The following is a 57,671-nucleotide window of genomic DNA, read 5'->3' as shown; positions in this document are numbered from 1 at the left end:
CTCTTGTACACTCACCGCCTGCTCGATCTGGCGCCGTTGCCCGATGACACTAGTCAGTTCCTCGAGCCGAGTCAGGTCGGCCACATTCAAGCCACTGCCCACGGATACCTCAGCCATCTTGTCGGTATCGAGCTCAATCAGATTGAAGGCCGGCGCAGACTTGCTGCCGAACGAGCCGTAGTGCACAGCCAGCTTACGCTCCACCAAGTGCTGATTCATGGCCCTGGACAGACTCTTGGTGTTGTCGAAGGCAAAGATCCCGACGTTAGGGTCATAGAAGTAGTAGCGACGGCCTTCGGTCGTAACAGTGTTCCCTACCATCATCGAGTGATTCTGGGTATTGAGCGCGAACATTGAGGTGCCAGTCGTTGCGGCCAGCCGCGACACCACTTCGGACAACTTGAACTGGCCCAGCACCGTGGAAGCCTGAACGGCTTCGACATTGGAGTGCAGCCTGACCAGGCTGTTCTTGAGCAACGTGGAGTTGACCGCCAGTGGGTCAGCGGAGGCGAAGAACAGCTTTTGCACCAGGCTGTTGATGCCAACCTCACCGCCACTGGCTAATGCTACAGCCATGACCCTGACCAAGGGGTAGCAACGGCCACCGGATCGATCACCGACCAGCGACAGATAAAAGTCCTGTGGCACCAAGCGATCAAAAACACTGCCGGCATCATGGAAGTTCTCGCTAAGCACCGCAGTCTGCCTCAGTACCTTCACGATGTACTCGGCCTGGCTGGTTTCAGTGATGCGACCGCTCAAGGCTCCTCGTTGCTCGGGGGTGAGATTTCCCTCGAGAAACAGGCGCTTCATGTCCAGGGCCGACATGTTGTCATCCACACCGGGGATTTTGATCGCTCGGAAGTTGCGCAAGCCATTGCTGAACCCGGCAACCCGCGCCACGCGCTGATAATCCTCAGAGATCGCATAACGTTCGCCCACGTTGCTGGTGCGTTCCCCGCCCTGAATGGCCGTATCATCAATCCGTACCACCGCAGCGCTACCGTCTTTGACCTTGATCTGCTGCCAAAGCCAGGTCTTTTCGACCGAGCCAGCTTCACGCAATACCGGATCGTACTGCGCCCTGTAGTAGTCCTGCGTAAGATTGAGTTGCTTGATCTGCTGGTCGATCAAAACCGTATCGTTTGAGGTGTGTCGTGCTTCCTGGAGCTGGTAGCTCTTGTCCGCCACTTGGTCAATGTCGGCTTTGACCTTGGCCTGAACCGCTTCGCGCAACCGAGTCCATGCTGCAATCGCCGGATGCTCGGGAGAAAACATGCCCTCTGTGTAGACACCGTCGGCAACCCCTTCGATCGACACCCCAAACTGCATCGCCACCTTCTTTAATTGTTGGTGAACTTGCTCACGGTAAGTGGCGAACTCAACCTGGTTGCGCTCCACCACCTGACTATCGGCGACCTGGATCAAGAGTGGCTCCGCACCACCGCGCAGCTTCAACCTGACTATCTGTCCGTCTCGTTGATATTCCTGGCGCTGTAACACCAGTTGCCATTCGCCATTAACGTACTGCATGTACGCCGCAGCAAGGCTCTCAGCGATACCGGATACTTGGTAATCCTTGTAGTCGACCGCCATTACCACGTTATCGTACAGCAACGAGCTGTTGACCCGACCGTCGTGGTAAACCCGGTAGGTATTGGCGTCGAGACTGGTCACCACCAGCGAGCAACCCGACAACGTACCAGTGAAGAGAAAGCTGCCCGGTACCGCCTGTTTGGGAATATCCACATAGGCGGGTATCGCATTGGCCTGGTTCGGACCGTTGTAGCCGAGGAAATAGGCCAACACGCTTACGGAGGATATGTCATTGGTTCTTTGCTCGGTGTATTCAAGCTCATACAAGCTGGGCGCGATCTTCACCAGCTGGGCATTACCCTCTGCCGGCAAGCGGCCCAACTTGACCAGCGCCTCGGCACTGATGGTGTGGGTTTTGGCGAACAATGCAGGATCGGCGACAAACTGATAGATGTCGGTACTGCCTTGGCGGGGCTCAAATCCATTACCTACAGACGCCAGCCCGGCCTTGAGTTCGAGATCCTTCACCGCCTGCCCCAACAGCGCCGGCATTGGACCAATGCGGGTAAAACGAGGTGGATGAAACTCATCAGCCTCCGGCAAGCCCTGATTGATAATCGGCAAAACTCGTGCCATTACTCCGTCATACAGTTCACCCTGCAAAGCCATCTTGCTACCTTCAGCGTGGTACTTGTCGAACATCTGTAACATGTCCTTGCCGATACTGCCCACACCCTCCGGTTCATAACGCGCAGCAACGTAGAAGGTTTCGAAGAACGAATGATAACCGTTACGGATCATGAAGGCCGCATTGGCCATCTGGAACTGCCAGTACTGCTTGACGCTCAACGCACCACCGAACAATTCCGGCAAGGCATTACTGACGGTCTGGGTGGTCCCGGAAATTCCCCCCACGAACGGGGTGTCCAAGTTATTCATGTAACGTGTGGCGTCATTATTGGGGTCCGGACGGAACTGGTTGTAGCTACGGTATTTATCGTCCTTGATCAGGTACGGACCATCGTGAAACACCTGCTCCTCAGAGCTGGTATTGAGGATCAAATACGGGTCAGGCTGATTCAACCGGTTATTGATCATAACCTTGCCGGCACCCAGCTCGGCGTGGGGATTGACCGGGACCGCGGCTTTGGAAAGGCCATCGGCTACCGGACGCAAAACATGGAACAAGGCTTGTTTGCGCAGACTCCTGCCCTCATTACTCAACAGCGCCTCTTTAACCGTCAGACGCAGTTGCGCATCGACGCTGTCAAGGCCTTGGTGACCAACCAACAACAGGGTAAGCAGCTTGCCATCCAGCAAGTGCTCAACCGCAGCCTGATCGAAAACCTGTATTTTCGGGTTGCTTGGATGTTGTGCTGCATTGGCGCTGGCAACCCGCTGAGTTTCCGCTTCGACAGCCTGAATGCGCCATTGTTCGTACAGCGGTGCCAGCAGCTTCTTAACCTGGGCGATATCACTTTGCACATAGCCACTTTGCAGGACCTTGACCACAGCCGGGTTTTTCACCAGGCTCGCCGCCAACCCGAACAGCAGCGGGTCATTATCGATGCTCTGCCAGACCGAAGCGGCGAAGGCCTGTTCCCACAGCACCTTGTTCAGGTTATTGCCCTTGATATCGCGCATTCTGTTATAAGTGTACTTCGACTCCAACATCCCTGCGGGGGTGATATGGTTGCGTTCGAGCAAACGCACCAGTTGCTGCTCGAACGCTATGCGTTCGCTGCTGCCTTCAAACAAACGACTGGCCTCCACTCCATAGTCTCGCAATTGATCCAGCTTCTCAAAAAATGCGGCGTTGTATTGATACAATTCGGTAGTCTGCGCCTTGCTCAAGTGACTACTGCTGATCTTGTCACCGTCAACGCTCATCACTACAAAGGGCGTTGCGGACAGGTAGGTTTTGTTCGGGGTTTTGCCCTGTGGCATTTCCAGCAAGTACTGGCGACTGGCAAAACCGACCGAACGTTCCAGCTCATGAATATTGACGAAAAGCCCGTCACGGTCCGGGTGGTAACTGTTCAGGCGAAACCCCTCCAGGCCGATAGTCTGGAAGCTGGAGATATCAGCATTCTGGTTGATCAAGTCACTCAAGGCGCCTGGCAATGGCACCTCACGGGTGATAGTGGTATTCGGAGCCTGGCCGGATACCTGAATCCCGACCTGGTTCGGCACCTTGCGGTCAACGTTGGTTAACAGCATCTTACGACCGTCACCCAGCAACTGCGCCTTGAAACCTTCGCGCAAGGTGCTTTCCGAAACCAGATAATTGGCGAAATACTTCTCGACGAATCCGGTTTTGACCAGCACTGAGCGAATTGGCGCATAGGTCGGCGAGCGAAAGGATGACGGTTCACTCTTGAGCCGGTATTGTTGTTGCCAGGCTAGGGAGCGGGCTGCGGTACCGAAGGAAAAATTGAGTATCCCGTCCGTCGGCACGACCAATCTGCCGTTCTCCAGGAAGAAGTCTTTGAAGCGACCATCGGTGCTGATATTGACCAACGCGACGTTCATGCGAATGTAGCCAGGACGTTCCTCCATCATCAGCAGTGAAATATTTACCGGCAGATCGTCGGAAGCCTTAGGCACCTTGGTCAGCGCGTTGAGGGCCGTCACCTCTTCCGTAGGGGATGCCTTGAGCAAGGCGTTATAGCGGGTACTGACGCCCTTGTAAGCTTGCAGCTCGGAAAACAACGTCACGTATTCTTTACTGAACGTAGAATCGACTACCTGTGTAGTCAGTTGCTGTTCCAAACGCCTGATCTCAGTATCCAGCTTAACCTGCTTGCCCTCCTCATCCTCCCTCAGGGCCGTCGCATTCAGGGTCTTATAACCGCCTGGATTGAGCATGGACAAGGCTTTACCCCAAGTACTGTAAAAGTGCGTCATGGCCGTCTGCTGGCGGCTGTATAACAAGATATCGCGGTCCAGCTGCTGCTTGTAGGCGTTAATCGCCAACGTGCTGGGCTTACCTTTCATCTGCTGCCGTCTTTGCTGTAGCGTCTGCAACTGGTCGCCGACAGAAACGGGATTGTCCTGCATCTGAAAATGCTGGGCAGCCAGCACACTCAGGGTACTCTGCTGCATTTCTTGCAGCCGCTCGTCTACCTGCCTGATGTAGTCGGCATGCTCGCCAGAGCTCATGTTGAACCATTCGGTCTGACGACCCGCCGCCTTGATCTGTCGATTGATCAGGGTATTAAGCAGATTCGTAAAGTCTTTAGATATAAAAGCCATTGCAATGATCCTTTGTCTGTTTTTTGAATGAATCCCTTCGCGCCGCGAAAGGCTGTCTATCGATACGGTTTGACATCCTCCCCAGCCTAAAGACCATAACTGTAGGTACGAACATATTTGGCATATGTATTGTCATTAGGGGGAAGAAAAAGCCGGCTGTTTTTTAACCAACATTAGCCATCTTACGGCCGGTATATTTGATAAGTTGATACAGGCTCCTTTATTTGGGTAATAGTCGCCAGTCATGGTTCTTTAGGTTCGTAAGTATTGGATAGTCAACGTCCCTTTGTTCTGTAGTTGTAGTCATAATTATCTCCTTTATTTTTCGTTTATATTGCAGATCACATGGTTGATAACATTGAATTATAGTCAACTTTGTTTATATTTATATATCAATTATTAATAGTTTGAATTATTTATTCATATTATTATTTGCATGTGAAAATAATTTTCAATCATATTGTTTACATTTTTTATAAAACGTCGAATAAATAATGATGAATTTCAGGAAGGTTATTTATTAGAGAATTGTTATGTTTTATCTTTTTAGGTTTGATATTTTCTGCAAATTTTTCGCACGAAAATATAAGGGATGTGAATAATCTATCTGATGACATTTCAATAAGTCTGAAGGAAATATTGCGTGATTTACCAAAAAATATTTCATATTTTGAAAAATTCTCTATTTTCTTATTTGACGTCAAAATTCAATAGAACTAGCGCCCGGTCAATATTGACGCATTAGGGTATTTATCAATCCCTCACACATCGCAATGTTTTATTGAGAAAACGGTAAGCGGCTTTGGTATTGCATCGGGACGAGAAACAAAAGTCGATTGTTCGTCCATGGAAAAAGAATACTGTCATTACTGACAATCCCAAGAAAGTTTTCAACGGATTGCACAGTGAAAGCGAGAAACAGCCGCTGTTTAAAATTTCATAAAAAACCGCACTGCCAACCTGTAAAACACTATGTTTAACCTTTGGAGTGCGGTTTAAATATTAACTAGCCAGTTTCAGACCAATAATACCGGCAACAATCAGGGCGAGGCTCAATACTCTGGCAAGGCTTGCTGATTCACCCAACACCATAATGCCAAAAATGGCGGTACCTACTGCGCCTACTCCAGTCCACACGGCATAGGCTGTGCCTACTGGTAAGCCTTTCATTGCATAAGCAAGCATCCCTACACTGATAGCCATAGCACCGGCAGTAATAAGACTTGGTGTCAAACGGGTAAAACCATGAGTATATTTCAGGCCAACCGCCCAGATAACTTCAAATAAACCAGCGATAATAAGAATAAACCAGGACATATCAACGCCCATAGAGTTGTGGGGTCGTCCCCGAAAAACCGAAGTATATCCAGGTCGTCCCGAATAACTATTAGAAATGAAGCCAGATTATAATCGTGTAAGATTGTGGTATCAATAGAATAATATTACGATGATCTGAGAACATAAATAATTTATTGTCTTGCACATCAATAAAGAAAAACCGCAGCCTGTTGCCAGAACAGCGGTTTTTACCGAATACAACCAGCGGTTATTTTACGCGGGAAACATATTCGCCAGAACGAGTATCCACTTTAATTACTTCACCGATTTGTACGAACAGAGGCACTTTTACCACAGCACCGGTGCTCAAAGTTGCTGGTTTACCACCTGTACCCGCAGTGTCACCTTTCAGACCTGGATCAGTCTCAATGATTTCCAGTTCAACAAAGTTTGGTGGCGTTACAGAGATAGGCTGACCATTCCACAGAGTCAGGATGCACTCAGCCTGCTCAACTAACCATTTCGCATTCTCTCCAACGGCTTTTTCATCAGCAGCTAACTGTTCGAAGGTTTCGTTGTTCATAAAGTGCCAAAACTCACCATCGTTATACAGGTAAGTCAAGTTCATATCCATTACATCAGCAGCATCTACAGAATCAGTAGACTTGAACGTTTTTTCCAGTAGTTTGCCGGAAATCAGCTTACGGATACGAGTACGGGCAAATGCCTGGCCTTTGCCCGGCTTAACAAATTCACTCTCAATAACAGAGCATGGCTCGCCATCTAACATGATTTTAAGACCTGAACGGAATTCGTTGGTACTATAAGTAGCCATGGAGACCCTCTAATTTAAACAAAATGGCTTAGCCAAAAAATGGCGCATATTATAACCCCAAAGATCCTCATCAGAGAAGACTGGTTGAAACAACTTACAGATGTTATTACCGATCCTGACGAATTATTACAATTGTTGTCGTTACATGAACACCCTGAGCTAACCAAAGGAAGTGGCGCTCGTCGCCTGTTTCCACTGCGAGTACCCAGAACCTTTGCTGCCCGTATGCAAGCAAACGATCCTAATGATCCATTGTTACTACAGGTCATAACAACACCAGAAGAATTTACGCTTACACCTGGTTTTTCCACCGACCCTCTGGATGAACAACACAGTGCCGTTCCCGGTTTATTGCATAAATACCATAACCGCGCACTGTTGCTGGTTAAAGGAGGATGCGCAGTTAACTGCCGTTACTGCTTCCGCCGTCATTTTCCATACGAGGATAACAAAGGTAATAAGCGCAATTGGCAACAAGCGCTAAATTATATTCAACAGCATCCTGAGCTTGATGAGATTATCTTCTCTGGCGGTGATCCGTTAATGGCAAAAGATCATGAACTGGACTGGTTGATCTGTAATCTGGAAAAGATTTCCCATATTAGACGACTACGTATTCATACCCGTCTGCCTGTGGTTATCCCTGCCCGGATCACAACAACGCTTTGCGATCGGCTGTCACAATCGAAATTACAAGTGATCATGGTGACGCATATCAATCACGCCAATGAGATCGACCAATCTTTACGGAGCAGTATGATGATGCTAAAACAAGCAGGCGTCACGCTATTAAACCAAAGTGTGTTATTACGCGGTGTCAATAATCACTCCGATATTCTGGCTGATCTGAGCAATGCTCTATTTGATGCAGGTATTCTGCCCTATTACATTCATGTACTGGACAAAGTACAAGGATCCGCTCATTTTATGGTCAGTGATGAGGAAGCCAGAGGTCTTATCCGGGAATTACTGACAAAAGTTTCAGGTTATCTGGTGCCACGTCTGGCAAGGGAGATTGGCGGAGAACTGAGTAAAACACCATTAGATTTGGGACTAAGGCAAAATTAACAGAAAATTCATGCCCGGATGCTTTTCAGCCGGGCATGTCATTCAAATATAGAATGCGATTACTAACATTTATAGACTTGACCAATCATTTTACTGTCCAGTGGAACAAAGCTTGATAACAGGTTTTCACCTGGGCTGGTTACACCATAAATCACATTTCCGCCCATGACTGCGGCTTTATTGCGTAAATCATTAGCCGCACCACGCATTGAACTGCTCTCATTACTTACACCAGTCATCCAATTACTTTGAATACCGGCCACTTCACCTAATAACTGGCACTCACTGCCTGGCTTAGTATCAACAAAACGAACCTGTGAACCGCCGGAAGTTAATTGATTTGTGGCTGTACACCCTGCTAACAGTAACAATGCTGAAGCACTGAGTAAAACTTTAATTCGCATGTCTTTCCCCATTTATTGTTGGAAATTTCACAATTAATCATCAATATACCTTGTTGTACACCAATATCGCAAAACAAATAATTTATAAAGTCCCCTTTTAAGGTGAAGTGTTTAAGCCAGAAATTTCCTGCCTCAGTATGAATTCAGCCAAAAATAGAGAAAATAAGTGACACCCGTTACGCTCCATTAATAGTGTAAGCATAAAAATTTAATAAAAATATTAAAAGCAAACCATAAATCGCGCCAATTTAATTAACTCTATTTCATTTTTTACCGATAAATCAGATGATATTACATCTTATAGAAATCCACCTATTCAAGGATTTAAATATTATGTTCATCTAAATTTCACATAGATTTTATTATATTTAAATAATTATGAATTTTTTAATTACTACTCTAAGAGATTAAATATAATGGTATTTTTTATATTAATTACCTGAAGACTTTCTGTTTTCAAATTGTTACACTAACAACTGACATATCGGGGATGATAATATCCATTGACACCATGATAACACTCAACCAAGCATTTTCATGATGTCATATTTAGTAATTATCACTCCCCATCACCAATGTGGATATTCTCTGTCAGATAGTCCAGAAATACTCGAACTCGTGATGGGAATTGGCGGCCTGGACCAACAAAAACTGCATATATTTTTCCTCATCACCAAGATGATACTTTTCAAGTACAGGTAACAGCAGACCAGCCTGAATATCGGCATTCACATGGAAACGCGCCAAACGTGCTAAGCCAAGTCCGGCTATCGCAGCTTTACGCATGGCGGGTAAAACCAAAACCGAGCCGATTGTAGCGACCAAGGTCTCCAGGCGTAGAAGGTATCCCCATCCTTTTAAGGTATGAAGGGGCTCCTACCACAACCATTCGGCTTGAGCCCAACCGCCACATCATGAAACGCAGATCGTCCAGAGGACTGACGCGAATCGCCACATCACTACGATCATCAAGTAAATCCACGACCAAATCGCATAATGAGATATCGAGTGTGATCTCTGGGTAGCGTTGCAGAAAATCCGGCAGCAAAGGCATCAAGCAGTGTTTTCCAAACGCAACATGGCAATGCACGCGTATTCGCCCACGAGGCACCGCCCCCTGATTTGCTTCTTGCTCAGCGGCTACGATGTCCTTTTGGTATCTTAGCTCACAATTAAGGCAAGGTACTCTATAGGAAAAGTATCAAGATATCTGACGTGGGCCACCAAGAATCCCCATAATCATGGATTGCAACTTCGTAGTGGGGAAAATCGTTATTGTCACAGACAATAACTTATTTTGAGTTTGAATTGAAACACCACACAACTATTCATCCTTGTGGCATGTTTTCTATCAAAGGGCGTGTGAGCAGGATTAACCTGCTCACACAAGACACATAAAAGCAATGTGACTCTCGTCACATTACATCATGCCGCCCATACCGCCCATGCCACCCATACCGCCTGCTGCACCTAAATCAGCTTTATCATCTTTAGGCAAATCAGTCACCATACATTCAGTAGTGATCATCAGGCCAGCGATAGATGCTGCGAATTGCAATGCAGAACGAGTCACTTTGGTTGGATCCAGAATACCCATTGCGATCATATCGCCATACTGTTCAGTAGTCGCGTTATAACCGTAGTTGCCTTCACCTGCTTTCACGCTGTTTGCAATAACAGATGGTTCTTCACCTGCGTTGTCAACGATCTGACGCAAAGGTGCTTCCATTGCGCGCATTGCAACACGGATACCTACGTTTTGATCTTCGTTGTCGCCTTTCAGGCCAGCGATAGAAGCAGCAACGCGAACCAGTGCAACACCACCACCAGCTACTACGCCTTCTTCCACTGCTGCACGGGTTGCATGCAGAGCATCGTCAACACGGGCACGTTTTTCTTTCATTTCAACTTCTGTTGCAGCACCGACTTTGATAACAGCAACACCGCCAGCCAGTTTAGCTACGCGCTCTTGCAGTTTTTCACGGTCGTAATCAGAAGTAGACTCTTCGATCTGTTGACGGATCTGAACAACACGGCCAGAAATTGCAGTCTGTTCGCCAACACCATCAATAATAGTTGTAGTGTCTTTGTTGATAACGATACGTTTTGCCTGACCCAGATCTTCCAGAGTGGCTTTTTCCAGTTCCAGGCCGATCTCCTCAGAGATAACAATACCGTTAGTCAGAACAGCGATATCCTGCAACATAGCTTTACGGCGGTCACCGAAGCCAGGTGCTTTAACCGCAGCAACTTTTACGATGCCACGCATAGTGTTAACAACCAGAGTTGCCAGTGCTTCACCTTCAACATCTTCAGCAACAATCAGCAAAGGCTTACTTGCCTTAGCTACGCCTTCCAGAACTGGCAACAGTTCACGGATATTGGAGATTTTTTTATCTACCAGAAGAATATATGGGTTTTCTAACTCAACAGAACCGTTTTCTGGTTTATTGATGAAATAAGGAGAGAGGTAGCCACGGTCGAACTGCATGCCTTCAACGACATCCAGTTCATCTTCCAGACCTGTACCTTCTTCAACGGTGATTACACCTTCTTTACCGACTTTATCCATCGCTTGTGCGATCAATTTACCCACAGTTTCGTCGGAATTAGCGGAGATAGTACCTACCTGAGCAATAGAGGTGGAATCTGAGCAAGGTACGGACAGCTTCTTCAATTCTGCAACTGCGGCAATCACGGCTTTATCAATACCGCGTTTCAGATCCATTGGGTTCATGCCAGCGGCTACGGCTTTCAGACCTTCAGTAACAATAGACTGAGCCAATACAGTTGCAGTGGTTGTACCGTCACCCGCAGCATCATTCGCTTTAGAGGCAACTTCTTTCACCATCTGAGCACCCATGTTTTCGAACTTGTCTTCCAGTTCAATTTCACGAGCAACAGAAACACCATCTTTAGTGATTGAAGGCGCACCAAAAGATTTATCCAGAACAACATTACGGCCCTTAGGGCCCAGGGTTACTTTTACTGCATCAGCAAGAATATTCACACCACGTAGCATCTTAACGCGAGCGTCGCTACCAAATTTTACGTCTTTAGCTGCCATTGTTTCTTTCCTTTAAATTCGTTCAGTTAAGAAGATCTAAGCGCAATAATTACGCTTCAACAATTGCCAGAATGTCGCTTTCAGACATGATCAACACTTCTTCGTTGTCGATCTTCTCTGACTTAACACCGTAACCATCGTTAAAAATAACGATATCTCCAACTTTCACACACAGTGCTTTCACATCACCGCTTTCAAGGATGCGGCCATTGCCTACAGCCAAAACTTCACCACGAGTAGATTTACCCGCAGCAGTGCCAGTCAGCACAATACCGCCAGCAGATTTTGATTCAACTTCTTTACGCTTGACGATTACACGATCATGCAATGGACGAATATTCATTGATAGCTCTCCTATAAGAAAGTCCATATCAGGTAAGAGGATTGATACCAGTATGCTTTCATTGAACCAGTATCATAGTAGATTAAATGGGGACTTATTTATGATACTTCAAGGGCAGGAAAAAAAATATTTTACTTTTTTCTTACCTACAGAAAAAAACCGATGATTTAACAAAACATTCAGAAGATAACCTTTTATCAGCGAGGCTTATGCTCGTCATCATCGAGCTTATCATCGTTCAACTTACGGGAAGGGTCATCTTGCTTGCGCTCGTATTCCCCTTCAAAGGTATTATTATCCCGTCTGAACCCACCGCTATTATAAGGACGATAGAAATTAATATGTGGCATCAGTTTCATCATTAATGTTTTTTGAACCGGCGGCAGTAACAGCAGCAACCCAAGGAAATCAGTAAAAAAACCGGGGCATAGTAATAGGAAACCCGCCAGCAAAAGAGAGACGCTTTTTACCATTTCTGCCGCCGGACTCTCCCCAGCAACCAGTTTTTGCTGGATCTGGATAAAATTTCTTATTCCCTGATTACGTACTAAAGAAATACCGACACAAGAAGTAAACAGCACCAGTAAGAGAGTTAACAACACACCTAATTCAGAGGCAACACGTACAAATAAGGTTGACTCAATGTAGACAAGCAAAAATATCAGGATCAATGGCAACCAACGCACTTGATGCTCCTTCAATTGACTGGGATGAAAAGGTTGTATCCTGAATAAATCATATCAACAAAATCCAAGGAACAACCAAGTTAACATTTTTTCAGTTTATTAGAGATTTGATTGGGGTCACAGCCATCGTTTTCAATCTTCTGAAAATCTTACTGATCAAGCCCATAATTGTGATGAATATCACATATATCAAATCACGTTAAACAAATACCACTATAAAGTGATCCAGATTCAATGCATTTATTGCTAACCAGCATATGATCACGCCAGCAATCTGGTGATGAAGGGTTCATATCATAACTATTGCTGTTGGCAACATAATTATTTAACAAGCGCATAATTAGACAGTAAAAACGTAATCTAATAAGAAGGTTCTCATGTCAAACAACATTCGTATCGAAGAAGACCTGTTAGGTAAACGAGAAGTCCCCGCTGAAGCCTATTACGGTATTCACACCTTACGTGCGATTGAAAACTTCTACATCAGCAACAACACCATTAATGATGTACCCGAATTTATTCGTGGCATGGTGATGGTAAAAAAAGCCGCTGCCTTAGCTAACAAGGAATTGCAAACCATTCCTAAAAAAATTGCGGATATCATTATCAAAGCCTGCGACGAAGTGCTCAATACTGGCAAATGTATGGACCAGTTCCCGGTTGACGTATTTCAAGGTGGTGCCGGTACTTCACTCAACATGAATACCAACGAGGTTCTGGCAAACATTGGCCTGGAATTGTTAGGTCATAAAAAAGGTGAATATGAGTACCTGAACCCCAATGATCATCTGAATAAAAGCCAGTCAACTAACGATGCCTACCCAACCGGTTTCCGCATCGCAGTTTATAACTCAATCATGAAACTGATTGAATCTCTTGAACTGTTGATCGCCGGCTTCGATAAAAAAGCCAAAGAATTTGATGACATTCTGAAAATGGGTCGCACCCAGTTACAGGACGCAGTTCCTATGACGTTGGGACAAGAATTCAACGCATTCTCAATCCTGCTGAAAGAAGAAGTTAAAAACCTGAACCGGACTTCTCAACTGTTGTTGGAAGTTAACCTTGGCGCTACTGCTATCGGCACCGGTCTGAACACCGCCCCGGGTTATCAAAAATTGGCTGTTGAAAAACTGGCTGAGGTCACTGGTTTACCTTGCATACCCGCCGAGGACCTGATTGAAGCAACCTCCGACTGTGGTGCTTATGTTATGGTTCACGGCGCGTTAAAACGTCTGGCGGTTAAACTGTCTAAAATCTGTAATGACTTGCGTTTGCTCTCCTCCGGTCCTCGTGCCGGCCTGAACGAAATCAACCTGCCCGAATTACAGGCGGGTTCTTCTATCATGCCGGCAAAAGTTAACCCTGTTATTCCAGAAGTTGTGAATCAAGTTTGCTTCAAGGTCATCGGCAACGATATTTGTGTTACTATGGCATCCGAAGCAGGCCAGTTACAACTAAACGTAATGGAACCCGCTATTGGTCAGGCCATGTTTGAATCTATCTCTCTGCTAAGCAACGCTTGCCGCAACCTGGTAGAAAAATGCATTAACGGCATCACAGCGAACAAAGAAGTTTGCGAAAGCTTCGTATTCAACTCGATCGGTATCGTCACTTATCTGAACCCATTCATTGGTCATCACAATGGTGATATCGTCGGTAAGATCTGTGCTGAAACCGGTAAGAGTGTTCGTGAAGTCGTGCTGGAACGTGGCTTACTGACTGAAACTGAGTTGGATGATATCTTCTGTGTAGAAAACCTAAAACGTCCGGCTTACAAGGCAAAACGTTTTGACGATTGAATTATTGAATATAATAAAAAATAGCTCTTAGCAATTAAGGCACGCAACTCCAACTGGATAGCGTGCCTTTTTACTTCCCTACATGCACAAAGTATTAACCTAAAATTTTCAAATTTTTAATTATTTCAAGGAGTAAATATTATGCTAGCCGTAGAATTGGTTATCGTTCTGCTGGCCATCTTCCTGGGTGCAAGATTAGGGGGGATCGGCATTGGATTTGCCGGTGGTCTTGGCGTTCTGGTACTGTCAGCAATGGGTGTTAAACCGGGGCACATTCCATTCGATGTTATTTCCATCATTATGGCGGTTATCGCAGCAATCTCCGCCATGCAAGTCGCCGGTGGTCTGGATTATCTGGTTCAACAAACTGAAAAATTGCTGCGTAAAAATCCAAAATACATCACGATCCTCGCACCTATCGTTACCTATTTCCTGACGCTATTTGCAGGTACAGGCAACATTTCTCTGTCAGCACTGCCGGTGATTGCTGAAGTTGCAAAAGAACAAGGCATTAAACCATGCCGTCCACTTTCTACTGCGGTTGTCGCAGCCCAGATTGGCATCACCGCCTCACCAATCTCCGCTGCGGTCGTTTATATGTCTTCTCTGATGGAGGGCCACGGCGTCAGCTATATTCATTTGCTGATGGTCCTGCTGCCATCCACTTTCGCGGCTATCGTTCTGATGTCCTTCATCGTCTCCTGGGTGTTTAATTCCAAACTGTCTGATGACCCTGTTTATCTGAAACGTCTGGCAGAAAACCTGGTGACTCTGCGTGGCAGCAAACAGATTGAAGTTAAATCAAGGGCTAAGACTTCTGTTCTGTTGTTCTTAGCAGGCGTTATCAGTGTTGTTATTTACGCTATCGTCAACAGCCCAAGTATCGGCCTGGTTGAAACACCACTTATGAGTACCACCAGTGCCATTTTGATTATCATGCTGAGCGTAGCAACTATCACCATTATATCCTGCTCAGCTGATACTGATGCCATCCTGAATTCCAGTACCTTTAAAGCAGGAATGAGCGCATGTATCTGTATTCTGGGTGTTGCATGGCTGGGTGACACTTTCGTACAGGCAAATATTGATTGGATCAAAGGCACTGCCGGCGGCTTAATTCAATCTCACCCGTGGTTGCTGGCGATTATTTTCTTCTTCTGTTCCGCCCTGCTCTATTCACAGGCGGCAACAGCAAAAGCGCTGATGCCGATGGCTCTAGCTCTGAATGTCACACCACTGACAGCAATTGCTTCTTTCTCCGCAGTTTCCGGGTTGTTTATTCTGCCTACTTATCCAACCCTGGTTGCCGCCGTTCAGATGGATGACACCGGAACTACCCGTATTGGCCGTTTCGTCTTCAACCATCCATTCTTTATTCCCGGCACCATCGGGGTTACTCTGGCTGTTGCCTTCGGCTTTCTGTTCGGCGGTATGATCCTCTAATCCCGTCGATAACAAACTAATCCAGGGGTGTATACCGCCCCTGGATTCTTCTCTAAAAGCCCTTAATTATTGTCTTAATCTTAACCAGAACACTTTCTGGTCTGACAGCCTTCGGTTATAGTGCTGAATATTTCTATTCTATTAGCGATCATTAACCTTATGATTAAACGTATTCTGATATTGTTTTTACTGCTTTGCAGTACGATGTTTACCCCACTGGCAGCGAATGCGCTGTTTGAACAACCGGGGCAAAACCTGTATTTGCCGGCAGATCAGGCATTCATGTTTGATTTTCAGCAAAAAGGCGACAAACTGACACTAAATTGGCAGATCAAACCGGGTTATTACCTTTACCGCAAACAACTTCGTATTGAGCCACAGCAGGCCACACTAGGTAAAATTACGTTGCCACAAGGTACGGCTCATCAGGATGAATTCTTTGGTGAAACTGAAGTTTATTTCCAACAACTCGCGGTAAATGTTCCTGTTACAGAGGCAAATGATAAATCCAATATTGTCGTCACTTATCAGGGCTGTGCCGCGGCAGGATACTGCTACCCACCGGAAACCCGCCTAGTTCCATTAAGTACAGTTATCCCATCAAAAACAACTAACGTAATACCCACCGAACCTGTTCATAAAACGCCAGAAAGTGCATCAAATGACCAGAAAAATTTACCTTTTTCACCACTTTGGGCACTTTTGATTGGCATTGGTATCGCCTTTACACCTTGTGTACTGCCGATGTATCCACTGATTTCCGGCATTATTCTTGGTGGTCAGCGCCCTAAGAACCTAAAACAGATTTTCTGGTTGGCCCTAAGCTATGTTCAAGGAATGGCAATCACCTACACCTTACTTGGATTGATTGTCGCGGCTGCGGGTTTACAATTTCAGGCCGCATTGCAACATCCATATGTACTGATTGGTTTGTCGATACTGTTTATTCTACTAGCACTATCGATGTTCGGCCTTTATTCCCTGCAGCTGCCTTCCTCCGTTCAGACCCGCCTGGTCAGCTGGAGTAACCAGCAAAAAAGTGGCTCATTCTTTGGTGTATTCGCTATGGGTGCATTAGCGGGATTAATTTGCTCACCTTGTACTACCGCGCCTTTAAGCGCCATACTGCTCTATATTGCCCAAAGTGGTAATACAGTAGCAGGGGGCGTAACCCTTTATCTTTATGCTTTAGGAATGGGATTACCGCTTATTGCCGTCACCCTGTTTGGTCATAAACTCCTGCCACGCAGCGGTCCCTGGATGCAATATGTTAAAGAAGCTTTTGGCTTCATTATCCTTGCACTGCCTGTTTTCCTGCTGGAAAGAGTTATCGGTGATGTATGGGGAATACGATTATGGAGCCTGCTGGCGGTCAGTTTCCTGGGATGGGGATTTACTCTGACACTCAGCAGTCAAAATGGCTGGATGAGAGTCATGCAACTAACATTGTTAGTTCTGATGCTTATAGCCACCCGCCCATTGCAGGATTGGTTTTGGGGTACGGCAGCGACACAACAATCGCAACACAGCCTCAATTTCCGCCAGATAAATAACTGGCAAGAATTGGAACACCTAATGGCACAAAACAACCATAAAACCGTCATGCTTGATTTCTATGCTGACTGGTGTGCCGCATGTAAAGAATTTGAAAAATATACTTTCAGTGATCCACAGGTTCAATCACAACTACGTGAAACCTTACTATTACAGGCAAATGTCACAAATAACAGCCCACAGCAAAAACAACTTTTGGAAAAACTGAATGTTCGGGGATTACCGACTATTCTGTTTTTTGACTCTCAAGGAAAAGAGATCCCTGATTCACGGGTAAATGGTTTTATGAATACAACCCGCTTTAACGAGCATTTGCAACATCTGCAAAAATGATCTGAAGGAGAACACCGTGCAACGAGAACAAGTTCTTAGTCATGTCTTAAACTTGCTGGAACAACATGGCTTATCCGCCACAACTGAAATACTCCTTGGTTCACTTAACATGGATATGGAATATCTAAAGCAGTTCTGGCCCGATCGGGAAGCGCTGCTTTATGATTGCCTGCGTTATCACGGCCAACAGATTGAAGTCTGGCAACGACAGATTTTACTGGATGAAAATCTGATACCAGAGCAAAAGCTGCTGGCTCGTTATGCAGCACTTGATGAAAAAGTAAAAGAGAAACGCTATCCGGGCTGCTTGTTTATCGCAGCCTGTAGTGCATTCCCTGAATCGGGGCACCCTATCCATCAATTAGCTGAATTGCAAAAACAGAGTTCTTCCCATTACACCACCGAGCTATTACATCAACTGGATATCGAAGATTGTGAACTGGTTGCCAAACAGATGGAACTGATTCTGGAAGGTTGCCTGAGTAAGCTACTGATCAAACGGAATATTGATGATATCGCTACAGCAAAACTGCTGGCAGAAGATGTTTTGGCTATCGCTCTATGCCGCAAAAATGGTGCATTAAGCTAATAAAAATCAGCCTAAGATGAGCAACCACACAAATTATGGGCAAAAAGAAAGCAATCAATCGTCTTTTATCATTTTTTATCAGAAAGGCATTGACGACTTAGGCTGAATACGGTTTAATGCGCCCCGTTGCCCGGATAGCTCAGTCGGTAGAGCAGAGGATTGAAAATCCTCGTGTCGGTGGTTCGATTCCGCCTCCGGGCACCAATTTCAAGTCAATGGATGTAAATTCACATATCATATTAGCGATACGTATTATTGCTATTCGTAAGAACTAATAAATTAAAATTAATCATATTCTTATTATCTCTTTTGCTATTTTATAAGTAGTATCAATGCAAAACCATCTGAACCAAACCTGAATTTCTGGGGAGTTTCGGTTACGCGGTTATTAAAATCTGATTTTTATACTCTTAATAGAAATCAAACCTTTTCACTCTGGTTTTATCCAATAATGATTATTATGAATAAGTTTCTCTAATTCTTCTGATAACCACCCATTAGCTTCGGCTTCCGCATTGGAAACGATTAAAGCAAAGGTTGTTGCACTCCGTTATACATTAGTATGATACAGAAACAACTTTTGGAGTCAGTCTGCCATAAGAAAGTGCACAAATTTGCAGCTAACCACTTATTTTCTATCAGTTGAATGCTAAACTAAAAGCAGTTGATCAAATACAGAGATCACTCTCAGGGGCTTGTAATGGCGAATGGTAAAATACTTAGACAATTGATCAAAGCTGGCACGACTAGCGACTCTGCGGCTTTTCGCCGTGTATCAGAAGCGATCATTGAAGAAAAACGCCAAAAACAACATCACCTGTTAGCCAACGATCTTGAACATATACTTGATAGCGCTATTTGGCGACGCTTTGATGAAGTGATCGAGTTTCCTTTGCCTAATGAATCTCAACTTACCCAATTGCTAAAACTAAAATTGCGCGGTATCCGTCGTCAGTTCGAACTAAATGATGATGAACTACTCTCTTGCTTTGTTGGTAAAAGTGGAGCCGACATTGAACGGATTATACGAAAAGCAATTAAACGCATGATTTTACGTAGTCAGGAATTTCTGACAGTGAAAAATTTGAAAAATGCGTTAGCCGGAGAGAAGTTGAGAACAACACAACAAGGATAACCAATGCCCGGTGACTATAAACATCTTGTTATATCTAAAGAGAATCTGCAAACCGATAGACGTACCCGTAAAATTAACCGCCCTCACTCAACCCATGGCAATCTCCATCAACATGGACAAATGCTGTAAAATGCTTGAACCATTCACGCCAATCTACACTCATACAAGTACCAGGAAGAGAGAATGATGGGCGCTTTGTCTTGAAACTGACTTATAACGGTCATCTCGATTTTGCTCATTTAAACCGTCATGGAGTTGATTTCATTAGCCAAGAAGAAAAACAGGTATGTGTTGTTCTTAGTAATGAAGAAGGTTTAGCAATATTTGCTAATCATCTTCAAATGTTAGGCTTAGAGGATACTCAGCTAACTTATAAACAAATTCTTGAAGCCTTAGAAGGAATTGACAATTGTCTCCAGAAGATCGCAAAAGCTGGGCAATTAAACATCTTAAGTTACCAGATACACATTTATTTAAGCTCGATGTTGAACTTTGGCTACAAGAACAAGGGATCCGCTGTCTGGACAGAATCAATTTGGATAGCTTATTAATGTATCGTCTGGAAGTATCTCAAGCTCAGACAGAATTATTACTGAACCACCGAGATATCAGATTAGTGGATTTCCCCCCATCAAATGGGATCAGTTATCAGCAATTAAACAGAGATATAAATAGTCTGCCCCGATATATTCCTCAACCACCAAGAAACGCAGCAAAAATCTGTATTCTTGATAGTGGTGTAAATACGAATCACCCTTTATTAAGTCCAGCAATAGCGGACAGTGCTTGCTTTATTACTGATCAAAATGCCTTTGATTTAAATGGGCATGGCACAGCTGTTGCCAGCATCGCACTATATGGGGATGTAGGAGCTTGTAATGAAAGTAATTTTTGGAAACCACAGTTCTGGATATACAACGGAAAAGTTCTAAACGATCAGTGTGAGTTTGATATTAATTCTGCTGAACAACTTTATCCAATGCGATCCGTTATTTCATCGACTTTGGCTGTCGTATTTTCAATGTTTCTTTAGGAAATATTAATGCACCTTATGATGGCAAACATATTCGTGGTCTTGCCTATTTATTAGATACCTTAGCGCGCCAATACAATGTGTTATTTGTTGTTTCAGCTGGGAATTTTAGTGGTAATGACAATCCTCCTATTCCACAAAATAGCTGGCGTGATGAATACCCCGATTACTTATTAGCTGATTCAAGTGTGATTATTGATCCAGCACCAGCTTTGAATGTACTGACTGTTGGTAGCCTTGCACGACAAAATGCAACAATGGATACTCAAAGAAGACCCGAAGAGATTTCACAATTATGTCCAGCATTAGAAAATCAGCCTTCACCTTTTACTCGCCATGGACCATCGATAAAAGGAGCGTTGAAACCTGACTTAGTAGCTCATGGCGGAAATTTAGCATCACCAATGCGGCAAGAACGCCAGTGGCAACAAGAAATGAGGGGATTGGGTGTTCTTAGCTGCCACCACCAATTCCAAGGGAATACACTATTTAAAGAATTGAGTGGAACTAGTTTTGCAGCGCCCTACATCACCCATCTGGCAGGGCGTTTACTTAATGAATATCCTGATATTTCTGCCAATATGCTCCGAGCGCTGTTAGTTAATCATGCCAATCTTCCCAATGAAGTAATAACAGTTTTCCCCGATCCAATAAAAAAAGCGTACAAAAAAGTACAGCAAACAAAAGATCGTAGAATCGAGCGTGATGTTACAGGATACGGTCTGGTTGATGAGGATGCTTTATATCGTTCATCAGAGAATATCGTTGTAATGATGTCTGAAGAAAGAATCAAAAATAACGCACATAAATTCTTTGAACTTCCCTTACCTCAGGAATACTTGCGTACACAGCGAGCAACGCGCGAACTGAGAGTTACTTTGGCGTATTCACCTGCGGTACGTACAACACGGCTTGATTACAGCGCAACACGAATTACTTATCGTTTAGTTAAAGGCAATTCTTTAAATGAAGTACAGGCCTGTTTTAATCATAAAACGCAAGCAGAAACAGAGGCTAGAAACGATGATGCAACAAGCAATCGAGAAATCACGGCTCAACAAAGAGATAAAGGTACCGTACAGTCATCGATCTGGACATTCCGTCAACGACATCCAAATGAAAAGTGGTTTGTAGTTGTAACACGCCAAGACCGAGATTGGGGTACCGTATTAAGTGCAGAACAAGAACCTTATGCCCTAGTCGTCACCGTTACAGACTGTGATAATGAAAAAGCCAAGTTATATACCCAAATCCAACAACGAATCCGTGAGCAGGAACGTGCTCGCACTCGTGTTAATATTGATTGACTTGGGGCATTCCTGAACAGTGATGATACTGGCATCACTGCTCAGTGACCATCCAGTATACTCAATTAACAACTCTTTTTCACAAAACAAGAAAACATCAGTTAATCATCATACGATCTTGTCAAGTCAATGCATAACATTCCCTTGGATAGATATCCCCCCCCAACAAAAATATTTTCATCAAGATAATCAGAGTGAATACCTCTGGGACTAAACTCATATCTGAAACCAGATACGCGGTACACCGACTGTCTTAACATCACCATGCTTTTCGCGGGAAGCCCCTTCCTTTCAGGCATAGGTATCTGGATGCGTTGACGGCCAGTATCAGCCAGATTGAAGCCCTGGAACTGGGCAAAACATTGAATTCATGTGATTGACCGGGAAGGTGATTCGGTGGGCCATCTGCGTCAGCTCAGTGCACAGGGATTTCGGGGGTTAATCCGGGGAAAAGAGGGCCATCGTGTTGAATACCAAGGCGAAACCCAAAAACTCGGTCAGGTGGCAGAAAACCTGTCTTTTCACGTCACCGGACAGGTGGATTACAAAGGCAGGAAAGCGGGCCTGGCGGTGGAACATCGAATCGTTTTTTAAGCTGATAAAGGGGGCGGGTCATGATGTGGAGTCCTGGTTGCAACGCAGTGCGGGAGCGGTGTTACGCCGGCTTTTAGGCTTGTGTACTGGCGTGGGGCTTACAGCGAGGAAATGATGAAGAGAATGTCAGGGCAAGGCGATTATTGTGTCGTTTATCGGGACGTCAACAGAAACGGGGGCGACGAGAAAGCGCCCCGGCCATTCTGGCGGGCTTATCACTGCTGCTAAACACGTTACAGTTGTTATCGGAATATTCGGCAGAGGAACTGACCCGGCTAGCCGCCAGTGTGTTGGGTCAGTTCGACGATGTGTAGATACCTATGCTTTAGGAAGGGGAGGATGTCAATGAATCTCGACCTACATATTGAACTCATCGAAACGAAAGTGTTTAGCTAGCATTATTCCATGCATCCAGAAACGACAATTTATGTAATTCAATAATTTTTCATAAGTTCTTGAACACCACAAAATAGGATAGCCACTGCGATTGCACCATCAGCAAGAAGGAGCAATCGCACGTGGTACGAATATTAATCGTGTTTTGCGCCAAACCCTTGAGAACGGATCAACTGATTCATTACCTTGAGATCCACCATTAGATCGTCGATATCATTATCTAACAAATGCTGATGCATCTCACTGAATGCTACGCTCATTTCTTGCAGGCCCTGATAAGTTAATAATCTGACCTCTTCGAATTGCACACTATTGGCATTTTGCTCCTCCAACAAAGCACAACGTTCCAGCGCCTTAGCAATCATCGGCAGATAACGGTTGAGAAATGCCTTACCGGGAGCAACATCCCTGGCATCAGCCTGCATACAGCCAATTATCGCCTGAGTTTTCTCTTCAATCTGGCTGACTAGCTCCTGTATATCAAACGACATACCCGACTGATAGCGCCTGATCTGCACCAACTGTTCATGATATTCAGCGAACACTGCCTGTGCCTTATCCCGCTGACGCTGTTCCTCCGTTTGTTGACAGGAAACAATTTGTTGCTGCTGTTGCAGCGCTTCCTGTTGCCGGAGATTACGCCAGGGCTCAACAAACACCGCCGCCAACACAATGACAACAAATACGACGCCAAACCAGACGGGGATAGCATAGGCATCCATTCTAAACAGCATGACAATGGTACTCACTGCTATCAGCAACAACAGGAATCTGCCTACCTCCAGTTTACGTTGTCTGATGATAGTAATGAGCAAGGTTGCCAGCCCGCCAAACAACAGCGCAGCAGCCCACAGCCCCGCCAGCGGACTCAATATCGCTACTAGCCAACCGGCCAAAGTAGCCAGCCTATGTGGGCGCGGCGGATAAAGAGCCAATAATCCGATATAGCCCGATAACAACACTATGCTGGAGATATAATGATTATCCGCAGGCAAGGTCAAAAAAGACCAAGGAGTAAACAGAACAATGCAGGACAGCACAAACGCAAGCAAAAAGGTTTTGACATGAAACAGTGCACGCAATAGGGACCGTCTGATACCACCGAGCAAGGACATCACGCCCTGCTCCTTCCGCTGTACCACATCATGTGGTTGAGGTGTAGACATATACGTATTTTATCCATTAATCAGGAGCGTACCTTGTTAAGATCATGACTGATATTGCGCAGCTGCTGAGGTTAAACGCTGACGTAAATTATCTTCCATGGTGGACAACTCTTTCTCAATCTCAGTACGCTTAATGCGCGCTTCCGACGCAATGCGCATCGTATCCTCAATAGTATTAACCAAGCGATTCTGCACATCGTGTAAGGTTTCAATATCGACGATAGAGCGTTCCACCTCAGTGGCCGTTGCAATACTGCTCTGTTGCAGGATTTCGGCATTCTTGCGCAATAAATCGTTGGTCGTATCGGCCACTTCTTTTTGCAATCTGGCTGCTTTACTCTGAGCTTCCAGCGACAGATTAAGTACCATCTGACTTTTCCAGATCGGTAATGTAGAAAGGATGCTACTCTGGATCTTTTCCGCTAGTTGCTGGTTGTTATTTTGCACAATACGGATCTGTGGTGCGGTCTGTACAGCAATGGTTTTTGACAGTTCCAAGTCATGAAGGCGTCGTTCAAAACGGTTAATATTTTCCAGCATGTCTTTAACACCCTGCGCATCCATCAGGTCTTTAGACCCTTCTGCCTTTCTCTGTAGCATGGGTAACTCCACCGTTTTAATCTGCTGTAGCTTCTGTCTGCCCGCTTCAACATAGAACGATATTTCTTTATAGAAACCCAGATTACGATCGTAAAGCTGTTCCAGCACGGTGATATCACGCAGCAAATTAAGCATTGCATTATCCAGATGGGTTGCGATGGTATCGACCTGCTGTGTCAGCGTCTTTTGATCAACAACGGTACGTTCAATTTTCTTGAAAATCCCACCAATCAGCGGTAATTTCCTCAAAAAACCACTACTCTTCTCTTCTGCGGACAACGCATCATGTCCACGAATAAACATAACCAGATCCGAGAGCTTCTGACCAACTTCATCAGCCTCTTTTGTCCGTACATTCTCCAGCAAGGTATCAGCAAAACGAGCAATTTCCCCCATAGGCTTGGCACCATAGCTGATCACTGCCGCAGGTTCAGAAATATCGATCTTCGCAATTAATGTGTTGATGTGTTCCTGATCAATCAAAGCAGTTGACTCATCGGCAATCATGTCATGACCCGATGATGGTATAGGCATAACCTTAATACTCATGAAGTAATCCTGTTAGCTGAATAATGAAATAATTGTATATAAAATAAGGAATATTATATGGCATCTACAGAGAGTGTAAAACAAGTTCTACTTTTAACCAGCCTGTGATTTGCCCAAGCTACCATGTCAGTCTCATAAGGGGTTCCCATGGGAGACGCCGATAGGTTAAGGAAATATATTTACAAGACACTATTGCAGTGTGTCAGAGAAAATCAAAACCGTCAAAATCCATTGGTATTAAAACGATGGTATGAATGGCAAGTTTCAGTATACGGATATACACTCTATATGCTTCATCTATATACACGATGTGTTAAATAATAGTTTTATTTAAATGTTCATATATACCCGTAAAAAGGTCAAATAAGAATATATAATCGGTTAATCAGAAAGCATTGACCTATTTTAATAACATTTTCAACTAGAGAATAAAATTTTTTATAAACCAGTTAAATAATCATTTATAAAGAATCGGGATAACAAAACCCACAAATAAATGATTTAACTAAATACGAGCCGGGTTACTTGTAGCATCATTATATTATACAACACCGCAATACATTAAATACGCCCGCTTAAACTTGTTTTACACTATTTTAATCTGCCAATAGCATTGCTTTTCTACAATTTGATTTAAATCATACCTCTTTTTACACCTCAGATCAGGATTTTACTTTTTTCTGGAACTCTTCATTATTAAAACGATTAAATCACTATATTCCATGAAAAAGTGATTTTGATGATGAATACTTTTAATTATATCAGTGCGATAACTGCTCCCGGCCCTGATATCTTCGCCCAGTATTGGGCGAAGATATCCAGCGATGTTTGCTACAAAGAGATAGCTCGTCGCGCAGCTCCCACAGCACTGGTTCCATAGTCTATCGCATTGGCGATCCCGGTTGTGGTCAGCACCCTGCCTCTGATCTGATTACCAATCATGCCGGCAACATTATCTATACCACTGCCGATAGCACTTAGCCCTCTGGAAATCCAACTGTCTCTTCCCATCACTCTGTGCAGACCAGTTCCAATGCCACCCGCAAACCCGCCGAGAGCACTAAATATAGGCTCAAAGACTGGTCTGGCTACAGCAAAATGCACAAATTGTCTGGCTAAACCGGCTACATGTGGGCTAATAGCCCGCCCTAAGAGCCTACTCAAAAATCCGCCTCCAATTATTCGGTTGATCGCCATTTCAGCACCCAGACCCGCAGCAGCACCCACGGCGTAATTCGCTAAATGTCCGGCTGGGTTACTGGCGACATCTAAACCAAAGCCAACCCAAGAACCGTAATACGTTCCAATACCCGCATGGATCCCTGCCCTGGTACTTCCTTGTGTACCCGTGATCATCCCACCAGCGGCACCTCCCGCCGCTGCCGCTATTTCATGAGTAAAAGTGGAGGAAGTACCCAGCATGGTATCAATGGTGCCTACCGCACTCCCGGCCCCTATAGCACCACCTATCCCACGGTCAGCATTATTGATTAATGATCCTATGGCTCCGGTGGCCGCACCGGCTGCTGATGCAACACCGACTCCTTGTGCTCTCGCACCATAAGCCGCTGCTGAACCCGCTCCGGCAGCAGCGCCAGCCGCCGCCTGCACTAATGTCGATTTTCCCTGTACAAGTCGTGCAAGCAATGCCCCGCCTTTTTCCAGAAGGCTACCCACGTTATATCCCATCAACGCACCGATCCCTGCCCCTATAGCAGCAACACCCAGAATGACGGGAATAGCCGCTCCAGCTGTACCGGCAATGGTGGCTGCAAGACCGCCAATCGCAATCCCTCCGGCAATGGCTCTGCCAATTTTTTGTCCCCGTCTCATTGAAGCAGACATGCCTTCATCCGGTTTACGAAACAGAAATGAAGCAAACCAAAATGTATTTCGGTTTCGGTTCGGAGAAGGCGCTAATCCATCGTGGTCAGTCAATGTAATTGGGTTATTCCTTACCATCCGATACAGATTCAATCCATCTACGGTTCCCGCCGGATCCGCATTCAACCACCGCCCCACCCACGGCTGGTAATACCGGTAGCCGTAATAATACAGCCCAGTAGCATCCCGCTCTTTACCGGAGTAACGAATAAATTTATAACTGGCTTCTGTCTGGTTTTTCGCCGCCCATACCGCCGTGCCACCATACGGATAATACTCTTCCTGACTGAGAATCTGCCCCTCGCTATCCAGTTCAAGCTGGCTAGAGCCAAGAAGATTATCGTAGCTGTAACGCACCTGATTGTTGTTGATATCTGCTGGCTTACCATTTTCCCAGTGCAATACCCTTACCTGTGCGCGACCAGCTTCACCTACCGTAATCACCTGCAAATTTTTGGTTGTTTTATCTGCAACCTGGGTTATGCGTAGTTCTAATCCCGGCAGATAAGTCACCCGTTGTACTTGGATACTGTTACCCGTCTGCTGTTCACTCACTTTTAGCAATCGCATTCCATCACTGCCATAACGATACCATTCCCGGTCACTGGCATCTTTACGGCTCACTGGCGTTACTTGTTGCAATTCCCCTCGGATATTCCAATTCAGGTTTTGCCCTGGCATTAACGTTTTCTGATGGCCGCCGGAATCAAATAGCGCATCCACCTGGGTTGGATCTGTCGTTAATGTACTCAATACCGCCCGGTTGCTGCGGCTTGAAACTGTCATGTCTGTGGTGTAATTATTTTGAGTCGCGGGTGAGCTGTGCCGGATTTGAACCAAATTACCACCACGGTCATAAGCATAGGAACAAAAGTAATTGGTATAGGTGCTGTCGTCAGCAGGAACAGACATGGCTAGTAAGGGAAGTTTGCTGCTTTGCTGGCCGATATTCGCCATTTCACGCCCTGTCGCACTAATAAGCTGATACAGGGAATCATAAACATAACGGTTCTCCGGCACTACTGTCTGATTACGCCAAAAGCGAGTGGCTTCCGCATCATTATGGATACTGATGACATTCCCCACCGGATCATACTCATAACGCAGATCCTGCAACACTTTGGCTATTGATTCTCTGTTATCTGCACGTCGGGTGGTGATACCTATCAGACGTTGAGTTTCTGGTTCATAGTTGTACTGCGTAATCACACCATTACCATGCTCTTCACGCAACTTATGACCTGCGGCTGACCAGGTTAAGGATTTAACAATAATCTGCTCATTCTGGCCTTTCACAGTCAACCAGCTACCTTTTAACTGACCAGCAATGTCATAAGCCAGACGTTGAATATTTCCTTTCGCATCGGTTTGGGTAAGTAAAGCACCAATGGCATTGGTTGTACTTTGCGTCGTATAGACCTCACTTGCCAGCATACTCTGCCAGACAGCTTCATCGTCACCCATCCAGTTCGCTTCCTGCCCTTCGGCCAGTAATTGGTGAGATTGGGATAAAATGGCGCCTGCCAGTGACTGACTCTCCAGCCGGGTAACTCCCGCTGTGTCGTAGTGGCGTATACATTGACCGGAGAGGTTATAATCTTTCTCCGCGGTTGTATTCTCAGCCCAGATAAAGCGCTCTGTTACATGGGGAGTATCTTCATCGGAAACCCGTTCGCTAACAGACAACAGACGACCAGGCAAAATGTTGCCTTCATAGAGACGAGTCTGAAGAACACCTGTCGCATTAACAGTCATGACCAGACGGCCTTCAACATCATTTAATGAGATGGTGCAACCAGCATCGACACTCTCTGTCCTCAGGACATTACCAGCCAGATCATGCTGCCAGATAAAATTAGGTTTCACCGAGTCATCGGTCTGTTTTGCATCATATAAGCGTGGGTCAATACTGTGGTTCAGGTGTCCGCGGTTATCATATTGGTGACGGGTGATACGGGTGTCAGTATCACCCCCTACCACAACGCGGTGAAAACCGATATCACGAATGGACAGGCCGCGATTATCCAACACGCTGACTGTTGGAGTTTGGGTATAAAGAGTGGTATCAAACGTACTCATCATATTCCTTTTATTTTGTTTTAAAGCTTCCCTTCCAATGAAATGGAGAAGGATCGCAAGATTGATTTCAGATATGTCAGACGCTCCCACCCTGGCATACCAGTACCACATCAAACACAGAGGCATAACCAAGTTCGGTCAATTTATCGGGCAAGTCGTGGATTGCTTCGGTGCGGGAAATCAGGGGACTGGCGAGTTGATTCATACGAACTCCTGAGTTGAGATTTATCATGAGAAACAGGTTTTTTCGTGCAAGAAAATGATCACTATTGTTCAAGAGAGGTACCAGATTAAACACACACATTAGGACATCAAGTCGTCTGGCCTTCCAAAGACATTATATACAACGACAATGTGTGAGAAAAAATATAATAAATCACAAAACATGTTCACATTAAAAAATAAAATACAAACAATAAAATAACAGCAGGTTTTCTCAAATAATAGTCAGATCGTTTTTTGCTACTTAATCAATATCCATTCAAAGTGCTGACCAAAAGACCAACACTTTGTCATTAATCTGCAAAACAGGAGAATTAGCCTCCTGCACAGGCAAACATACTTTGCTGGTGTAGGTTGTGGGCAAACTGGCAGCTTAAAGTCAGTTCTTTTTTGCTATGCCCCCGAACCAGTAAAGCTTCCCAACGATGATGATGACCGGGCACAAATCCCGTACAAACAAATCCCGCTTGTTGCAAAATTTCCATTGCCTGGAGAGTACCTTCCCCTACCGGAAGTTTCACATATACCAGTTTATGAGCGGGTAGCTCTGCCACCTCTTTTACCCGCTCAGTGGTCTGCTTTTCCACCCACACTTCAAGCCGGCGTCCATGATTGGTCATGCTGATATCGGCATCAACCGACTCTTCCGGTTGTAAAGGCTCTTGACCAAACACTTGAGTCACCGAATTCAGCCAATTTTGCCAACCTGAAGGCCAGTGTAACTTTGGAAAGGGCCAACTTTGCAGAGGCAAGCAACCCAGTACAATGCTTTCCGGATATGTCTGATCAAAGGGTGATGTGACATAATCCGGCAACAATCCTGTGGTATGAAAGCCCAGGTTTTGAGCCAAACGCTGGCTGTGATTATGTGACGATACCTGCTTAATAGTGAGTATGCTTAACCCCATTTCCCTAGCCTGATCACACAAGTATCTCCCCAGTGCAGTCGCAATCCCCTGACCACGCGCCTGTGGGTGCACCGCAATAAGCGCCAGTTCAGCGCTTAACGGACAGCGCTTATCCTGCCATAGCGCCGCATGCCCCAATACTTGCCCATCCTGTACCGCAACGGCAGAATACCAGTGTCTTGCCGCGTTATAGCGGCCAAGCATGGTTGGCAAATAAACTTCCGGGTAAACATAATCTTCGCCGTAAACAGCCCGAAATAAAGCACTGACACCGGTAGAATCCTCTTCCCGGAATAATCGAATCAATGGTGTTACTGGATTTATGCTCATGCTGCCTTCTCTTCAGCACTATAACCACGATTATCAACCACCCGCATCAGCTTACCGGAGCGTGGATGCGTAACCATATTTTCCAAGGCGCAGTAAGTTACCTCCACATGCAACAATCCTTGGCAACATAACTTTGCTATAGCAGGTTGCGCCGCCAGCAACGCCTGATGTACTGATGTTGCAAGTGGCATCGGTGACGAGTCGCTGGCTAACAAGAGTTTTATCTTATCTATACCATCCTGACGGCTCAGTAATAGCTGCCAGGCCAGTATTCCCTCTTGCTGTTGCAGTAAACGGGCAATATGGTCAGGAAAAAGGGATAACGAGGCAACCCGTACCCGGTGCGCACTGCCCGCCCGCCCCTGTAAAGCGAACTTGCGACGCGGCTGCCCAAATTCTTCACACCAACAAGCCAGATCACCAGTAGGATAACGGATAACCGGCATCAGACACCGTTGTAAGTTGGTAACAACCAACATGCCGTTTTGTCCAGGTACAGTAATCGGCTGACCACTCGACTCGTCAATGATTTCAACAATCGTATCCGTATCAAAAACCCGATGTTCACCGTGACCACAATCGGGAGAAGCAGCACCAATGAGACCGGCGTCAACACTGGCACAACCAATTGAACCAATGCGTGCATTGGGGAATACATGGCCCAATAGTGTCAACTGCTCTGGAAACAGACTTTCACCACCGTACAACAGGCGCTCAATACCCGGCATGGATTGCCCGATCTGCTGCAAGGTACTGGCAAAACGTAACAGTTGCGCCGGCACTCCGGCGAGAACGTTAATCCCCAGGCTGACAACCGCGTCAGCCAACGCCCGATCATCCACTGAACAGGAAAACGGAAACTCCACCACCGGCACCGGTGAATAAGACAAAGCACCGTGAATAAACAACAGACTGGTATACAGATCACCGGCAAAAAACAAATTGGCAACGCGGTCATCAGGCTGTAGTTGCTGTGCCAACCCTTGACCAAATGCGCGCACAAAAGCGCGCCATTCATTGCAACTGAACACCGACAACCTACCCTCACTGGTAGAGCCACCGGTTTTGAAAACATGACCTCCGTTGATAGGACCGGTCAACACCGGCCAGTTTTCCAGTAGTTGCGACTGCTGCCAGTAGTCAGCCGGGTTAGTTAATGGTAAATCAGTCAACGCCCAACCAGAGCGAGGTAAATCACAATAAAGATCCCTAAAGAAGGGAGCATGATCGCGGGCATATTCAACCAAATCGTGTAATGATAATGTCATGATTTACTCAAAAAGTAATGATTATGGGTCTCAGGTTCGACTATCCAGCACCAGTGGTGTTTTGCCACTTTGCGGATGACGGCGGAACTGTCCGGCTGACGTAGGGATAATTTCCAGTTGAAGCATTCCACCACTAACAACCTGATTCAGCATTTTATGTTGCATAAGATGCCCGCGAACCTGGTTAACATCCCCCTCAGCTAACACATGGATGTATTCGCCACCACCGGCGTGATTCCCTATCAGCCACTGCACCGGAAACGCCAGACCCGCTGACAATTCGGTTGGATTCACAAAAATAGAACCTACCCGTATCAACACCCCATGACGACCCACCAATTTAAAGCGCGGTGCCGGCAACCCGCAGGCACAAAGACCGGGTAACCAATGGCCCAAATCGCCCAAATCGTAGCGTTGAATTACCTGCCCTTCCCGCGCCAAAGGCGTGAACACTAACCGACCGGTCTCGCCGGGCTGGATCGGCTGATCACTATCCAGAGCCAATATTTCCAGCCACTGAATATCAGATAACAGATGGAATTCCCCATCGTGGCAACAAGCGCAAGCATGGCCCAATGGACCGGCATCAACGGAGCCATAAATTGCCGATCGGATCACCTGAATACCAAAACTGGATAAAAACTGACGACGCTCTTCACTGATATGCTCACCACCAGCAAAAATTTTACGCACACCACCATAAGCACGTAGCGCAGTTTCTTCACGTTCAAACAGTTGATATATAGTGCTTGGCATCCCTACCAGCGTGTTGACCCTCTGAGTAACAATAAAGTGCCTGATTTGGCTAAAATCATCGTTTATCGGGCCTCCCATCGGGTAATGCGGCACAGATAATTTATCCAGAATAGTGAAGAAACTCAGCAGACCACCATACAAATTGCCACCATACAGCAGATTCATTACCCGGTCCTGTGCCGGATCTAAACCGGCGGAAAACAGACCATCCGCTGCTGCCTGCATCTGACTGTGATAATCTCTGTGACTGAAACCCGCCAGTTTCGGCGTACCGCTACTGCCACCGCTGCGGAAAAACAGCTGTGCTTTCGACGTCACCCCATTTTGCTGAAACTTTTCTTTATCCATCACTGGAACCCCGGCCAGCGCTGGAGGATTGACCGCCAATTTATCCAGTGTGACATGGCCCGGCAGTTGTTCAGCTTTCAAGCTGACTGACACACGCCGAGCAAGCCGGGTCAATGCATAAACACCATCATGAGGCTCACCTTCATAGCCGTCGTGCATCGCTCCAGCCTGACATACCCGGCTGACACCTGCTGCCAGCAACTGACGGCTCAACATCGGCAATTCATTTGTTTCGGCTATCAAAGCACAACTTTGCAAATAGGGACGCCACGGCAACAAAATTTCCACCAGTTGCGCACGCGGTGCCGGACGAATTTGCAAGGTACGGTACAGTGGTGATGGCGCAAGCTCCTGACGTTGCACCCAAGCTACCCGCCATCCATCACCCTCTTCTATCGAACCCGTCAAACCAGCAAACGTGTGATCTAACTGCAAAAATGCCATCTGGCTGCTGATTTCAGCCGCTTCCTGTATGTCAGGCTGCAAAGCCGGCCATACCGGTGCCCGTCGTACCAACGCAGCAGCCACGTCACTGGTCACCTCCCGCAAAACGTTCTCGTCGGTGCTGTCTACCAACAAACACTGTGGGCTGGAACAAGCTTGTTGATCAAACCGGCAAACATCATCAGCCAACGCGTCGTAATCAGCATGGTCGGCAGACTGGGGATCCAGATAGGCAAAGCTGATACGATGTCCCCAATCGATCCAGCGGCAACCGGGCCGCAATTGGCTACGGATAGCTGTCAATGCGGTATTACTCCCCCAGGCTGACACAGCATCAGCACACTCCAGCAACGTTGACAGTTGATCAGACGGTAAAGGTAATACGGAGACATAAGGAACCAACTTGCCACTCAGGTCATGGCGCAGGAATTCCGCCAATAACTGTGCATTGAGGCCGTGATCGCTGCTACTGGGGCGTAGCCAGTTAACATTACCTACCAGCAAACTCTCCAGCACAGCCATAAATGGCAGCAACGGAGCATTAGCCGGTGTGATATGCACTACCAGCCCCAGAGGTTGCCAAGTTTCAAAACGAGGCTGTGTATAGTCAAAACGACGCAGGGAAAAGGGTTGTTCGCCCAACTCGTGCCGTAACTTTGCCTCCAGCAAATCACGACGACAAAAGCTGCGTAAAGCTGCGATTGTCGCTGTATCCAGTGCAAGTTCAGAAGCGACAGTATCGAGGCTGTCGGCAAAGCGCCCGGCACAGTCCAATACCTGTTGCACACTTGGGGGGCAAGCCAGCGTATCCGCAAGGTTGCTTTTAAGTTCGGCCAATACAGCGGCGGGCTCCAAGTCAGATATCATCTTGCCATTAACTAAATACATTTCAGGACTCCTTTATCAACTCAGAGGCCGCAATCGCACAGCTGCGGCTTTTACTTGTACCGGCACGACCCAGCAACTCAAACCAGTCGGTAGCCAACCCACAACCACATTCAGCAGCTGAATGCAGCACTGCCAAATCGCTCACCACGATACTGTGTGCCGGGCTAGAGGTGATATAAGGCGATGTCAGATGCAGAAAACCGGGCTTACCATAGGGTTGAACCGCCATATTAGCCGTATCACGAATATAGGCACGGGCATAAGTTGGCACATGAAAATGGTGATGCCGACACTCAACATAAGGCACCGGATGTTCAACCGAACCGTAACCATCCCGGCAACGCTCGTCAAGAATCCCCAGTTGTTCACCCAAACGCTGGTACAACAACGATCTTGGAATAGCTTTATCGGCATGTGTTTTCCAGCCACCCCCTAAAAATACCAGTGACTCAGGATGTAACTGTATCGGCGGCAGGCCCATTTCCTGCATCCGTTCCAGTGCGAACCACAGGAATGCCGGAAAACCCAGCATACGCACCGGCAACCCTTGCACAGCAAACTCCTGCAAGGATCGGATCACACCAAACGGATCAAACTCATTGCTTTTTCCATTGTGACGCAGTGCATAACAGACTTGATTCACTGGCGCATATTTACACAGATACTGATCGGTATAGGCGGTTCCCAGAGTAATCGCTCCGGCGGGTTCATAACTCAACAGCAAATAGTTACAGGGCTGTTGCGGCGTATTCCAGCCGTAATACTCGAAAATGCGCTCAACCATATTCTGGGCCGCCTGTATACTGCGTGTATCGTAACACATACGGCTTTTCTGACCTGTTGTCCCGGATGAGGTCAATTCCAGCGCATCCTGGCCGGTGGTACTGAGCAGCAACTGATGTTTAAAATAATTAGCGAAAATGGGCGGCAAACGCGACCAATCGCTCAGTGTTTCCAGTTTTTGATCATTCAGGCCGTTAGCCTTCAACCACTGGTGATAACCGGGGGTGTGTTCACAATGGTACCGCGTCAGCTCGCACATGGCCGCGTCAAACAATTGATCGCAAGCACTATCGGCACGATAAGGATGATCAAGCGCGCAAAGGGCGTCAACATAAGCAAGAGAAGTCAAAAGTCATCTCCAGAAATAAAGAAAGCAGGGAATTTACTCCCTTAAAATAATAAGTAGTTGCTTCATCATTCGGCAAGTCAAAACCTGAATATCCCGCCGCAGAAAAAATAACGATATGTTGAATACAACGACTTAACCAAATGAAAACAAGTCACCATTTTGGGAAATTAATATTTAAATTTGTTAATTCCTCGAAAAGAAAATAGCAAAATATAACAACGATGATTTAACAAAGGCCAATGTAATAACGAACTTATATTTAATAACCTTATCATCGAATCTAATCATAATTACTTATACGTTAATCGCCCAAAAAACAGTTAAAAACCAACCTATAACATACGAATTTATGAACAATATTTAACATTTAATAAACAAGCAAACATCTGCAATCCCCATGATATTCACACATCATTAGCAGTTAAGGTAATCATCAATAAAGTTATTTATCTAGTAAATATCACCAATAAGGAGAATATCTCTACTATAAATATCACTATTAAATTCAATAGAATAGATTTTTTGTCTTTAACGATTAAGCTATTTCGAGTACAGTATCATATAGTCTATTTCTATCCAGCAATGAAAGATACGCCGAATTACTTACAGCATGATAAGAAACACAGATTCATAATCTGTATTATCGATATGTAAACACTTAGAAAAAAGTAATTTCTGATATGACTAATACCAATCAAATTTTTTAAAAAACATATCAAACCCATTAAAAAAATCAAAACAAAAAACATATTCCTATACACACGATAGAAATCTGCTCTTATTATTAAATACTTTCCTTACTTTATTAATTTTTCACGTTAAGATTTCTCTATCAACAATTATATCTCCTAAACAAGAAATAAAATATTCCAATAACGGCCAAATAAGAATTGCTAATAAGTTATACCATATATATTCATATTTCAATAAAAAAACAAAAAGTTTTTTATGTTTAAATATTAAAAAAACACGAAATATAATACCTGTACTTTAAACATTATCAATATTTATAACTTTATTTTACAATTTAACCCAGAATTACAATCCTATACTATCAATATAGGAAAAATAACCATGGAAAATTAATTAAGATCTACTTCATAATATAAGTATGACCATTAACTTACATTATCCTATGTAATAATTTCATTGCTTTATAAACAAAGAAATGAAAAATATAAAAATAATCTTACACCACAATAATACAATATTAATTACACACAAATTAAAATTATTCATCCCTCTCAAATGCTTTTCAGTAATAGTATCACACGCTTTTAGCGGAGATAGAAGATCGTCAGCCATTGTTTCAAAGTTCATCCCCTTAAATTTTTCATGAACAAAATTCACTAAATCCTTAGATTCTTCATTATTAAAAACAAGCGAATCATTAAGAAAAAAACGAATCTGGAAACCTTACCTTTATCTGCTTCAGGAAATATCTCCAGAGGAATCCTCAACCTTTTTTTTATTACATAATCTGAGTTCAAAATACAGGAGAAAATATCATACGAATAACAATACCATATTTTTTTCTCATCATCGTAAAAAAACCCTGTCCATCAGGATCACTTAATCTTGCATCATCCATTCTTTTCTTATATTCGTTTATTAATATATTCATTATGATGCGCCCATGTAAATTAACTCTTTTTTAGTGATAAATTTATCCTGATTATCAAGCCGATCGAAAATAAATTTATCCATTGCCATCTGATCCGCCTCTGGTATCAAGTAATACATGATATTGGTATACCAATACCAACCCATTTAGATGTCCTCTCATGTTAACAATGTAATATGATTACGTAATATTTTCGTTGCGAAATCAATATTATTTTTAGCTTAATATGATCACTTATGCGCATTATTAGAATAAAAATTGTGAATTATATCAAAAAAAATTTTATTCAATTTAAGGTGGATTGGTTTTATTATTCATTTAAATCAATATGTTATCATGAATTTATTATACCAACGTATATTAATGCAATTTATCTGCTGGTTTAGGAACGCAAAAAGCCTATTTTGCAAGTTCATATTGCCTTCTGAACGGGAACATTTATCAAGCGTATGATACCCGATTTCCGGTGGCAGATAATAAATATCGGATACTATATGATATAACTGATGCATGCATTTGATGTGATTATATTCTGAGATATTTTAGACATCACATTATAAACATATGAGACATAGTCCACCAAAGAAATAAACTAAAACATACCAATTTCGGGCCAAAGTATTCATGGCGCCCTCCCTAGAAATATGGCGGCTGGCTCTAGTTCACCAGCCCCAAAATCAGAATTCACATTAATACTTCAATTCCTTTTTTTTCAATGATCATGAGCAGCTTTAATCCTGCACCAGTAGAGTGTATTTCATCTCTCTCCCATTTCTGAACGCTATTTGCAGACATATTAATAGCAATAGCTAGTGCTCCTTGACTTATATTGTAATGTTTACGAATTTTTTTATACGATCACCAGTCATTACATCAGGAGAAGAGTAATCTTTATTTTCTTTAACCAGTGAGTTAATTTCTCGCATGGTTATGTTCGATACTGTACCAGATTTATGAAAACGTTCAGCCATTTTCTGCATTTTAATAAGTCGGTTATCATTCATCACATATTACCTCTATTAATAAACCATACAATAAGTTATCTTCAATATTTTTATCACTGATATTAAGAAGGTCTTTGGCTAGCAACTTATACATTTTCAACAAGTTATCGGGAATTTCTTTTCCCGATTTTGCTACATTTTTTTAAGCCAACCGTCAATAGAAATCATTTTATCATGATACCTGAATGCAACAACAGAACGAGCGCTACCACTTTTCCCTGCTCTCCCAAAAGCGATTCTTTTTTTAAAAAGATTACCGCCAAGATTAGCGTCTACCAATCCCCCTATTATTTCTCTGGCAGATTGACAAATATCTTTATTAGTCAATAAATTATCTTCCATGAAAACCGAAAAATCATCTGTGGCAAAAATTCTCATTTCCGTAAGCCGAACAAAGTTTTATATAGTAATATTTACCATAGTAAATATTACTATCGAAAATACATCCAGTTACGTTTCGTTAGCAGTAGGTGAGACTACATCCATCCAGACTTTCACAAACCAATTTTCATCAGAAATAGTATTTTTCAGGTTCTCACCGGTAATTTCAGTCAGCTAGCCCAAAAATCACCAGCTCGATTTCCTGTAGCATTCAGGTAAAACATAATGACGATATACTTTACATTCCGTATTTTTGCGCTACTATAAAAATATATAATTTTCTCTCCGTGCTTATAAATATAATTAAATTATAAACAATAAATTACCCAGAACATTCATAAAATGTCGTGGCGAATAAATTCTTTAAGAGAAACTTATCCAAATTAAAATAATGAAGTATAAAAATATATTTACTTTGTATCTATTTTAACTGTAACTATCGTCATGACTATTGAATTTATAGCAGTAAAAATAGAAGTTCCAGAGAAATTATGGTTATTTCTATGATTATCAGTAGCTTTATCTATTAGTTCAGGAGCCTAAGATGAAAGAAATTGAGAAAAAAGAAAAAGGTAAAATGCTTGGCGTCAATAGACATTCCTTCTTCGTCGTTAATCTAACCAATAAAATTTTAACAGGTGATGTGTTTTGGAGTAACTCTACAAATACGAGTGCCATAAATGTCAATGGATTATATCCCGCAACAGCGTCACTTCTTCAAGAATTCTATCCTGAAAGCGGGAAAACAGATTATTGGCGATGGACTGAAAAAGGAAGGAGATATCAATTAGATTGTTATGACAATGATACATATGTTACCGTTGTCATTAGCGATTATGGAATTGGTGTATTACCTTCTGGAAGCAGCCCAGACACATGGAAATGGTAGCTTTCTTCCACTAAATTATTTATATAAAAATAATCATGTGGAAAATACAAATTTTAGTCTCTGCCTTAAGATATAAAATAAAGCTGGTTCAATAAAAACTATAATTTTTATTGAACCAGCTTAAAATATGATAACCAGGTATTCCGGTATATAATTCACCTACGTTAACGCCTCATATTTATTTAATAAACCTGATATTAAATCATAATTTCAAGGGAATACTCTTTCATCAATTGCCCCAGATTACCAAATCGTGATTTATCCTGACATTCACAATCGGCGCTCCAGGGCTTGCTTTTCCCAAGAATCGTTCTTGCTTCTGGACTTAAGCAAACAAAATCAACTTTCGGTAAATCCGACAAAACAACTAAAATTTTTAAGCCTACAGTTTAAATGAAAGCAAAAAATTTAGATAATCATCAGAGCCAACTAAAGCCACAAATATATGTTTGCAACTAAATACTCAATAAAAATAGCTCTCACTCTTGCATTAGATAAATATCCATATAAATTGTTTAATAATAATCATTTATCAAGATAAATAACGCTCAGATAATCCTTCTTTCTCTCCCCATTTTTTTAACAATAATATTCGATCTTGTATATATTTTTCTGGTAACACTTCTAATTTCTCTATTTTTTCTACTTGTAACTTGATAAATTCATGACTAAATTCACACCAAGAAACTAAAAAAAATTCGTTATTGAAAAAAATCGACAATGGACAGGCAGTTTTCACTATACGTGAATTATTTAAATCAAAGAAAGTTATCACTATCTTTTCTTTATGATATATCGCTTTCCTAATATCAGATAATATCGAATTATTATCAGTAGCTTTATTATAACCTTCTGTTTTTACAAACATTGGCGAACAATATAGTTGAGCGCGCTGTTCTTCGGGAAGTACTGCCGCGATCTTGGATATAAAGCTATGAGCAGATTTAGCCAAAACAACATCATTTTGTTCAATAACCCATTTATTACCTAAAACTAAAGCATCAATTTCATCCATTGTAAACATTAAAGGAGGTAACATAAAACCCGGTCTTAATGTATAACCTAAACCTGGTTCACCTTCTATATTTGCTCCCTGACCATTTAACAAAGCAATATCTCGATAAAGAGTCCGCAAACTTACATTTAAATCGCTAGCCAGTAACTTACCGCTAACAGGATATCTTCTTTGTCTTAAGTATTGCAATAATGCTATGAGTCTTTCGGTTCTTGACATTTCCGCACTCCTAATTTTAATAAAAAATCAAATAGGAAAATCTTTATTAAATAAATAATATTGAGTTACTAACCAACTATCAAATAGAACTATTTACTCTTAGTCATTGATTAATTGAACAATGTCGAGACTTCTATAAAACCATCAACTGGAAATCTTATATTTAATATAGTTCTCAATTATCTGAGTTAACGAAAATAATATTTTTTTCCTTTCATAATTACTCTACCCTATCAAGAGTGAATGCTCGATACATTACATTGAAGCATGGTAGAGGTAAGTGTCGAATCATAGAGTAAACATTTAAAATATATATATATTGATAATCAATACAAAAAATAAAACTAACCTTCAATAAGTAAACTTACTATGTATTGACAATATAAGAAAGCTTAAATTTTAAAGTCAAACTTCATGCTACCAATCAATATTTAAGCAGAAGGAATAATGAACTTATTATTTCGACATTTCACTTCGTAATGTTTATGAAGATGATTTCATTTTATGACTTACAGTAAAGGAGCAATACAACCAAAAGACATAACTAAAATAAGCTTTACCTTCATGTTCATTGAAAAAAACATTATTTAGGTAAGATAATTAATATTTATTTAATTTAAATTTTCATTTGGCATAAAACACCTAACTTTAGAGGATGATATTATATAAAATATACTATTTTATTTTCCATCCTTTATAATAAACAGCGAACCAAGACAGTACTTAGGCAAAAGCGTTAACTTTTGAACACACGTTAATGCAGCAGCTCAAAGGGCAAGAAAAACAAGTCATCCTCACGTATTATATGTACGATACGGATCCTACGCGCTGTCCGTGTTCACTATTCATTTATAATAACGGCCTGCAACAATTATATCGACTAAAATAGGTGCTAAGTGTAAAATAAACTAACTTTTCTTAGCACCGTTTAGTCTGAATTGTTCATTAACCCAATCTAAGACTTGTATCATATACTCGTTTATTTTATTTAAACAAACATGAGCTTCTGATTCATAACATAATAATTTATGATCATCTCCCCATAAGTGGTCTAATTCTCTAATCTTATCAATTAAAAATATATCATCCAATGCGCCATGAACAGTAAAAACCTTTGTTTTACAAGTTAAAGATACGTCTAATTTTATTTCATCAAAAAGAGACTGCATATGATTATCTTGCATAAAGGAAAACTGAAAATCTGCTTTAAGTCTTCTGGGTAATTTATCAAAATCTGCTATTTCAGGTCCACCAGATAAATTAACGATACAGCAAAATTTGTCGCCAATTTTTTGTGCAAGACGTAAAGCAAAATAACCTCCGAAACTAATTCCTAAAAAACAGAGAAGGCCACTATTAATCCTAGCATCATCTTCTAATAATTTAAGTATAGAGGTAACATATAATTCCATATCAATAGCCAACGGCGATTTCCCAAGGTTTATTCCTTGCCCTGGCCCATCAAATATAGCTACCGCCATACCTTTTTCCAAGAAAAATTCAGCCAAAGATAATATTTCTATTTCAGTCATTGAATCCAATCCATTGGATAAAATAACACAAGGTAAAGGATTATTCTCTTCTTCTTTATATCCTTTAGGAAATATAAGGAAGAATGGCATATGAAATTTATCAACAATAATATACTGATGCTCAACCAGCAAATCACTGTATTTTATACCGGATAAAAAACATGAGCGAATATACTCTCTGAGCTGGATCTTTCTGCTTTTATCACTGAAATACATAAATTCAGCCCAATGATAACAAGCAGCAGCACTCTTCAGAGCACGAACGTAACTGACTTCATTTTTGGCAGAATTAGCGATGCTGATATAATTATCACCCACTTTTGACCAATTAATCATCCACTCATGCCAGAACGCTTCAGATGATAAATCTAAGTTTTCCTCCTGAAAATGACTCAATGCCTCCACCACATCTCCCCAATGAACCTGAGGCGCATATTGAGAATTTAGGAAAAACAGTCTTGGCATAAAATAACCACAAGTAGAAAAAAGTGCTGCCGAAATTCTATTGGGTTTATTCTTATTATTCATTGTATTTTCCTTTAATTTACTAAATACGAGCGTCTAACCACTCTTTACAGGCAAAAACCATTTTCTTACTATTTTCTGAAATAGCATTCTTCACTATTTCTTGTTGTCTTAATTTATCTTCTGTACCAAACTTAATTGCACATGAATTATGATCTAACTCAACACTATGATTAGAAACAACGAACGAACCACTTCCGCTGATAAATATACGCCATGAACCGCTATGAGATTTTAATACTAATGGAGGCTCTGGTTGAAAATATTCAATCGATAAACTATCTCTATCGCAGAATCGTATGCTACGGAAAGTCTCATTTCCATTTGGCGTTGACACTTCCATATTAAACTCTTGGTGCCTATCATCATTGTAGATTATTTTCACTGAATCACAATGAGGTAATATCTGACTCCAATCGTTGATATTTAAAAAGATATCGTAAACATCATCAACTTGATGAGGAATATAATATCCTGTTGTAAAAGTTAACAAATCTGATTTTTTATTACTTTCTGCCTTATTCTTTATACTATCCATCTCCATTTGAGTATTGTCATCAATAAATGAGATAATAAAGAAATTAGCCTGATCATGATTATCAACATCATCAATAATACCCCCTACATCATCTAATAAAGACCAATTCCTTTGTACTGTCAGAAGACAACGTTGATCATTAATAGGAATAACTTGCCATCTCCCACTCATTGCCTTTAATAATGGCATAGGTTTAGGCAGGATATAATCAATTCTATAAATAGAATCAGAATAATATCGTTGTGTTTGCCAGCTTACTGTTTTATTATTTTGTCTTGCTTTAATTTCAACAAGTTCTGAATCATCTGTTTTATTTAATACTTCAGCCCCTTCACAAAATGAGAAAATATCTGGCCAATAAGAGACATCTTTAACCAAAGTATATACATCCTTTGCCGGCATCTCACATATCATTGAATGAGTCAGATTTCCGTTTAATTTTTTCCCCGACCATTCATTTGCTTCTACAATATTCTTTATATTATTAAGTTCTTTAACTGAATTAATATCAATTCCTTTACTAATAAACTCATGAGCCTGCTGCGTTGTTTCAACACCATCAACTAATCCTGTTATTTCTGGCTCAATATCATAATCATGCTCTAACATAAGCATACATTGTTGAGAATTGATCTTAATAACCCGCCATGACGTTTCCATCTCTTTGACTAATGTCATTGGCTTGGTCAGTTTTGATTTTATACTGAATGTTTCTGTATAAAATTTACGCTCTGATACCCACTGCATGAGGACACCGTTAATTAATGCCTTAACTTCTATTTTTTCACTGTCTTTATCTCTAAAGATAACCTTCACTTCCTGACAAGGCTCAAATATTTCTGGCCACTTTTCAGAATTAACAATAACTTGATATACCTTTTCTGTTTGTGTATTACAGATGATTGAATGTGCTTCTGAATAATTCATTATTGATTCCTCAATTTAAATAATTTTTTAGGATCGATTGACTTAATTAACGCTGATTTTAATATCTTATCATTATGGCTTTTCGGAAAAGACTCACCAGTAATATAGAACCAATCAGGCCATTTTTCCTGACTTAATTTAGCACTCAGAAATGATGAAAGAATATTTTCAATTTCAGGTAATGATTTCTTCGATATATCTCCACTCATGCAAGCAACAGGTTGGTTAATAGCCACACCATTTTCATGGAAAGAAAAACCAACAACAGTAGCAACATTCACATCGGGTACTCTTGATAAAATAGATTCAACTTCTTCAGGGTAAATCCTATGTCCGTTAGCACTCATAAATGTATTTTGCTTACGTCCCTTTAAAATTAAATAATCATCGTCATCGATATAACCTAGATCACCGGTAGCAAACCACTCATCAGGAGAAGTGACTTTCCCAGAAATCACATCATAATACCCTTCCATTATACTTTTACCTCTTAGTATAATTTCTCCAATATTATCAGATGAGCCGGTTATGGGTTTAATAGCAACTTCCAATGTATTATCAATCTTCCCAACACAATAAACTGAGTCGAGATATCTTTTATCACGATGATCTTGCTCATCCACCCAGCAGAACGGACCATAAGTTTCACTTAATCCGTATCCCTGCATCCATTCACAACCTATTAATTTACGTCCTTTCTCAAGGACACTAGGCGGCATAGCCGCAGCCCCATAAGCAACAATGTGTAAGCAAGTTAGATCGATATCATGTTCTTCTGCCGATTTAACAAATAATTTCATCGACTCTGGGCGTAACATAATATGCGTAATTTTATTGCGGGAAATATAAGCAGGCCATTTCTCTATATTCCTGTCTTCTGGTATAAAAAGTATTGACTGATGTAATAATGCACCGAAAGAGAAAATCACGCCGGTAGTATTATTCAATAAACCTGACATGAATATTTTAGCATCCTGAGTAAACTTTAATTTTTCTGTTACTGTGCAAATTCGCTGGCATACTAAGGATTCTGAAATGCTAATTGCTTTCGGTTTGCCAGTACTCCCACTCGTGAAAAGCACAATAAAGTTAGCAATAGATTGTGGTGAATAGGTAATAACTGGGGTTTCTTCTAGATCATTAGCGCTGATCTCATGATCTGAAACATCAATAACATTAATGCCATTTTCTTTTAATTTTTCGACAAAATGTTTATCTTTTTTAAGATAAACGACAAAATCGTATTGGACTTCATTGGTAAAATTGATCCATTCATCAATTGTCGCTGATGATAAATTATAAGGCATTAACAAATGCAATCCCATAGCACTGGCCGCAGCCAAGAAGAAAATGCCTAATTCATCATGTTCGAATATAACGATAACTTTATTATCTTTATGAATTCCTCTATTTCGTAAATCATCAATTAAATGGGAAACAGAAAGTATTACCTCTTTTCTTGTATAATGAGAATCCTTAGTGATAATACAATCATCATTTAAATTATCACGTTCTGAATGTAACAACATAGAAATTAGTTTCATTTCTGCTTCCCTTTGATCAACAGTTAATTTTTATCACTTAAATTTGCTGAGACGAAATCAAGAACAGCTCTTCCTGTTTCCCAATTACCGAATTGACTTTTGGTCACAGAAATACCAAATTCTTTCCCAATTTCTTTTGCTAAATCAGCTAATTCCGTGGAATCCATATCATAAGCTTGAGCAAGATCTGCATCCATATTGAAATCATCAAAATTAATATTAACAAAAGATGATAAAATAGTTTTTATTTTTATTTCTGTATTGTTACTCATATATTTCACCCGAATATTTAAATATTTTAGAGATTAAATAGCTGAAAAACTCAACGCACATACATGACCTTTGTTACTGAGACGCTGAATGACTATTTGATTAGTATTTGAAAGTTCATTTATTGTAATAGGCTGCTGTTCTCCATTATTTTCTGACAAGAATGATGAAGCCAGGACTGAATCAATCACACCACTGACCGAAAATTGATTATTTAAATAAGGTCTCAGATTTAAAAAAGATGTTTTTATATCTTTATCTAAAAATACTTTACTCGTCATTTCCTTTTCGTCATCATATATTCCGTCCATAATAAATGCAGAATTCTCATTATGGCTGAATAGTTCAGCAGTATATTCCAAGGTGTCACTTCTTGTATTTTTATCAGGTGAAAAATAATCAATAAAGCCGGTTAATTCACACAATATCGAAGCGCCACGTTCTAAAGCGTGCTGCATTTCTTCTATAACCATAAATGCAGCACCTTCCGAGAAGTTTTCGGGTAATTTCTTGCCAAATATTTCAGAGTTTCTCTGCGTTGATCTCTGCTCCAGTAAATTTTTAACTAATGGGCTCGAAAGATGTTCTGACGCACCACATAACATAACTTCCGCGACACCATTAGAAATAGCTTCAGCCGCATAGCCTATTGCTTGTATTCCCGCTACATCCGATGTAGAAAACGTTTTAGATTGTGCACTAAAACCATAAAGAAGTGATAATTGCCCCTGGAGTGCAGCAGGAAACCATGCCGTAGCGACATAAGGCCCCATTCCCTGAATTCCTTCAATATGGAGCGCTTTAACTTCATCTTCAATATGTTTCCATCCACCAAAGCAATTTCCAACATATATCCCGACGCGATTAGGATCAATCTTGTCTAAATCTAATTTACTCTCTTTTAATGCCATCTCGACGGCGACGATGCCATAAATAGAAAAGTCATCAATTTTGCGCTTTAAGCGATTATTGATATATTTTTTTTCATCGGGATCACTCAATGTCCTTATTACAGGGTTTGAGTCCATATTATTTATTGAATTTTGACCCAATAGTTTCTGAATCAAATTTGACTTGATGGATGTAACATCCTTGCCATCAGGATGTATTGCACCAACACCGGTAACAACAACTCTTCTACGCATTGTTAACTGCCCTCATAACAATAACACTGTGAATACCGGAAAAACCACTGGATAATTTTAACGCGGTGTCAATCGGATATGCGCAACCTTGATTAGGGATATAATCTAAATCGCAATCAGGATCCGGGGTTTGATAATTAATTGTTGGGTGAACATATTGCCTTTCTATTTCCAGGCATAATGCAACAGATTCTATCGCATTAGCGGCAGCTAAAGCATGACCTGTCATTGACTTTAATGAGTTAATTGGAATATCAAATGCTTTTTCCCCCAAAATAAATTTAATTGCATTTGATTCATTAATATCATTTTGAGCCGTAGAACTTCCATGCGCACTAATATAATTTACTGCTGATGGGGCAACCTTGGCATCTTTCAATGCCATATCAATGCATCGTGCCATTGCCAATCCATCAGCGGGCAAATCCGTCATATGATAAGCATTATTGACTGATGCATACCCCACTAATTCAGCATAGATATGTGCTCCACGCTTCTTTGCATGTTCATAAGACTCTAAAACTAATATTCCACACCCTTCTGCAATAACAAATCCATCACGTTCAAGAGAAAAAGGACAAGTTGCCGATTGCTGATTTTCCAACTCTCTTGATGACAACGCCCCTAAGGCCTCAAAAGAGCCAATAGACAGCGGACAAAGCGGAGCTTCACTTGCGCCAGCCAGCATGACATCCGCTCTTCCATTACGGATATGCTCAAGAGCAATACCTAAAGCATCAAGTCCTGCCGCACATCCCGTTGATATATTACTCACCGACATGGATGCACCATATTTTTTCGCCACAGAGGTTGCCGCAGAGCTGAAATCAAAGCTATCGTAATCCTCTTGTTGAATTAAATCAGGGCTGATCTCTTCTTTGCCTCCATTGGTAATTCTGAGCAAACACTCTTCCATTCCAGCAGCATCAGCAATAGCGGTTGCTATTGCAACACCAAAACGTTTAGTGTCAATTTCTGAAGACATTAACTTTGCATCTTGCATTGCCATCTCGGACGCATCCAAAGCAAATTGCAGATATTTATGCTCACTTTGCAAAACAAACTCTTTGTTATTGTTATCGACATCAGCATCGGTATCGCAAACTTTTCCTATAGCTCCGCTTTTGAATCCGAATCTATTTCTTCCCCATTCATATTCACTGATCCCCGATTTCCCGTTATGAATATTGTCCCAAAATTCATTAACGCCAATACCCGCAGGCGAAATAACACCTAACCCTGTCACCACCACTCTCTGCGCTTGAGATTCATTTCTGTTATTTATTATCACAATAGTTATCTCGATAGAAATAGAATACAGACTTATTCAGGTAAGTTTTATTCACATAAAATTTACCCATTTTTATTTAAGAAAATCCCTATCTGAAAGTAGTTATCTCAAACTACTTTGATTAGCTTTAAATTAATATTTGTCATATATATATATTTGTTCTTTATCTCCTAACCAAAACTCTTGAAAATGAGCACCAGGCCCAACTTACATATCAATTTGCTTCTCTCACCGACTTCCCATCTGCCAAACATACAAGAATGGCATGAATACCCCAGATTAAACCAAATTGAGTTAACTCCATTCGATCTTTATGTAGAATAATCCAGCCTTTTTCTTAATCGCTAAATTTATCCTCAAAAACCATCCAGAAAGGAGATGACAAATTTATTACAATAAAGCTGATATAGCTGATCACAATAAAACACAGCAAAGATAATCTATTTTCCGCTTCTTTATAATATACTCACAACGCATTCAGTTTTATCAGTCAGTTATACATTATTATCAAATATTGCAACAACTCGACTCCATGAAGCATCCGCTTTCTCTAATTTTATTGGAAAACAACACACTTTAAATCCATAAGGTTTAGGGATACTGTTTAAATTACAGAGTCGTTCTATTTGCAAATAAGGATGATCCCGTCCGATAAAATGAGAAGGCCATAAGCAAGCTTTATTCCCCGTCTTTTTATAATCGTTAATCATCGCTATAAAGGGCCGATCAAAACTGAATGCATCTGTTCCAATAATCTTTACGCCTTGCTCTACTAACCATTGAACAGCACTGCTTTCAATAGCTCTATAGTGAGTAAAATAGGATTTTGAACCTACTAATTTATCAGCGCCAGTACTTATAAGAACAATATCATTTTCTTTTATTTTATAATTGATTTTCTTTAACTGGTTTTCTATCGCCTGTTTATCAATTAATTGATCATTTTGGCTAAAATCAAGTAATACACCATAACTATAAAACCAGTCTAAAGGAATATCGGTAATTGTTGCCGGCTGCTTTTGCCCTTTACGCCACCCATAGTGATAAGGTGCATCAATATGCGTTCCGGTATGAGTTGTCAGTCGATAATACATAAGTGATAATCCCATATCATCAGGGAAATCACGATGATCAATTATCCACTTTTTGCGTTTGAAGAGTTTTATAAAGACTCTTTTCCACCATGAACTGGTATGGAAATACAAATAACTCTCACCTAATTTATTGGCACCTTCTTTATGATCGACTATTTCCCTCGTGACTTTTTCAGGCTCCCAAAAATCACTATCTATAGGAACACTTAAATCAATAATATTATCCATCTTTGTTCCTTATAATTTCAGAGTAATTTATTCTCTTAATATTCGGAGTGGGAATTATCTTCTTTTGAGACAAAGCACAAACAAATTCCTGATGATGAATTAGCAATGTACTTTCCTCCAGTTCTCTCATATTTTTCACAGAAACAGCACTATTAACCAATAGCTCTTCATGCAAAGTCGAAGCAAATAATTTAATATATGCTTCAAGTCTAACCCAATAATATAATGATATTAAACAATAATAATTTTTAAACCCGGGGCTGACACCTAATGATTGTTTTAACATGATACCTTTCATATATTCCAGTTTTTCATCCTTAATAAAATACTCAACAATTTCTGAGATTTTTATCTTAGAAGGAGTGACTTCAATATCAACACCCATCTCTCTTGAACTAAGGCCAATAGCACAATAGTTTCCTGAGGCACTCAGTGAAAAATAGTATTTGAAGTCTTTCTCCGTGGATATATAAGGTTTTCCGTTATCATTCGTTATTATTTCATAATCCGATAGATATTGATTTAAAACATAACGCAATGCAACCCTTCTAAATATAAACTTTTTTCCTCTATCCGCTAAACAGATCTGATTATAGCGAGCAATATCATAACCATAAACTAACTGCTCAATAGACGCTAAATCAATATCATCAATTTTTACAATCCAAAGATCAAAAAAATCAGATGATAAAGAGATATTTCCCATGATTAGTAATTACCTAATCCACCACACACATTAAGCGCCTGAGCGGTTACAGCCCCAGCGAGCGGAGATGCGAGATAAGAAACCATTTCAGCAACTTCATTAGGTTCAACATATCTTCCGATAGGAACACGTTCTTCTACTCTTCTTTTCGTTTCTTCTTTATCAGTACCCCAAATCTTGGCGTAATGTTCTCTGACACGCACGGCCATGTCGCTTTCAACAAACCCAGGGCAAACTGCATTAACGGTGACGCCTGAACCATTACGCGCTAATTCAAGCCCCAAGGATTTGGTAAGACCGACAACACCATGTTTAGAGGCGGAATATGGCGTACCATAAATAACACCTTGCTTACCGCCGGTTGATGCAATATTGATAATTCTTCCACCCGATAGCATTAGCTTTCTTGTCAGAACTTCATGTATGACAAAGTAAGTGCCATTTAAATTAACGTTTATTACATTTTGCCAAGTTTGAGGACTTATTTCAGCGGTAATTCCACCACCGGAAATACCTGCACAATTCACTAGTACGGACAGCTTATTATTTTCAAGCTCAAGTTGATCAAAAGCTTTGTTGACATCTTCATGATCAGAAACATCACAAACTATTTTTTTTGCAAATTGATTACCATATTTATTACGTAGCTTACTAATTGCATTATCGAGACGATCAGGCGTGCGTGATAATAATATTGGCTCAAAACCATCCTCAGAGAGTTTTTCTGTAATTGCGAAACCAATATCTCCTGTCGCACCAGTAATAAAGGCATATTTCATCTGAATTATTCCTATCGTTATTTGTATTGTTTTTATTTACAGAAACTACGACTACCGCTTACATGTATTATTCATAGATTAGTGACAATTTCTGTCAGCATTAACAAAAAATATTCATAATACCTCATTTAGATAAATAATATATTAATGTTACATTTACAACAACTTATAATATCATTGTATTTTATAACATCACTATATAAAGCCATCATGTTTTTTAAAAAAATAGTCTTTTAGAGTTATGTTTCACTATTAATTAATACTTATATTCATAGGAATATAACCATTTAATCTAAAAAACAGGTGATGCAAACCAATATCCCGCATATAAGTATTGGTTATAAAAGATAAAAAATTAGGGGAGGCACTACTTAGAAATGTTATTTAATCGAGGATCAAATAAATGGTTAGTGATAATCACACTATTTAAGAAAGGTCGAAAACCAGGATGCTGCGGATTAACAAGTAGGTTATTCTCTTGCGAAACGACAACGGAAGGTACAATAAGACCTACAGAATCGCCGGAATTCAGCCAATTATACCCCAGCGTCCGAGTATCATCAGGTATATACCCTATAGATTTCAAGATGCATCGCGACGGCAAGGGAGCGAATCCCCGGGAGCATAGCTAACTATGTGACCGGGGTGAGCGAGTGCAGCCAACAAAGAGGCAACTTGAAAGATAACGGGTATAACTCTCTCGTTCCACAGACGTTGGTAACCCTTTTCTGAGTTGAGAGACAAGATTCGGCCCACTGCTCGCATTAAAACCAACAATGCGCTAAAGTTGATCGCTTACCGATTATAGTGCCTCTGTAAAAACATAGCCTGCTGACTATATAAAATATAGTCAGCAGGCATAGAAAACCCCACTGTTTTTTCAGCGGGATTTTTATGAAAGTCATTAACCTGACAAGATTTCCCATCAAAATACTTCAGCTTTTATTTCGATGACAAATACTCAGTTTCTTAATCTATGTGATTTTTATTATTTAATTGACAGAAACAATAACCACTCCTTCATTATAACTAGATTCAAAATTCCAACCGAGCCGACTTAGCATATTGAATAATTTACCAATAGTGTAGTTTTCCAGCTTACTATTAATAATTTCGCTCATTCTTGGTTGGGTAATAAGAGATGAACACTACTTCCCCTTTAACTGTACGTCTAAAAATTTAGCAATATCAGCATTAATTATTTGGTGAACAACGTGCCGATCAATACCTGGTGGATCTTGGCACAATTCTGGCGCATCTTTAGTCCGATTAATAGAACATGGTGCAAGAAAGACAAAATGACCGGCCCCAGGAATCATTCTAAATTCAGGTGATGATGGCAACTCGCGGGTAAGCGCGATTGAATTATATTCATTATCAAGCTGATGATCTTTCTCTCCAACATAAAGAAAAATTGGAGCATGGATATTTTTTACTGATTCAGTCGAAAAAAAGACACTTAATGGTGCCATCAAAACAAATGCACTGATACGGGGATCAGACTTAGGCAAAATATCAGGACGATCATTTCTGATCTTTCCTTCACTTTCACAAACATCGTCATCTAATCTAGACGAGCAATATTCCTCAAGGCGTTGAAAATCCGCTCGTGCGCCTGCAAGAAACAGCCCCGTTCCCCCACCTGCCGAGAATCCAACAAAGCCAATTTGGTCACTGTTTATATAGGGTGCTAAGAATGGCTCTGCTAAAGCGGCTGTGATGGCGGCAGAGACTTGTAGAGGGCGACCATAAATGGTACTCGTGGCCCCAATACCGGATGCATCTTTATAATTATCTCCTGGATGTGTAAGAGTCATAACAATGTAGCCTCTTTTAGCAAGATAACTGGCAAGGTCATGATGTCCCCACAAGCTTCCTAAATTACCATGGGAAATAACAACAAGAGGGTATCGACCTGACGTAATTTTAGCCGAACTAATTGCTAAAATATCGACAGACCCAACAGAGCTTATTCCTTTTCCTTGTGTTGAACTGGGATAAAAATAAGTAACCTCCATCGGATGATGGTTCACGGGATCAAGAACGACAAACCGCTTAAATCCTGCATTTAAGTATTCCTCTGCACAAACGGAGATATTACATCCGCCAAAAATCAACAAAATAGACAAAGTAAGAAATAATTTCATTTTTACTCCAGAAAAACCAAAGATTAAGATAATAAACGCTATAACCAAGCCCGGTATGGCTAAACCTCAAATTACCAAATAGTCATTTCTTCCACCACCCTTAATCGTCTCCATTACTTATTTCATCCACAATGCCAAAATATCAGATATGCCCAACAATTCAAACTCCCATCCTTATCTCTGCAACAAATAATAACGATTAAGTAATTGACCAAAACGGGAATCAATTTCCATAAGTAATGCCAGGGAGATGACGCCGTCTTTTTGTTATTCCGCCAGTTGTCGCAGCAATTGTTCCAATGGTGATTTACCCATCAACAATTACCGAATGGCGAATACTATAGATTTCAATTGATAACCTGTGAGATAACGACCACGTTTTTCATCCAATGTGTCGAGTTTTATATATAATAATCTGTACAAATAAGTATGTTTTGTGCAGGTTATTTTTGTCATACATCATATATAATGAATACGCATTCATGTATACGCTACACACGAGGAATCATTTATTTCCCCCATTTTTTGCCCAGATTCGTTCTTTATTACAAAGAAGAATAAATGGAACGGCTTAATGGAATAGGTTATTTAAGACAGTAAAATGATTTCTACGCGTATCGGTATTTTGATGATATAACCGTTTACTCGAACAGAAGCCTGCCTGATAATCAATGATCGGGATCATCAGCAGGAAAATTAAAGATACTAAACAACACGCGGAGAAATATTTTTGTTCCAACGAATGTATATGGACACAATACCTTATCCGATATATTCAATATCTTATAATTAGATGCTATATCATTTTCAGGTCAATATTATTATCATTAAGTTCTAAAGTCAGCACCTTATTACCTCCACCTCGATTACTGCCAGGGATCTCTAATGCATCATCATAATTGAATGCTCTATTTAGAGAATACTTAACAGCATTTTCATTTGGTGGATTCCAATAATCCTGAAATATCCAAACATCAATTTCAGATTTACATTCTCTTCCAGTATAGAGATGAATTGCCTTATTCGGCTCATACTTATCACCTATCCAGGGAGCCCATAAATCACCATGCCATTCAGACATCTTATCCACAGAAAATTTTTTTCTGGCAATATATCCATGCTCAATGACAAATATGCAAGGCGTTTTATTATAAATTGATTTAATATTTGTCACTCCCGCAATAATATTGACAGCTGGTTTGTTCCTAGTGTCAATTAATTTCTTTTCCATTTTATTCACCTATGTTAATTAATAAGTTCAATAATAATCATGATAGGATTTCTACTAGCTTCATCCTTTCGCACACTCTCACCCAGCATTGGCCCAAATTATTCTCTAATGATAATTTCCTCCAGTGACATTATACTTTCAACAAAATTCCATTTTTATTAATCACGTCAATGATCTTATATCAATGATTAGCCTTAAACTTAAATATAGCTCAAAACTGCTATTTTACCATTAAGGCTAGATCACATATTTATCGTTGTTTTCCTTTAACTATTACTGTAAGAGTTATTCATTAAACTCTTAGCATCTCTTTTCAACACTTGAGCTAATTTTCTTACATATATAGGTAATATTAGAGCGCTAACCATAGACAATATGAAAATAGGCTGTACGCTCTCAGCAGTAATCGCTTTACCGTTTAAAAAGATGGAGGAGAAAAAGAACACAACACCGGCGCCCAGATTGGATAACGCCATCTGAAGAGCACCAAAACCTGCACGATTCTCAGGCGTCGAAGCATAAGAAGCGAGCACGTTGGCCGCCATAACCTGCACATAAGTCGCGAACATAAAAAGAGCAAAGAATATATATCCATTCATTTTCCCCATCAATCCCAGAAGAATATTAACAATAAATAAAGCCGCCGCCGCGATGGTAATTTTCTGAGGAGGATATTTATCACAAAGCTTTCCGGTTAAATAAGTTCCCAACCAGGAAGCCAGACCACCAATAAAGAATACCAGTGAAACCCGCTCTTGCGGAACATAAAATACATCGGTTAATAGCGGAACAAGTATCGGAATCAGCATGAAGGGACTAAAGTTACTGACACCACTTGCTAACCCAGCCAATGCTATTTTTTTTGTCAGCACAATTTTATTCTGGCTATTCTTTATCTTCTCAGCGCCTGGAATACAGTAGAGGATCAGAGGTAAACTCACGATGCATAAAATAACAATCAATAAAAAAGGAATTTCCCAAGTAAAACTCGTCGCCAAATATAAACACAGCGGCATACCTAAAATACTCACGAATGAAAAAGACGAAAACGCAATCCCCAGTACCCTTCCCCGCATATTTTCCGGAGAATTATTCAGTAAGATCCCAATTCCTACCCCCAATGTCACACCACCAAATAGACCAGCAACCATACGCAGCAGAATAAGTTGGTATGGCTCTGAGGAAAAAATTGTCAGGAAAGTAATCAGACCGAGAAGTAACGTGTTTAAAATGAGAACCTTTCTTTTATTAAAGCGATCGAGAAAGAAAAAGGATGCCAAACCAGAAAAGACTGAGGCGAGAACATAAGTACCGGCAATCACTCCCGCCATAGTCACAGGCATGTGAAAATCATCACACATATACACAAAAAGCGGAGTCACCATCATGTACTCCAACGCATTAATAAACTGAACTAATGCGACAACTATCGCAATAATAACTATCTGATTATTTCCAATTAACTTTGACATTATGAATTCCAGTTGGTGTAAATTTCATCTATGTAATGAGCAGCTTACCTCACGTACAAATTAAAAAAAAGCGCCGTGTATCATTGCAGTGAGTCCTTAATGTGACCAAACTTCTGAAACAAAGCCGAAGATTACAAAACAGAATAATCAAACAACGACAATTTTAGCGGCCTATTCATTGTTAGAAGCAAGTAACAAATGCTCTGCCTTTATACGGCCGTCATTAGTATTGATACTCAATCGGCAGGAATTTATCTCTGAATATCATTCCCATCAAAAACCATAGAAAAGGTGAGACATCCTGTTTGTTCTGATAGCCGAATCCGGAAACAACTAAAAGGATCATGAAACAGGCACGGATAATTTCGAGAAACATATCAACTGTTAGAAATAAGTGACAAACTTTCTGGAGAAAGTATGGATAATATACTTAGATATGGCGATACAGTAAAAATATTGAATAGCTTTCAAAACTGGGATGGTGGATATCTCAGTGTATATCATAATGATGATCGACCCGGTGCCAAACATAACGTGGTCACAGTAATTCCCTCTTTTTCTAATCCAGGAGGAATATGGCGAATAGAGTCAGGAACGGGAAAACCTATCGGCAGTGAAATAATTAATAACAATGTTATTTTACTTCACAATCTTTATCAATGTAATGGTAGTTACTTAACATGCTATGGTGACGCTGGCAATGAAGCACCAACGGAAATCTATCGGGTTAATACATCAGATATCAAGCTCCACTCCAAAGCGGCAATGTTATGGTCTATTAATCAGCAAAACGTTTCTCAGGATGGAAAAATTACAGACGAAGGTATTTTCGCTCTTTTTAATCGATATGATAAAAGAGGTTTTCTTGATACCTGTAACTATGCCACCTTCCCAAATTCGAAATATCAGGTGTTTACTTCTGGATCGACTCCGCGTTTGCCCCACACAGGCCTGTGGAAAATGGAAAAGGTCAATGATCCTTGTGCTCCTGACAAACCCTCCAATTGTGGCGGAGAATGCGGTACCAATGACACCGGTAAATATTGCTTCCAGTTACCTCAAAGTATCCGATTTGGCCTGACAGCTTACAATAATACGGGCACTCATCAGCAAACTATAAAAGTGTATATTGATGGCCTTCCGATAGATACATTAACCGGCAAAGGAACAACTACCAAATCCTATACATCAGGTACAGGCAACATCTGTATTGAAATTGAAGGAAATGGCAAACCATGTAAACTCCGTTATTCCTATAACACACTTGAAGGGAAACCAGGAGCAATCATTATTGGTGCTGAAAATGGTACTAATAATAACTACAATAACAGCATAGTAATATTACACTGGCCGTTGTTGTGAATTAAATATTTTTTAATTAATGACATTATTGGCAACGATAAGTTTCATCAATAAATTGAAGCGGCATTACGCCGCTTTTTTGTTATATCGCGAGCATAATTAATATATTACAGCATTATCTCACAAATAAAAACACATCTAATAAAACGCCAATGAAAATATAAAATAGTGTTCCAGACATTATTTAAGAGATATAAATCTTGTCACTTAGCATATATTTATATTTTCGCAAAAAAACAACCTAATTAAATCAATCAATAATTTATTAACATATAATCTTGCCTATAAGCCATCAATGTAATTAATATCAGAAACGCAAATCATCTTGTAACACCAGACATAAAATCAACATGGTGAAATTAAAACAAAAACAGTAGATTTGAATAATAGGTAGATTCACATAATAAGTGCAACATCGTTAATCTGGAAGTAAACATGTTCGTATTCCCTTAAATAATTCATTCGGTGTTTTCCCACCCCGTGTTTTCCGGGGGCGATTATTTAATCGGTTTACCA

General features: G+C 41.4%; 48 protein-coding genes, 1 tRNA gene and 1 pseudogene (1 of these 50 running past the window's edge). 14 read left to right on the top strand and 36 right to left on the bottom strand.

Translation table 11 applies throughout. The annotated features are described in order from the left end of the window. The 3 genes from mcf to efp all read right to left on the bottom strand — a co-directional run. A protein-coding gene (mcf, locus tag C5470_RS06805; RefSeq protein WP_207626917.1) for an insecticidal toxin MCF crosses the window boundary here: on the bottom strand, positions 1 to 4,791 show its 5' portion. It extends 4,005 nt beyond the left edge of the window; only the first 4,791 of its 8,796 coding nucleotides appear in the window; the start codon lies at positions 4,789 to 4,791; its stop codon lies off the left edge, out of view. A 1,002-nt stretch (positions 4,792 to 5,793) separates the two neighbouring features. Further along, positions 5,794 to 6,108, bottom strand: coding sequence for a quaternary ammonium compound efflux SMR transporter SugE (gene sugE / locus C5470_RS06800; RefSeq protein WP_166287046.1), 315 nt, complete (start codon positions 6,106 to 6,108; stop codon positions 5,794 to 5,796). A 229-nt stretch (positions 6,109 to 6,337) separates the two neighbouring features. Beyond that, a complete protein-coding gene (gene efp, locus C5470_RS06795) occupies positions 6,338 to 6,904 on the bottom strand; it encodes an elongation factor P (RefSeq protein ID WP_021324340.1) in 567 nt (188 codons plus the stop codon). 39 nt (positions 6,905 to 6,943) lie between these two features. On the opposite strand from efp, the gene epmB reads away from it, so the two are divergent. Next, positions 6,944 to 7,972: an EF-P beta-lysylation protein EpmB gene (gene epmB, locus C5470_RS06790; RefSeq protein WP_166287044.1), complete on the top strand. Its 1,029-nt coding sequence runs from the start codon at positions 6,944 to 6,946 to the stop codon at positions 7,970 to 7,972. A gap of 62 nt (positions 7,973 to 8,034) precedes the next feature. On the opposite strand, the gene C5470_RS06785 is transcribed toward epmB, so the two are convergent. From C5470_RS06785 to C5470_RS06765, 6 genes are all read right to left on the bottom strand, one after another. Beyond that, positions 8,035 to 8,376, bottom strand: a complete 342-nt coding sequence (locus tag C5470_RS06785) for a DUF4156 domain-containing protein (RefSeq protein WP_166287042.1) — start codon at positions 8,374 to 8,376, stop codon at positions 8,035 to 8,037. 591 nt (positions 8,377 to 8,967) lie between these two features. Next, positions 8,968 to 9,162 (bottom strand): type 2 periplasmic-binding domain-containing protein, encoded by a 195-nt coding sequence (locus C5470_RS22445; protein ID WP_207626916.1) that lies wholly within the window; start codon positions 9,160 to 9,162, stop codon positions 8,968 to 8,970. Beyond that, the gene (locus tag C5470_RS22440; RefSeq protein WP_339916098.1) at positions 9,155 to 9,487 is read right to left on the bottom strand and encodes a LysR substrate-binding domain-containing protein; all 333 of its coding nucleotides are present in this window, start codon (positions 9,485 to 9,487) and stop codon (positions 9,155 to 9,157) included. The genes C5470_RS22445 and C5470_RS22440 overlap by 8 nt, the downstream gene beginning before the upstream one ends. Before the next feature lie 309 nt (positions 9,488 to 9,796). After that, entirely contained in the window at positions 9,797 to 11,443 is a 1,647-nt protein-coding gene (gene groL, locus C5470_RS06775; protein WP_166287040.1) for a chaperonin GroEL, read from the bottom strand. Between the two features lie 49 nt (positions 11,444 to 11,492). Then, on the bottom strand, positions 11,493 to 11,786 hold the full coding sequence (locus C5470_RS06770) for a co-chaperone GroES (protein WP_011148251.1): 294 nt from the start codon (positions 11,784 to 11,786) through the stop codon (positions 11,493 to 11,495). Positions 11,787 to 11,983: 197 nt separating this feature from the next. Then, positions 11,984 to 12,472: an FxsA family protein gene (locus C5470_RS06765; protein ID WP_166287038.1), complete on the bottom strand. Its 489-nt coding sequence runs from the start codon at positions 12,470 to 12,472 to the stop codon at positions 11,984 to 11,986. Positions 12,473 to 12,849: 377 nt separating this feature from the next. Between C5470_RS06765 and aspA the strand changes: the two genes are divergently transcribed. The 11 genes from aspA to C5470_RS22430 all read left to right on the top strand — a co-directional run bounded on the left by aspA (position 12,850) and on the right by C5470_RS22430 (position 22,576). Continuing rightward, a complete protein-coding gene (gene aspA / locus C5470_RS06760; protein WP_166287036.1) occupies positions 12,850 to 14,274 on the top strand; it encodes an aspartate ammonia-lyase in 1,425 nt (474 codons plus the stop codon). Between the two features lie 141 nt (positions 14,275 to 14,415). Then, on the top strand, positions 14,416 to 15,717 hold the full coding sequence (locus tag C5470_RS06755) for an anaerobic C4-dicarboxylate transporter (protein WP_166287034.1): 1,302 nt from the start codon (positions 14,416 to 14,418) through the stop codon (positions 15,715 to 15,717). A 159-nt stretch (positions 15,718 to 15,876) separates the two neighbouring features. Beyond that, the gene (locus C5470_RS06750) at positions 15,877 to 17,604 is read left to right on the top strand and encodes a protein-disulfide reductase DsbD (RefSeq protein ID WP_166287032.1); all 1,728 of its coding nucleotides are present in this window, start codon (positions 15,877 to 15,879) and stop codon (positions 17,602 to 17,604) included. 16 nt (positions 17,605 to 17,620) lie between these two features. Beyond that, the gene (gene dicD, locus C5470_RS06745; RefSeq protein ID WP_166287030.1) at positions 17,621 to 18,193 is read left to right on the top strand and encodes a division control transcriptional repressor DicD; all 573 of its coding nucleotides are present in this window, start codon (positions 17,621 to 17,623) and stop codon (positions 18,191 to 18,193) included. Positions 18,194 to 18,321: 128 nt separating this feature from the next. After that, a tRNA-Phe gene (locus C5470_RS06740) sits at positions 18,322 to 18,397 on the top strand. Positions 18,398 to 18,893: 496 nt separating this feature from the next. Then, positions 18,894 to 19,328 carry a hypothetical protein gene (locus C5470_RS06735; protein WP_242687827.1) on the top strand — a complete coding sequence of 145 codons (435 nt, stop codon included), beginning with the start codon at positions 18,894 to 18,896 and terminating at the stop codon, positions 19,326 to 19,328. Positions 19,329 to 19,331: 3 nt separating this feature from the next. Next, on the top strand, positions 19,332 to 19,457 hold the full coding sequence (locus C5470_RS23240; RefSeq protein WP_278249179.1) for a hypothetical protein: 126 nt from the start codon (positions 19,332 to 19,334) through the stop codon (positions 19,455 to 19,457). Positions 19,458 to 19,737: 280 nt separating this feature from the next. Continuing rightward, positions 19,738 to 20,361, top strand: a complete 624-nt coding sequence (locus tag C5470_RS23235; RefSeq protein WP_278249178.1) for a S8 family serine peptidase — start codon at positions 19,738 to 19,740, stop codon at positions 20,359 to 20,361. Continuing rightward, positions 20,313 to 21,668 carry a S8 family peptidase gene (locus C5470_RS06730; RefSeq protein ID WP_339916155.1) on the top strand — a complete coding sequence of 452 codons (1,356 nt, stop codon included), beginning with the start codon at positions 20,313 to 20,315 and terminating at the stop codon, positions 21,666 to 21,668. The genes C5470_RS23235 and C5470_RS06730 overlap by 49 nt, the downstream gene beginning before the upstream one ends. Positions 21,669 to 22,064: 396 nt before the next feature. Then, complete coding sequence (locus tag C5470_RS22435) at positions 22,065 to 22,262, top strand: hypothetical protein (RefSeq protein ID WP_207626914.1); 198 nt, start codon at positions 22,065 to 22,067, stop codon at positions 22,260 to 22,262. Positions 22,263 to 22,405: 143 nt separating this feature from the next. Further along, entirely contained in the window at positions 22,406 to 22,576 is a 171-nt protein-coding gene (locus tag C5470_RS22430) for a hypothetical protein (protein WP_207626913.1), read from the top strand. A 216-nt stretch (positions 22,577 to 22,792) separates the two neighbouring features. On the opposite strand, the gene C5470_RS06720 is transcribed toward C5470_RS22430, so the two are convergent. From C5470_RS06720 to C5470_RS22670, 13 genes and pseudogenes are all read right to left on the bottom strand, one after another. Next, a complete protein-coding gene (locus tag C5470_RS06720; protein ID WP_166287028.1) occupies positions 22,793 to 23,824 on the bottom strand; it encodes a 5-bromo-4-chloroindolyl phosphate hydrolysis family protein in 1,032 nt (343 codons plus the stop codon). Between the two features lie 42 nt (positions 23,825 to 23,866). Then, positions 23,867 to 24,973 (bottom strand): toxic anion resistance protein, encoded by a 1,107-nt coding sequence (locus C5470_RS06715; RefSeq protein WP_166287026.1) that lies wholly within the window; start codon positions 24,971 to 24,973, stop codon positions 23,867 to 23,869. 831 nt (positions 24,974 to 25,804) lie between these two features. Continuing rightward, a complete protein-coding gene (tccC, locus tag C5470_RS06710; RefSeq protein ID WP_166287363.1) occupies positions 25,805 to 28,936 on the bottom strand; it encodes an insecticidal toxin complex protein TccC in 3,132 nt (1,043 codons plus the stop codon). A 103-nt stretch (positions 28,937 to 29,039) separates the two neighbouring features. Beyond that, positions 29,040 to 29,141, bottom strand: a pseudogene (locus tag C5470_RS06705) (Tc toxin subunit A); the annotation flags it as partial. A 331-nt stretch (positions 29,142 to 29,472) separates the two neighbouring features. Further along, the gene (locus tag C5470_RS06700) at positions 29,473 to 30,396 is read right to left on the bottom strand and encodes a GNAT family N-acetyltransferase (RefSeq protein ID WP_166287022.1); all 924 of its coding nucleotides are present in this window, start codon (positions 30,394 to 30,396) and stop codon (positions 29,473 to 29,475) included. After that, positions 30,393 to 31,664: a phenylacetate--CoA ligase family protein gene (locus C5470_RS06695; protein ID WP_166287020.1), complete on the bottom strand. Its 1,272-nt coding sequence runs from the start codon at positions 31,662 to 31,664 to the stop codon at positions 30,393 to 30,395. Before C5470_RS06695 ends, C5470_RS06700 begins: the two co-directional genes overlap by 4 nt. A gap of 30 nt (positions 31,665 to 31,694) precedes the next feature. Continuing rightward, positions 31,695 to 34,100: an acyl-CoA reductase gene (locus tag C5470_RS06690; RefSeq protein ID WP_166287018.1), complete on the bottom strand. Its 2,406-nt coding sequence runs from the start codon at positions 34,098 to 34,100 to the stop codon at positions 31,695 to 31,697. A gap of 1 nt (position 34,101) precedes the next feature. Then, positions 34,102 to 35,232, bottom strand: coding sequence for a LuxE/PaaK family acyltransferase (locus C5470_RS06685; RefSeq protein WP_166287016.1), 1,131 nt, complete (start codon positions 35,230 to 35,232; stop codon positions 34,102 to 34,104). A gap of 1,486 nt (positions 35,233 to 36,718) precedes the next feature. Further along, positions 36,719 to 36,856: a hypothetical protein gene (locus C5470_RS06680; protein WP_166287014.1), complete on the bottom strand. Its 138-nt coding sequence runs from the start codon at positions 36,854 to 36,856 to the stop codon at positions 36,719 to 36,721. Beyond that, positions 36,856 to 37,002: a hypothetical protein gene (locus tag C5470_RS06675; RefSeq protein WP_166287012.1), complete on the bottom strand. Its 147-nt coding sequence runs from the start codon at positions 37,000 to 37,002 to the stop codon at positions 36,856 to 36,858. Before C5470_RS06675 ends, C5470_RS06680 begins: the two co-directional genes overlap by 1 nt. A 538-nt stretch (positions 37,003 to 37,540) precedes the next feature. Next, positions 37,541 to 37,663: a helix-turn-helix domain-containing protein gene (locus tag C5470_RS22680; RefSeq protein WP_339916154.1), complete on the bottom strand. Its 123-nt coding sequence runs from the start codon at positions 37,661 to 37,663 to the stop codon at positions 37,541 to 37,543. A gap of 17 nt (positions 37,664 to 37,680) precedes the next feature. Next, on the bottom strand, positions 37,681 to 37,860 hold the full coding sequence (locus C5470_RS22675) for a hypothetical protein (RefSeq protein WP_235184798.1): 180 nt from the start codon (positions 37,858 to 37,860) through the stop codon (positions 37,681 to 37,683). A gap of 132 nt (positions 37,861 to 37,992) precedes the next feature. Continuing rightward, the gene (locus C5470_RS22670; RefSeq protein ID WP_242687826.1) at positions 37,993 to 38,238 is read right to left on the bottom strand and encodes a type II toxin-antitoxin system RelE/ParE family toxin; all 246 of its coding nucleotides are present in this window, start codon (positions 38,236 to 38,238) and stop codon (positions 37,993 to 37,995) included. A 547-nt stretch (positions 38,239 to 38,785) separates the two neighbouring features. Here C5470_RS22670 and C5470_RS06660 point away from each other — a divergent pair. After that, complete coding sequence (locus C5470_RS06660) at positions 38,786 to 39,130, top strand: hypothetical protein (protein ID WP_036844633.1); 345 nt, start codon at positions 38,786 to 38,788, stop codon at positions 39,128 to 39,130. A gap of 532 nt (positions 39,131 to 39,662) precedes the next feature. Here the strand turns inward: C5470_RS06660 and C5470_RS06655 are convergent. From C5470_RS06655 to C5470_RS06595, 14 genes are all read right to left on the bottom strand, one after another. Continuing rightward, positions 39,663 to 40,364 carry a helix-turn-helix transcriptional regulator gene (locus C5470_RS06655; protein ID WP_166287010.1) on the bottom strand — a complete coding sequence of 234 codons (702 nt, stop codon included), beginning with the start codon at positions 40,362 to 40,364 and terminating at the stop codon, positions 39,663 to 39,665. A 908-nt stretch (positions 40,365 to 41,272) separates the two neighbouring features. Beyond that, entirely contained in the window at positions 41,273 to 42,424 is a 1,152-nt protein-coding gene (locus tag C5470_RS06650; RefSeq protein WP_166287008.1) for an alpha/beta hydrolase family protein, read from the bottom strand. A 19-nt stretch (positions 42,425 to 42,443) separates the two neighbouring features. Beyond that, complete coding sequence (locus C5470_RS06645; protein ID WP_166287006.1) at positions 42,444 to 43,886, bottom strand: SRPBCC family protein; 1,443 nt, start codon at positions 43,884 to 43,886, stop codon at positions 42,444 to 42,446. Then, positions 43,886 to 45,430, bottom strand: coding sequence for an ANL family adenylate-forming protein (locus tag C5470_RS06640; protein WP_166287004.1), 1,545 nt, complete (start codon positions 45,428 to 45,430; stop codon positions 43,886 to 43,888). The genes C5470_RS06645 and C5470_RS06640 overlap by 1 nt, the downstream gene beginning before the upstream one ends. Before the next feature lie 23 nt (positions 45,431 to 45,453). After that, entirely contained in the window at positions 45,454 to 45,702 is a 249-nt protein-coding gene (locus C5470_RS06635) for an acyl carrier protein (RefSeq protein WP_166287002.1), read from the bottom strand. Between the two features lie 33 nt (positions 45,703 to 45,735). Then, complete coding sequence (locus tag C5470_RS06630; RefSeq protein ID WP_036844644.1) at positions 45,736 to 46,845, bottom strand: beta-ketoacyl synthase N-terminal-like domain-containing protein; 1,110 nt, start codon at positions 46,843 to 46,845, stop codon at positions 45,736 to 45,738. Continuing rightward, positions 46,838 to 48,136: a beta-ketoacyl-[acyl-carrier-protein] synthase family protein gene (locus tag C5470_RS06625; RefSeq protein WP_081738180.1), complete on the bottom strand. Its 1,299-nt coding sequence runs from the start codon at positions 48,134 to 48,136 to the stop codon at positions 46,838 to 46,840. Before C5470_RS06625 ends, C5470_RS06630 begins: the two co-directional genes overlap by 8 nt. Before the next feature lie 494 nt (positions 48,137 to 48,630). Further along, positions 48,631 to 49,458 (bottom strand): cyclase family protein, encoded by an 828-nt coding sequence (locus C5470_RS06620; RefSeq protein ID WP_036844650.1) that lies wholly within the window; start codon positions 49,456 to 49,458, stop codon positions 48,631 to 48,633. Beyond that, positions 49,451 to 50,164: a 4'-phosphopantetheinyl transferase family protein gene (locus C5470_RS06615; RefSeq protein WP_166287000.1), complete on the bottom strand. Its 714-nt coding sequence runs from the start codon at positions 50,162 to 50,164 to the stop codon at positions 49,451 to 49,453. Before C5470_RS06615 ends, C5470_RS06620 begins: the two co-directional genes overlap by 8 nt. 2 nt (positions 50,165 to 50,166) lie before the next feature. After that, on the bottom strand, positions 50,167 to 50,943 hold the full coding sequence (locus C5470_RS06610; protein ID WP_132356073.1) for an SDR family oxidoreductase: 777 nt from the start codon (positions 50,941 to 50,943) through the stop codon (positions 50,167 to 50,169). A gap of 367 nt (positions 50,944 to 51,310) precedes the next feature. Then, on the bottom strand, positions 51,311 to 51,529 hold the full coding sequence (locus tag C5470_RS23585; protein ID WP_422631054.1) for an RES family NAD+ phosphorylase: 219 nt from the start codon (positions 51,527 to 51,529) through the stop codon (positions 51,311 to 51,313). 562 nt (positions 51,530 to 52,091) lie between these two features. Continuing rightward, entirely contained in the window at positions 52,092 to 53,090 is a 999-nt protein-coding gene (locus C5470_RS06605; RefSeq protein WP_166286998.1) for an alpha/beta hydrolase family protein, read from the bottom strand. Positions 53,091 to 53,886: 796 nt separating this feature from the next. After that, entirely contained in the window at positions 53,887 to 54,321 is a 435-nt protein-coding gene (locus C5470_RS06600; protein WP_166286996.1) for a hypothetical protein, read from the bottom strand. A 266-nt stretch (positions 54,322 to 54,587) separates the two neighbouring features. Next, a complete protein-coding gene (locus C5470_RS06595; protein WP_166286994.1) occupies positions 54,588 to 55,793 on the bottom strand; it encodes an MFS transporter in 1,206 nt (401 codons plus the stop codon). Positions 55,794 to 56,210: 417 nt separating this feature from the next. Between C5470_RS06595 and C5470_RS06590 the strand changes: the two genes are divergently transcribed. Then, positions 56,211 to 57,155 carry a fucose-binding lectin II gene (locus tag C5470_RS06590; RefSeq protein WP_166286992.1) on the top strand — a complete coding sequence of 315 codons (945 nt, stop codon included), beginning with the start codon at positions 56,211 to 56,213 and terminating at the stop codon, positions 57,153 to 57,155. Positions 57,156 to 57,671 lie beyond the last annotated feature (516 nt).

Source organism: Photorhabdus stackebrandtii (assembly GCF_011189495.1).
Lineage (GTDB): Bacteria > Pseudomonadota > Gammaproteobacteria > Enterobacterales > Enterobacteriaceae > Photorhabdus > Photorhabdus khanii.
Note: the sequence above shows the minus strand (reverse complement) of the source record. Positions and strands in the feature narration are given on the sequence as shown.

Coding starts and splice junctions, on each gene's coding strand:
- C5470_RS23240 (WP_278249179.1), top strand. CDS start 19,332: ATGCCCGGTGACTATAAACATCTTGTTATATCTAAAGAGAATCTGCAA.
- C5470_RS06695 (WP_166287020.1), bottom strand. CDS start 31,664: ATGACATTATCATTACACGATTTGGTTGAATATGCCCGCGATCATGCT.
- C5470_RS06650 (WP_166287008.1), bottom strand. CDS start 42,424: ATGAATAATAAGAATAAACCCAATAGAATTTCGGCAGCACTTTTTTCT.
- C5470_RS06600 (WP_166286996.1), bottom strand. CDS start 54,321: ATGGAAAAGAAATTAATTGACACTAGGAACAAACCAGCTGTCAATATT.
- C5470_RS06610 (WP_132356073.1), bottom strand. CDS start 50,943: ATGAAATATGCCTTTATTACTGGTGCGACAGGAGATATTGGTTTCGCA.
- C5470_RS06770 (WP_011148251.1), bottom strand. CDS start 11,786: ATGAATATTCGTCCATTGCATGATCGTGTAATCGTCAAGCGTAAAGAA.
- C5470_RS22445 (WP_207626916.1), bottom strand. CDS start 9,162: ATGCGTAAAGCTGCGATAGCCGGACTTGGCTTAGCACGTTTGGCGCGT.
- efp (WP_021324340.1), bottom strand. CDS start 6,904: ATGGCTACTTATAGTACCAACGAATTCCGTTCAGGTCTTAAAATCATG.
- C5470_RS06615 (WP_166287000.1), bottom strand. CDS start 50,164: ATGGGAAATATCTCTTTATCATCTGATTTTTTTGATCTTTGGATTGTA.
- C5470_RS06680 (WP_166287014.1), bottom strand. CDS start 36,856: ATGAATATATTAATAAACGAATATAAGAAAAGAATGGATGATGCAAGA.
- C5470_RS06735 (WP_242687827.1), top strand. CDS start 18,894: ATGGCGAATGGTAAAATACTTAGACAATTGATCAAAGCTGGCACGACT.
- C5470_RS06715 (WP_166287026.1), bottom strand. CDS start 24,973: ATGAGTATTAAGGTTATGCCTATACCATCATCGGGTCATGACATGATT.
- aspA (WP_166287036.1), top strand. CDS start 12,850: ATGTCAAACAACATTCGTATCGAAGAAGACCTGTTAGGTAAACGAGAA.
- epmB (WP_166287044.1), top strand. CDS start 6,944: ATGGCGCATATTATAACCCCAAAGATCCTCATCAGAGAAGACTGGTTG.
- C5470_RS06630 (WP_036844644.1), bottom strand. CDS start 46,845: ATGCGTAGAAGAGTTGTTGTTACCGGTGTTGGTGCAATACATCCTGAT.
- C5470_RS06785 (WP_166287042.1), bottom strand. CDS start 8,376: ATGCGAATTAAAGTTTTACTCAGTGCTTCAGCATTGTTACTGTTAGCA.
- C5470_RS06655 (WP_166287010.1), bottom strand. CDS start 40,364: ATGTCAAGAACCGAAAGACTCATAGCATTATTGCAATACTTAAGACAA.
- C5470_RS06635 (WP_166287002.1), bottom strand. CDS start 45,702: ATGAGTAACAATACAGAAATAAAAATAAAAACTATTTTATCATCTTTT.
- C5470_RS06595 (WP_166286994.1), bottom strand. CDS start 55,793: ATGTCAAAGTTAATTGGAAATAATCAGATAGTTATTATTGCGATAGTT.
- C5470_RS06605 (WP_166286998.1), bottom strand. CDS start 53,090: ATGAAATTATTTCTTACTTTGTCTATTTTGTTGATTTTTGGCGGATGT.
- C5470_RS06675 (WP_166287012.1), bottom strand. CDS start 37,002: ATGGGTTGGTATTGGTATACCAATATCATGTATTACTTGATACCAGAG.
- C5470_RS06620 (WP_036844650.1), bottom strand. CDS start 49,458: ATGGATAATATTATTGATTTAAGTGTTCCTATAGATAGTGATTTTTGG.
- C5470_RS06700 (WP_166287022.1), bottom strand. CDS start 30,396: ATGAGCATAAATCCAGTAACACCATTGATTCGATTATTCCGGGAAGAG.
- C5470_RS06640 (WP_166287004.1), bottom strand. CDS start 45,430: ATGAAACTAATTTCTATGTTGTTACATTCAGAACGTGATAATTTAAAT.
- C5470_RS06720 (WP_166287028.1), bottom strand. CDS start 23,824: ATGTCTACACCTCAACCACATGATGTGGTACAGCGGAAGGAGCAGGGC.
- C5470_RS06645 (WP_166287006.1), bottom strand. CDS start 43,886: ATGAATTATTCAGAAGCACATTCAATCATCTGTAATACACAAACAGAA.
- groL (WP_166287040.1), bottom strand. CDS start 11,443: ATGGCAGCTAAAGACGTAAAATTTGGTAGCGACGCTCGCGTTAAGATG.
- C5470_RS06690 (WP_166287018.1), bottom strand. CDS start 34,100: ATGTATTTAGTTAATGGCAAGATGATATCTGACTTGGAGCCCGCCGCT.
- C5470_RS06750 (WP_166287032.1), top strand. CDS start 15,877: ATGATTAAACGTATTCTGATATTGTTTTTACTGCTTTGCAGTACGATG.
- sugE (WP_166287046.1), bottom strand. CDS start 6,108: ATGTCCTGGTTTATTCTTATTATCGCTGGTTTATTTGAAGTTATCTGG.
- C5470_RS06755 (WP_166287034.1), top strand. CDS start 14,416: ATGCTAGCCGTAGAATTGGTTATCGTTCTGCTGGCCATCTTCCTGGGT.
- C5470_RS06590 (WP_166286992.1), top strand. CDS start 56,211: ATGGATAATATACTTAGATATGGCGATACAGTAAAAATATTGAATAGC.
- C5470_RS22675 (WP_235184798.1), bottom strand. CDS start 37,860: ATGAATGATAACCGACTTATTAAAATGCAGAAAATGGCTGAACGTTTT.
- C5470_RS22670 (WP_242687826.1), bottom strand. CDS start 38,238: ATGAGAATTTTTGCCACAGATGATTTTTCGGTTTTCATGGAAGATAAT.
- C5470_RS06660 (WP_036844633.1), top strand. CDS start 38,786: ATGAAAGAAATTGAGAAAAAAGAAAAAGGTAAAATGCTTGGCGTCAAT.
- tccC (WP_166287363.1), bottom strand. CDS start 28,936: ATGAGTACGTTTGATACCACTCTTTATACCCAAACTCCAACAGTCAGC.